Source organism: Streptomyces daqingensis (genome assembly GCF_014645895.1).
In the GTDB taxonomy this organism is placed as follows: Bacteria; Actinomycetota; Actinomycetes; order Streptomycetales; family Streptomycetaceae; genus Streptomyces; species Streptomyces daqingensis.
Genome location: NZ_BMMP01000010.1, coordinates 1 through 56,789, shown reverse-complemented (window position 1 = coordinate 56,789; position 56,789 = coordinate 1). Strand labels below are relative to the sequence as shown.

The following is a 56,789-nucleotide window of genomic DNA, read 5'->3' as shown; positions in this document are numbered from 1 at the left end:
CCGAGGTAGGTCTTGCCGTGCCCGACGGCGACCGTCAGGTCCCGCCGGGCGACGCCGCGCATGATCTGGAGGAGCTGCTCGTAGTCGCCGAGCCGCCCGCCGTGCCGCTGCGGCACGTAGTAGCCGGGCAGGCCCCATTCGTCGAGGCGGCGGCAGATGTCCGCGGGGAACTCCTCCTTCTCGTCGAGTTCCACGCAGCGGGCGTAGGAGAAGTCCCCGGCCGGTTCCCCGGGGTCGCCCAGGAACCGGTCCAGCTCCTCCGCAAGCCGGTACGGCGGGTGTTCCATGTCAGACCACCGGCGCCGGGGACCGGTCCGCGGTACGGGCGGCCAGCTCGCGGACGGCCGGTTCCAGCACCTCGTGCAGAGGTGTCAGCGCGCCCTCCAGGAACAGCTTGCGCATCAGGGTGCGCTGGATCTTGCCGCTGGTGGTCTTGCGGACGGTGCCGGGGCGTACGAGCACGACGTTGCCCGCGGGTACGTTGAACTCCCTGCTGACGCGCCGCTGGATCCCGCCCGCCACGGTGGGCAGGTCCTCGGTCAGCGCGCTCGGGCGGACCTCCTGCACGACGACGAGGTGTTCGCGGTCGCTCTCGACGGAGAACACGGCGCCGGAGCCGGCGTTGAGCGCCTTCTCTCCCGTTTGCGCGACGCGTTCGACGTCCTGCGGGTAGAGGTTGCGTCCGGAGAAGATGATCAGTTCCTTGAGGCGTCCCGTGACGAACAGTTCGCCGCCGTCGACCGCTCCGAGGTCGCCGGTGCGGAGCCAGCCGCCGCCGTCCGGACCGCCTCGGGGGGCGCCGCCCTCGATGGCGGCGTCGAAGATCTCCTTGTTCGTCCCGGGGTTCTTCCAGTAGCCCGTCGCGACGCTCTCGCCCTTGAGCCAGATCTCGCCGACGCTTCCGGCGGGGCGCTCCCGCCGGGTCTCCGGGTCGACGATGCGCAGCTCGAAGTGGTCGCAGGCGCCGCTGCTCACGAGGGTGCGGGAGGCCTCTCCGGCCTGGACGGGGGCGAGTTCGCCGCCCTCGAGTCCCGCGGCGTCGACGTCGCGGAGCACCGGCCGGGTGCCGCGGGGCGCACCGGAGACGAGCAGCGTCGTCTCCGCCATGCCGTAGCAGGGGAAGAACGCCTCGGGCCGGAAGCCGGCCGCCGCGAAGCGCTCCGTGAAGGCCCGTACGGTCTCGGCCCTGATGGGTTCCGCGCCGTTGACCGCGGACTCCCAGCGGCTCAGGTCGAGGCCGGCGAGCTGCTCGTCGCTGACGCGCCGCATGCACAGCTCGTACGCGAAGTTGGGGCCGCCGCCGATCTCGACCCCGTATTCGCCGATCATCTCCAGCCACCGGTGGGGCCGTTTGAGGAACGAGACGGGGGACATCAGCACGCCGCGGGCGCCCATGTAGAGGGGCTGGAGGATGTGCCCGATCAGGCCCATGTCGTGGTAGAAGGGCAGCCATCCGCCGATCGTGGAGTCACTGTGGGAGCGGACCACGCGGTGGATGGTCTCCTCGTTCGCCAGCAGGTTGCGGTGGGAGACCATCACGCCCTTGGGGTCGCTGGTCGATCCGGAGGTGTACTGCAGGAAGGCCAGGCTCTCCGGGTCGATGCCCGGTTCCCTGTAGGCGGCCGGGTCGGCGAAGTCCCCGGAGTCGGTGGCCAGGCACAGCACGTCGGTCATGCCCTCGGCCGCCAGCCACTCGCTGATGGCGGGGGCGTTGGCGGAGTCGGTGAGGACGGCGCGGGCCTCGGAGTCCCGCAGGATGCCCGAGACGCGGCTGAAGTGCTGGCCCTGCTCCGTCGGCAGCGGCGCCGGTACGGCGACGGAGCCCGCGTAGAGGCAGCCCGTGAACGCCTTGATGAAGGCGGTTCCCGTCGGGTAGAGCAGCAGCACCTGGCGGCCGGACGCCCCGTGTTCCTGCAGCCAGGCCGCGGTGCGGCGGGCCTCGTCGTCCAGGCGTGCGTACGTGAGGTGCTCCGGGCCCGAACCGCCCGTTCCGTCCGGAAGGTAGACGAAGGCGTCCTTGGCGCTGTGCGCGGCTGTGCGCTCCAGGACCAGTTCCGTGAAGGTGCGGAAGGTTGTCGGCATCGTTCCCTGGCCTCTCCGAGTTCCGCTGGCTGAGCGCCGGCGAGGGGTGTGCGGGTGGTTGATCGTGCTTTGCGGTGCTAAGGGGAGACTTGTGCCCTTGCTCTCCCGATGCGCGGGACGGGGGTGCCCGGCGGGGAGCCGGCCGGGGCGCGTCGCGGCCGGCCCGCGCCGGAGACGCGCCGTCGCCGCGTCCGGCTCAGCTCCCTTCGCTCCCCTCCCCGAACGACGCCGTGAGCGTCACGTGGCCCGGGAGCGGGGGCAGTTCACCCAGGTCGTGGCGGAAGCGGACCTCCGCGTCGGACTCCTGGACCGCGGAGAACCCCATCGAGGGGTAGAAGCCGCGCACGCGGTGGTTCTTGGCCGTCCGCACGTACCGCGCGCGCACCTCTCCGAGGCCGCTCCGCTGCGCGTGGGCCAGCAGAGCGCCCAGCGCCGCCTGTTCGATGCCGCGGGCGAAGACGCGGCAGCTCAGCAGCATGTTGTCCAGGTGCAGTACGCCCTCGCGCCGGGAGCCGAGCAGCGCGCCCACGACGCCGTTGTCCCCGAAGCGGTCCCGGGAGCGGACGGCGAGGACCAGTCGTCCGGGGTCTGCTGCCAGCTCCCGTACGGCGTCCGGCTGGAGGCGCTGCGTCGTCATATTGAACTGGTTGGTGCGCAGGGTCATCTGGGAGACGCGGTCGAGTTCGTTTCCCGAGGCCGGCGATACGGCGACCCGCACGTCCAGGTCCCGCAGGTAGTCCTCCATCGACCCGGCGCTGTCGAGGAGTGTGCGCCGCTCAGCGTCCGAGCGGTACTGGGCGGTGCGCCGCCGGTCCTCCGCGGTCAGCTCCAGCACGTCGAACCAGCCGTCCGCGAGGAGGCGTTCGATGTGCAGCGCCGGCTCCTCGTTCAGCCGCACCACCGCGACCTCGGGGAGCGAGGAGGCGACGAGGCCGCACTCGAAGGGCGAGTCGTCGGCGAACACGAAGCTGTCGACGCCGAGGTTGAGACGTCCGGCAAGTTCCTTCAGATTGCCGTCCTTGGGCTCCCAGTTGGCGACGACGCCGACGAAGTCCTCCTCGCGCAGCGCCATGTCGGGGTGGTCCCGCAGCACCTGGAGGACGGGGCCGCTGTCGTTCTTGCTGCACGCCGCGAGCAGCACTCCCTGGGAGCCGAGCTGCCGGACGGTCCGCTGGAACGCGCCGAACGCCTCACCGCGGTAGGTCGACGCGACGGCGATGCCCTCGGCGCCGTCGTCGCCGAGCACTCCGTCCCACAGCGTGTTGTCGAGGTCGACGACCAGCACTTTCCGGGTACGGCCCAGCAGCGTACGGGCGTAGTGGCCCGCTTCGCGGGCGTAGCGGCCCAGCAGCTCCTCGCCGAGGTGGACCTTGGCGTAGGCCGCGAGCCGGGGGTCGCGTACGGGTCCGCCCTCCGCGGCCAGGATCTCCGTGTCGACGACGTGCACACGCTCGTGGCGGAGGGCGAGGCGCAGGATGCCGGCGTTGAACTCCCGCCACAGCGCGGCGAGTTCCGTGCGGGCCCGGAGGTCGACGAGCTGGTGCGTGTGGTGGCGCAGCAGCGGGAGGGTGTTGAGGACGAACGTGCCCTGCGCCTGTCCCGCCCAGCGCCCGGCGAGCCCGTCGAGCAGTTCGAGCTTGGCGGCGGTTGCGGCGCGTACGTCCTCCACGCCCCAGCGGGCGGGGAGTTCGCCGAAGACGATCCCGGCGTCGAGTACGCACAGGGCGAGGTCTGTGCCGGGGGCGTACAGCTGGCTGCCGGTGTCCCGCAGATCACGCTGCCACGTCCCCGAGCCGACGGGAAGGCAGCGCAACGCGACGCCGTGGCGGGCGAGTTGTGCTGTGAGGGCCGGGGCGAGGGCGTCGACGGTCGAGGACCCGGTGACCGCGGCGGTCAGGCACGGCACGTCGGGGTTGTGCTCGCGTATCCGCTCGTGGGGGACCTTGGCGAGCACTCGCCCGGCGCGTGCCAGGCCGGCGAAGGCGCCGTCACCCGGGTCGAGTTCGGCGAGGAGGGGGGCGACGGAGCGGTAGTCGGAGGCGACCCTGCCCGCGGCGTACAGCTCCCGCAGCCTCTCCAGGGGCGGTCTCCGCGCGGCGGCCGCGTGCTCCGCCGGTGCTGCTGGTGCTGTCACGGCCGCATCCTCCGCTTCGCTGGTCCCGGCCGGGCCGCTGTCACGCGTGGCTTGCCAGCGCACAGCCCGGTACCGCTTGTCGCGCCGAGTGTGTGAGGGCGTTCTTAAGCCGGCCTTGTGCTCGCCGGCTCCCGCCCTGCAAGCACTCCTTTAGGGAGGGGCCGGAGCATCGGCCGACCCCCTTCCTGAAAGGCAGCACGGAGATGACAACAGAGCTGACCGCACAGGTATGCGTCGTGGGAGGCGGCCCGGCGGGACTGACACTCGCCGTGGAACTCGCCAAGCGTTCGGTCTCCGTCGTGGTGCTGGAGCAGAGCAGGCACTTCGACCGGTCCTTCCGCGGCGAGTCGGTCTCGCCCGACTCCGTCTGGCTGCTGGACCGGCTGGGGCTGCTGGAGCGGCTCGACGGCGAGTACCAGCAGATGCACCACATGGAGATCGAGGACGCCGGAAGCACGGTGCTGCGGGCCGACTTCGCCGACTTCACCTACCCCCATCCGTATCCGGTGGAGATGCCGCAGCCGGCCCTGCTCTCGGCCCTGGCCGAAGCCGGCGGGCAGCACGAGGAGTTCACGCTCCTGCGCCGGGCGACCGCGATCGGCCTCGTACGCGACGCCGACGGCACCGTCACCGGCGTGGAGGCACGTACGCCCGACGGCGTGGTGACCGTGAACGCGGCCCTCACCGTCGCCGCCGACGGCCGGTTCAGCAAGGTGCGCGAGATGGCCGGGCTGGCGTGCACCAAGGTGCCGCTGGAGCGGGACGTGATCTGGCTGAAGCTGCCCTTCCCGGCCGAGTGGGACGACCGCACGTACCGCATCCGCATCCGCGGCGACCAGCACGCGCTGTTCCTGCCGACGCAGCCGGACAGCGTCCGCGTCGGGTTCAACATCCCCAAGGGCGGTCTGAAGGAGCTGCGTTCGCAGGGGCTGACCGCTCTCTACGAACGCCTCGACCTGCTGGCGCCGGAGCTCTCGGAGGCAGTCCGCCAGGAGGTGCGCAGCTGGTCGGACACCTCGATGCTGGACATCTTCACCACCGTCGTCCCCAAGTGGTCGGCGCCGGGGCTGACGCTCGTCGGCGACGCCGCCCACACCCTGACGCCCATCCTGGGCCAGGGCGTCAACCACGCCATCATCGACGCTGTGGCGCTGGCCCCCCTGGTGGAGGAGGCACTGGCCGCCGGCGGCGGCACGGACCGGCTGCTGCGCGCGGGCGAGCAGTTCCAGCAGCTGCGTGAGGCGTCGGTGGCGGGGTCGCGGGGCCTCCAGCTGCGCCAGGAGCGGCTGTTCGCGCTGCACGGGCCGATCGGCTCCCTGTTCCGGCGGACGCTCTACCGCCTGGTGGGGCGCAGCAAGGCCCTCACCCAGCGGGTGCTGGCGCAGGCGTACTTCCAGCTCCAGGAGCCGGGCCCGCACGTCGCCCGCCGTCAGTCCGGTTCGCAGGCGCTGCCGAGGCAGTGAGGCGAGGCGGCGCCGCCGCACGTCACGGCCCAGGACCCGCGAGGGGTCCTGGGCCGTCCGGCGTTTCCACCCGGAGTGGGGCACAGGCCGGCAGGGGGAGGAGCCGGCCTGCGCCCTCAGCGGGGCCGTCCGTCCGGAGCGCGCAGCCCGTAGCCGAGTACGCGGTCGACGCAGATGTGGCCGAGCCAGGCCAGCGCGAAGGTGAAGGGCGCGGCGATGGTCGTGTTCGCGGTGGGCGCGAACGACAGGGCCACCAGCGCCACCACCGGGATCAGCGGCCGGTGCAGCAGGTTGTAGACGCCGACCATGCGGGCCGGCATCCGGCCCGGTTCGCGCGGCCCGCTCCCCGCCCCCAGCAGGAACGACAGGTCGGGCACGAGGACGCCCAGCACGGCCATCGGGATCGTCCATCCGCCGTGCTTCACCGCCTCGAACACCGCCCAGAACAGCAGGAAGGCGCCGAGCGCCGCCCAGGCCAGCCGGGCCGGCCAGGCGACGGGACGCTCCGCGGCTCCGCTCCCGGGTTCGCTGCTCGTCACGGTTGTCTCCTCAACTCCAGGCGGGACGGGGGACGTTCACGGATGCCGCGTCGGTCACCAGGTGACGGGCAGCTTCGTCAGTCCGTGCACCATCATCCCCGTGGACATGCGCAGATCTCCGACGTCCGCGGCAAGACGCAGCCGCGGGAAGCGGCGGAGCAACGACGAGAGCACGATCTGGAGTTCGGCCCGCGCCAGGGCGGCCCCGAGGCAGAAATGCGCGCCGTGTCCCAGCGCCACGTGGCTCGTCGCGGAGGGCCGGGCGGGGTCGAACTCGTCGGCGGGGCCGTCGGTGAACTGCTCGGGGTCGCGGTTGGCGGAGCAGATGGCCGCGAGCACCGCGCTGCCCTTCGGGATGACGGTGCCCCCCAGTTCGACGTCCTCCAGGGTGACCCGCAGGGGACCGCCGTCGCCGATGGGGTTCATCCGCAGCAGCTCCTCCACCGCGTGCTCCATCTTCTCCGGGCTCTCCCGCAGCGCGTCCAGGTGCTCCGGGTGGCGCAGCAGCGTCAGCACGCACGTGCCGATCATGCTGACGGTGGTCTCGTGGCCGGCCACCAGCAGCGTGATCCCCATGGTGATCAGCTCGTGCTCGCTGAGACTCCCCTGCTCGTCGCGCGCGGAGACCAGCGCGCCGAGCAGGTCGTCGGTCGGCTCCTCACGCTTGCGCTGCACCAGCGCGGCCAGGTACTCGACCATGGACTTGCGCTGCGCCAGGGACTCCTCGGGGGTGTGCGAGGTGAGCGAGACGAACGCGTCGGACCAGGCCCGGAAGCGGTCGCGGTCCTCGAAGGGCACGCCCAGCAGCTCGCAGATCACCATCACCGGCAGGGGGAAGGCCAGTTCGGTGTTGAGGTCCGCCGGCGGGGAGAGCTTCTCCATCTTGTCCAGCAGGTCGTCGGTGAGCTCCTGGATGCGCGGACGCAGGTTGTGCACGCGGCGCGCCGTGAACTCCCGCGAGACGAGCTTGCGCAGCCTCGTGTGCTCCGGCGGGTCCATCGTGAACAGGCCGCCCGCCAGCGGCGGCGTCTTCGACAGCTGCGGCGCGCCCGGCTCCACGGTCGCGGCCCGGCTGAAGCGCAGGTCCGACAGGACGGTCCGCACGTCGTCGTAGCGGGAGACGACGTAGCCGTCGTCCCCGCTGGGCAGCCGCACGTGCGCCACGGGGCACTTGGCGCGCAACTCCTCGTACACCGGCGGCACTTCGACGGCGGAAGGACGGTGGAAGGGGTAGGTGTACTCGGGTCCGGCGCTGGTGCCTTCGCCGGTTCCGGTGCTGGTCTCGGTCGCCATGGGGCTTCTCCTGAGGCGGGATCGTGGGTGATGGCGGGCGGGAAGAGCAGGGCGGGACGGCCGTTCCCGGCGCGGGCGCCGGGAAGCGGCTCGCGGGGTCCGCGGTCAGACGGACGTTCCCGCCGGTGACTTCTCCGGCCGGGAGCTGTGCCCGGGCCCGGGGGTATCGGCGGCACCGCCGGCGTGGATGACCTCCCCTGCCGACGGTGGCCGCCCCGGCGGCTCCATCCGGTCCAGGCGCAGTGCCCGATGGAGGCTGCGCAGTGGAGCGGGCGCCCACCAGTTGGTGCGGCCCAGCAGCGCCATCAGCGACGGCACCAGCAGGGCGCGTACAAGGGTCGCGTCGATCAGCACCGCGAAGGCCGTGCCCAGGCCCAGTTCCTGGACGAGGACCAGGCGGCCCAGCGCGAGTGCGCCGACGGCGACGCAGAACAGCAGCGCGGCGGACGTGACGATCGGGCCCGTGCGCGCGAGGCCCTCGGCCACCGCCGCGCGGTCGTCGAGACCCGACGCCTTCGCCTCGCGGATGCGTCCCAGGAGGAAGACGTTGTAGTCCGTGGAGAGCCCGAACGCGAGCGCGAAGACGAGCACCGGCGTGGTGGTCTCGATGCCGCTCTGCGCGGTGAAGCCGAGGTTCCCGCCCTGGAAGACCCACACCAGGAAGCCGAGGGCCGCACCGGTGGAGAGGAGGTTCATCAGCAGCGCCGTGAGAGGCAGCAGGACGGAACCGGAGAAGGCGAACAGCAGGAGCAGCGTCACCAGGGACAGCACCCCGGCGGCCAGGGGCAGCCGGTCGGTGATGGAGTCCTGCTGGGCGGTGAGGTCGGCGGTCAGGCCGGTGTAGCGGGCCTGGTGGGGCGCGTCCAGGGCCTGCACGGCGCGGGCGGCGTCCTGGGCGGAGTTGCCGAGGGGGGCGCCCGCGAGTACGGCGTCGATCTCCCAGTGGCCGCCGTCCAGCCGGAAGGGCCTGCCCACGTCGCGTACGCCGGGCACGTCCGCGATCTCCGCACGGTAGGCGGCGAGTCCGGGTCCGCCGCGCGGGGTGTCCAGCACGATCTGCAGCGGGGACGTGGCGGGCTCCTCGAAGTCCCGCTCCAGTACCTGCGCCACATGACCGGCGCTCGTGCCGGCCGGGAGCATGCCGGCGTCGGCTCCGGTGAACCGCGCTCCGGCCACCGGGGAGGCGATCGCCAGCAGGACCGCCGTCGCGACGACCGCGAGGACCCCGGGACGGCGCATCACCGCGGAGGCGATGCGGTGCCAGCGGTGGCCGGCCGCCTCGCCCGCTCCGGCGGTGCGCTGCCAGCGGCGGGGAGCCAGGGAGTTGATCCTGGCTCCGAGCACGGCGAGCAGCGCGGGCAGTCCGAGCAGCGCGAACACCGCGGCGGAGATCACCGTGACGACGCCGGCCAGGCCCATCGATCGCAGGTAGGGCTGGGGGAAGACCGTCAGCGCGGCGAGCGCCGCGGCGACGGTGAGAGCGCTGAAGAGCACCGTGCGCCCTGCCGTGGCGACGGTCCGGCGCAGTGCCTCCGCGCCCGGTCCGTCCTGGGCGATCTCCTCGCGGTAGCGGGAGACGATCAGCAGCCCGAAGTCGACGGAGAGGCCCAGTCCGAGGGCGAAGGCGAGGCTGAGCGCGCCCGTCGAGACGTCCATGAAGCCGGTGGCCAGGCGCAGGCCGGCGAACGTGAGCAGCAGTGACACCACGGAGCCGATGAGCGGCACGAGAGCGGCGACGACGCCGCGGAAGACGAGGAAGAGCAGCACGAGGATGACGGGGAAGGCGAGGCCCTCGGCGGTCGCGAGGTCCTCGTTGGAGACCTCCGCGACCTGTACGTGGCCGGGAGTGGGACCGCCCAGCCACGCCTTGCCGCGCAGTGCGGGGTCGTCCTCGATCGCCTGCTGCAGCTCCTTCTCCGCGTCGATGGTCGCGGCGTCCGTCATGGGGCGCACCGCGCCCATGACGACGGTGCTGCGCCCGTCCTCGGAGATCAGTGCGGCGTCGCCCGCGGTGGAGAAGTCGACGACCTTCTTCACCTCGGGCCGCTGGCGCAGCATCCGTGCGGCGGCGGTCACTTCGCGGGGAGCGGCGTCCCCGGCGTCGAGCCGCGTGTCCGTGGCGATGAGGACGGCGTAGCCCTGCTGGGCGTCGACGCCGGTGGCCGACTCGATGACTTCGCGGGCGGCGACGTTGGGTCCGTGCGGATCGTCGTAGTCCGAGAGGCCGTTGGTCAGCCTGCTCTCCACGCTGCCGCCGAAGTAGCCGGCCACGATCGCGGCCAGCACCGCCAGCAGCAGACTGACGCGCCGTCGCGCATGCAGCGCGGAGCCCAGGGCAGAGAACATGGAGAGTCACACCTTCCGTCGTTGCGACGAATCTCGCGGAGGGTGCTTTAGCCCCGCTGAAGCGCGGCGGGACGCCTGCGGACGTCCGCGCCGCACCCGAGCGCCGCCGCACCGGGGCCGGTTGAGCCCCCGTACGACAGCGCGGGGGCCGCGGCGCCGGTGTCCCCGCGCCGCGGCCCCCGCCTACTCCCACTCCCCGCTCAGGCCACGCCCGGCGTGCGCTGCTCGCGCAGTGCGGAGACGAGGGTCCACAGGGTGCCCGGCGTGTCGAAGACGCCGGCGCTCAACTCCTCGTCGGGGATGGTGATTCCGTACTCGTTCTCGACCAGGGCCAGCACCTCGACCATGGCGAGGGAGTCGAGTCCCACGGACTTGAGGCTCGTGTCCGGCGAGACGGTCTCCTTCTCGGCGAGCCTCGGCAGGGCCCCCCTCAGCAGCTTCTCGTAGGACGCGTCCCAGCAGCGATCGGTCATGTCAGCTCAGCTCCTTGACGGCAGAGGTGTGGTGGCCGGGGCTCCGGCCGCTTCCCGGCGCAGTGCGAGCCGGGTGGCGGTGACGACTTCGCCGCCGTCCATGACGACTTCGGCGGGCGCGGGATGCCCGAGGAAGCCCAGGAGGCTCGCCGTCAGGCCGTACGCGCCCACGTTGGGGAAGGCGATCAGTTCCCCGGCCGCGAGTCCCGGCATCTCGACGCCGCGTCCCAGCACGTCCGCCGGAGTGCACAGCGGACCGGCGAGTGTGGCGCGCACCGCGTCGGCCTCCGTGCCCTCCGCGGGCCGCACGGGACGGGCGGCCATCGGCAGCAGACGCCCCAGCCCCGAGAGGCCGCCCAGATGGTTGATGCCGGTGTCGAGTACGGCGTACAGGGTGCCCCGGCTGTCCTTGACGTCGGTGACGGTGCACAGCAACTGGCCGCTGTCGCCCACGAGATGGCGTCCCGATTCGAACGCCACGACGGGCGCGCCCTCGCGCCAGCCCGGCAGCCACTCGTCGAGCGCCTCGCTCACCCCCTTCCGCAGCCCCGTGTAGCGGGGGCGCTCCCCCGGCACGGCGTACGGTGCCGCGAACCCCCCGCCGAGGTCGACGAGTTGAAGCTCGATCCCCAGCGACGAGCGGAGCTGCGCGGCCGTGCGGATGCTCTGCACCAGCTCGGCGCGGAGGCTCTCCTCGTCGCGTGCGTTGGTGAGCGGGAAGAAGTGCAGCCCCACGGTGCGTGTCCCCGGCACCTTCAGCCGGTCCGGCGCGGCCAGCAGCGTGTCCAGGTCGAAGCCGAACTGCGAGGCGCTGCCCGTCATCCGCAGGCCCGCGCTGCCGGGCGCCCCCGCCGCGTTGATGCGCAGCACGCAGCCGGCGGTCACGCCGAGCGTGGAGGCGGCGGCGCCGATGCCTTCCAGGTCGCCGAAGGACTCGGCCGAGTACGACCGCACACCCCGGTGCATGGCCTCGGCCAGCTCGCCCGGCGTCTTGCCGGGGCCCGAGTAGAGCAGCTCGCCGGCGCGGCAGCCCGCTTCCAGCGCCGAGGCCAGCTCGCCCCGCGAGGTCACCTCCGCGCGTGCGCCGCAGCGGCGCAGCTCGGCCACGAGGTCGGGGTGCGGGTTGGCCTTCAGCGAGTAGTAGAGGCGGCAGGGCGAGGGCAGCGCGTCGGTGAGGTCGGCGTACGCCGCCCGCACCCTGGCCAGCTCGTAGACGTAGAGCGGGCTGCCGTAGCGGGCGGCGAGTTCCTCCGCAGCGGCCGGGGAGAGCCCGGAGTGCTCAGCGGCCACCGACGGCCTCCTTCAGGTACTCCTTGAGCAGCTTGCGGTCGGTCTTGCCGTTCGGCGTGAGCGGAAGGGCCGGCAGCATGTGGCACAGGTCGGGCACCTTCGCCTGCTCGACGCGTTCCGCCAGCCCCAGCAGCACGTCCTCGTGGGTGACCTCGCCCACGGCGAAGAGGACCATGTCGCGGCCGTCCTCCGGCACGAGCAGCGCCGCTTCCCTGACACCCTCGATGTCGAGCACGGCGGCCTCGATCTCCACGGCGCTCATCCGCGTGCCGCGCCGCTTGAACAGGTCGTCGCGGCGTCCCTGGAAGTACAGGTGGCCGTCGGCGTCCAGCCAGCCGTAGTCCCCGGTGTGCAGGGTGACGGTTCCGTCCGCGGCGGTGCGGAAACGCTGGGCGGTGGGCTCCGGCGCCCGCCAGTAGCCGGCCATGACGTGGGGCCCGCGCACCGCGATCTCCCCGACGTCCAGGGCGGGTACGGGCCGGCCGTCGCCGTCGAGGATCAGCACCTCGGTCCCGCTCAGGGCGGACCCGACGGAGCCGGGTCGCTCCAGGTCGCCGTCGGGCTCCAGGATGGTGATGCGCTTGCACTCGGTCGTGCCGTACATCGGCGCCACCCGCGCACCGGGGAAGCGTTCGCGCAGCGCGGCGATGAGCGGCGGGTTGAGCGCCGCGCCGGTATTGGTGAACAGCCGCACGGCGGTGGGACGCGGATCCCGGGCGGCGAGGCGGACGAGCATCTCCCCCAGGGAGGGCACCAGCGGCACGACCGTCGCACCGCCGGTGCGCGCGTAGCCGAGGAGGCGGGCGTGCCCGTCCGCGTCGGACAGCAGCAGCTCCGCACCCGCCAGGGCGCACAGCAGCACCTGGTAGAGGCCGTAGTCGAAGGAGAGCGGGACGGCCGTCAGCACGACGTCGTCCGCCCGGTACCGCAGCCGTTCCGCCACCGCGCGTGCCGCGAACGCCACTTGGGCGTGGGGGCAGGCGACTCCCTTGGGCGTGGCGGTACTTCCGGAGGTGTAGATCAGCAGCGCGAGCCGGTCGGCGGGGACCGGCCCGGCGGGTCCGCCCGGCGGGGCTCCGGCCGCCGGCTCCGTGGCGAGGCGAAGCTCCTCCAGGACCTGCACGGGGATGCCCTCGGGCCACGCGAACTCCCCGACGCCCTCCCGCTCCGCGGCGGTCGCCACGATCAGCGCCGGCTCGGCGTCGGCGATCACCGACCGGAGGTGGAAGGTTCCCATCGCGGGGCCGATCGGCACGAACACCGCGCCGTGCCGCCACGTTCCGTACAGCAGCGCGGCGAACTCCCGCACATTGCCCACCCGTACGAGCACCCGGTCGCCGGGGCGGACGCCGAGCGCGTCGAGCCGTGCGGCGAAGTCGCGGGCGGCCGCGTCGAGTTCGGCGTACGTCCACACACCGTCGCAGTCGCGCACCGCGGGCGCGGAGGGAGAGCCGGCCACCGAGCGTGCCAGGATCGCGTCGGCCGCGTTGTCGACCGTGCCGGAGGGACGGAAGGTCTCGAAGGCCGGTACGTCGGCTGGGGTGGTCACGCCGCCACCTCCCCGTCGCCGTTCGCCGCGCCGCGGTCCTCGGGCGCTCCCGCCTCCGTCGCCCACTGGGGGTCCTCGGTCATCTCCACGACGGCGCACGTGCAGGTGAAGCCCGAACCGCCGCCCACGAGAAGCACCTTGTCGCCCGCGCGCACCTGGCCCGTCTCGACGAGGTCGTTGAATCCGGCGAACTGGTCGCCCGCGCCGAGGTGCCCGGTACGGCGTGCGAAGTCCCAGGTCGACTTCTCCAGCGGGACGCCCAGCATCTGCCGCACCTGCCAGTCCATCCGGCTGCGGCCGCTCGCGGGCACGACGATCCGCGCGATGCCGTCCATGCCGGTGCCCGCCTCGTGCAGCACGGACGCGACGACGTCGCGTACGACGGCGGTCACCCGCTCCGTCGCCGTGCGGAATCCGCCGCTGCTGGTCCTGACGAAGTGCTCGACGCGGCCCGGCAGATCGAGGGGCTCCTCCGTGGGGCGCGGACGGAAGCCCGTTCCGCGCAGCACCGCCTCGAGGGAGTTGTCGGCACCGGTGACCGTGGCGAGCAGCCGGGCGAACCCGCCCCGCCTGGAGAGGAGCAGGGCTGTGGCGCCGTCGCCGTAGACGAAGCCGGGTTCGCTGCTCCAGCGCTGGATCTGCGGCTCGCCGAAACGGTCGGCGGAGGTGACCATCGCCGCCGCGTTCGCGGGGCCCGACTGCACGTGACGCGCGGCCAGTTCGAGCGCACCGAGGCACGCGTTGCACTCCTGCCGCATCCCGAAGGCCGGCACCTGCCGGCCCAGAGCGTGCCCGGCCACGTACGACGCCGCGGGCCACATCTGCACGCCCTGGAACCAGATGCAGGTGTGCACCAGCAGTTCCACGTCCTCGGCGTCCAGCCCGGAACGCTTCAGCGCGGTCGTCGCGGCCTCCACCGCCATGTCCGGCGGTGCCGTGTCCTCGCTCGCCACCCGCACCGAGACCAGGTCGTCGGCGGCGGCCTGCTCCGGGTCGTACAGCCCGGCCTCCACGGCTTGCCGGGCCGGGACCGGCTCGGGAAGCCGAGCTCCCGTGCCCGCCACGTAAACGCCTTCCCAGCGCATGATCCTCCCATTTCGTCGACGGCTCCGCCTGCCGGTACGAGTCGGATCTGCGCACGACGGCACCTGGCGAACCACCCCGGGATGTTCCGCGCCGCGGCTTTCGCCTGGCTAAAGACACGACGTGGCGGGACGGGAGCCCGGCCGCAAGCGGGACTTCAGCACCGGCGCACACCATGACGCGGCGGACGCACACACGGCCTCGGCGACGAGGTGACGCCGAGCGAGGGAGGGAACCCGCCGATGCGGACGTCGACGCAGGAGCAGGAGGCGGCCGAAGCAGCGGACCCGCGACGCTGGTGGATGCTGGGGGTGCTGTCCCTGGCCCTCTTCGTGATCATCCTGAACAACGGCCTGCTCAACGTGGCCATTCCGGAGATCATGCAGGAGCTGGGCACCGGCATCTCCGCCACGCAGTGGATCGTCGACGGGTACGCGGTGGTCTTCGCGGCGGCCCTGCTGACGGCGGGCACGCTCTCGGACCGGTACGGCCGCAAACGGGCGACGCTGCTCGGCACGTGCGGCTTCGGCGTGGGTTCGCTGCTGGCGCTGACCGCCGACGGGACCGTTCAGCTCGTCGCCGCACGGTGCGTGATGGGGCTGGCCGCCGCGTTCGTGATGCCCGGGACGCTCGCGATCCTCGTCGACGTCTTCCCCGCCCGCGAACGGCCCCGCGCCATCGCCGTGTGGGGCAGCTCGTCCGCGCTCGGCGTGGCCGCGGGCCCCGTCATCGGCGGGCTGCTCGTCGACCGCTTCTGGTGGGGTTCGATCTTCCTGGTCAACCTGCCGCCCGTGCTGGTGGTCCTCGCGGCGGGCCTGTGGCTCCTGCCGGAGTCCTCCGAGAAGGTGCCGCGCCCGGCCGACCCGGTCGGGGCGGTGCTGGGTTCGGCGACGATGACGGCCCTCGTCTACGGGGTGATCCACGCGGCGGGCCAGGGCTGGACGTCCGCGCCGGTACTCGTCGCCCTCACGGCGTGCGGGGCCTGCGCCGCCGGGTTCGTCGCCTGGGAGCGCAGACACCCCTTCCCCATGGTCAACTTCGCCCTGCTGCGCACGCCCGCGTTCCTGGGGGCGAGCGCCGGCAGCATGCTGCTCTTCCTCGGACTCGCCGGCACCCTCTTCGTACTGACGCAGCAGCTCCAGTTCGCCCTGGGCTACAGCCCGCTGGAGGCGGGGCTGGCGGTCGCGCCGCTGGCCGTGGGCGTCGGTCTCGGCTCCACCCTCACCACCGCCCTCACCCGCCTCGCCGGAACGGACGGCGGGGTGGCGTGCGGGCTGGCGTGCGCCGCCGCGGGCATGCTGACGCTCAGCCAGTTCTCCGACAGCTACCTGCCGATCGTGGCGGGGCTGCTGCTCAGCGGATTCGGCATCGGCCTGGCTCTGACGCCCGTCACCGACACCGTGATGACGCTCGTCCCGCCGGAACGCTCCGGGAACGCCGCCGCACTCAACGACACCATGCAGGAACTGGGCAACGCCCTGGGCGTGGCGGTGGTCGGCACCGTCCTGGCCCGGCAGTACGGCACGCAGGCCGCCGGCCCGCCGGCGTCGCGCGAGGCACGGCAGTCCTTCGTGGAAGCGGCCTCGTCCGGGTTCCTCGTCGCGGCGAGCGTGGTCGCGGCGGGCGCGGCCGTGGCCGCGGCGCTGCTGCCGGGCTCCAACCCGGTGGGCAGGCACCGCCTCGTACCGGGTTCCCGTACCCCGGGCAGGCACCGGCGGCCCAGACAGCGGTCCATCGGTCCGACGGCCTGGAGCGAGGAGGCGGCCGAGCCGGTGCCCGCCCTGCCGAGCCTCTCCGACGCGTGAACCGCGGCCGACCCGCACGACGGCACGCCCCGGGGCCGACGCGCCCGGGGAGCGGGAGGCCGCCGGCGGTCGCGCAAAGGGACCGCCGCCGGTGCGTTCGCACACGGCGGCCGGTCAGGCGCTGGACGCGCGCCGCTCAGACAGGCACCCCTGCGCAGGCGACGCTCTGCGCGTACCTGCGCAGCACCGCGCTCAACTCCCCCAGGAACAGCGGCTCGTCGTCCCGCAGGAAGAAGTGCCCGCCGGGCATCGTCCGCAACTCGCTCCCCCTGCCCGCGTGCAGCCGCCAGGCGGCCACCTCCGGCACGGACACCAGCCGGTCCCGGTGTCCCGCGAAGAGGTGCAGCGGCACCTGGAGGAGCTGGTCGTACGTGCTCGCCTCGCTGTCGCGGCACATCAGCAGGTCGTCCCGCGCCACGGGCAGCAACGCCCGCAGGAAGTCCGGGTACTTCGTCAACGCCTCGGGTATGCCGCCGAGTTCGATGAGCCGCCGCGCCAACTGCTCGTCGTCCGCCTCCGGTTCGATCACCGTCGGGGCGGGCAGATGGGGCGCCCGGTACGCGCCGAGGACCAGCGCGAGGGGCAGCGGAGCACCGCGCTGCTGCCTGCGCAGCGTCAGTGTGCAGGCGATGAGCGCGCCCATGCTGTGCCCGTAGAAGACGTGCGGCCGGGACAGCACGTCGTCCAGCTGCTCGTCCAGGTCGTCGACGAGCGCCTTCAGGGCGGTGAACCGCTCCTCGTTGACGCGCCCTTCACGTCCGGGGAGCTGAACGGGCAGCACGTGCACACCCGCGCCATGGGCGTCGAGTCCCCGCTGCCAGCGCCCGTACGCGGAGGCGCCGCCGCCCGCGTACGGGAAGCACAGCAGCCGGACGGCGTCCCGGGCCGCGCCGTCCTCGGTCGTGCGGGGCAGATAGCGGGTCATGGGCTCCACCTCGGGCTCGTCCGTCGCCGGCGTGCCGGCCGGGACGAAGGGCATCGAGACAGCGGCCGTCCCGGCCGGCGCACCCACCGTGCCTCGGGCCGCTAAAAGGCGGCCAAACTCGGCACCGGGGAGTCCAGCATCGGGTCGGCCTCCAGCACGGCCCTGTGCAACTTCCGCAGCCGGTGGGAGGGTTCGATGCCCAGCTCCTCGATGTGGGCGGCGCGCATCCGCTGGTAGACGTGGAGCGCCTGCGAGGAGCGCCCGCAGCGGTACAGCGCCACCATCAGCTGCGCGTGGAGGCTCTCCTGGAGGGGGAACCGGGCGGTCAGCATCGTCAGTTCACCGATCAGCTGGGCGTGCCTGCCCAGTTGCAGGTCCGCCGTGATCCGCCCGTCCAGCGCCGCCCGCCGCGCCTCTTCCAGGCACTGCGCCTCCACTTCGAGGCCGGAGCCGGTGCGCACGTCGGCGAGGGCCGGTCCCCGCCACAGGCCCAGCGCCTGCTCCAGCGCGCGTGAGGCCTCCGCGCCGTCGCCCTCGACGAGCGCGCGCAGGCCGCGTGTCGCGAGCCGGTCGAACTCGTGGGCGTCGGTGGCCGTGCCGGGCATGTCGAGCAGGTAGCCGTGGTGGCCGCGCCGCAGCACGTCCTTCGCGGAGCGGCTCCCGGCCGGGTCGAGTGCCGCCGCGATGGCGCGCCGGAGCTGCTTGACGTAGGTCTGCACGACGCCGGAGGGGTTGCTGGGCGGGCTGCTTCCCCACAGTTCCTGCGCGATCGTCTCCGTGCTCGTCTGCTGGCCCGCGTTGGCCGCGAGCAGAGCCAGAACCTGCCGGGGCTTGGCCGCGCTGGGGACCACGGAAGTGCCGTCCACCCGCACGACGAGGGGCCCGAGGATTCCGATGTCCATCTCTCCCCCATTCTCTTCCACTTGTCTAACGGCGACAGTGGCAGGAACCGGTTTCAGCCGACAGTTAGCGACGCATGAGAGTGGCGTGAACCAGGAAGGTTCCGGGGGGTGAGATTTTCACGTCCGGGATGTCTCCGACTTCTGACGGCGCCCCCGGGCCCGGGCCGGGCACCCCGGACGCCGGCGCAGGGGGACGCCCTCGCGCGCCCCGGGGACCGCAGCGGCCCCGCACGCAGCGCCGCGGTGCCCGGCCCCCGGTCGGGTGTGGGGCGGGCACCGCGGACGTGTGTGGTGCGCGGATCAGACCGCCAGGGCGCGGTCCGTCGGCGCGATGGGAGACGGAAGGGCGCTGGTACCCGTCAGGTAGCGGTCCACACCCTTCGCGGCGGAACGGCCTTCCGCGATGGCCCACACGATGAGGGACTGGCCGCGGCCGGCGTCGCCGGCGACGAACACGCCGTCCACGCTGGTCGCGTACTCGGCGTCACGGGCGACGTTGCCGCGCTCGTCCAGCTCGACGCCGAACTGCTCGACGAGGCCGTTGTCGCGGTCGACGCCGGTGAACCCCATGGCGAGGGTGACGAGTTGGGCGGGGATCTTCCGCTCGGTGCCGGGCTTCTGCTCCGGCTTCCCGTCCTTCATCTCCACCTCGACCAGGTGCAGCCACTGGACGTTGCCGTCCTCGTCGCCCTCGAAGTGGGTGGTGTTGACGGAGTAGACCCGCTCACCGCCCTCCTCGTGCGCGGAGCTGACCTTGTAGAGCATGGGGAACGTCGGCCACGGCTGGTGCGGTGCCCGCTCCTCGCCCGGTTTCGGCATGATCTCCAGCTGGGTGACGGACGCCGCGCCCTGCCGGTGCGCCGTGCCGACGCAGTCGGCTCCTGTGTCGCCGCCGCCGATGACGACGACGTGCTTGCCCTCGGCGCTGATCGGGGAGACCGTCAGGTCGCCCTCCTGCACCTTGTTGGAGAGCGGCAGGTACTCCATCGCCTGGTGCACGCCGTTCAGTTCGCGTCCCGGCACCTTCAGGTCGCGGGCCGTGGTGGCTCCCGCGGCGATGACGACCGCGTCGTGCCGCTTGAGCAGCTTCTTCGCGTCGACGTCGCGGCCGATCTCCACCTCGGTGCGGAACTTGGTGCCCTCCGCGCGCATCTGCTCGATACGCCGGTTGATGTGCCGCTTCTCCATCTTGAACTCGGGGATGCCGTAGCGCAGCAGCCCGCCGAGCCGGTCGGCGCGCTCGTAGACGACGGCGGTGTGCCCCGCCCGCGTCAGCTGCTGGGCCGCGGCGAGACCCGCCGGTCCCGAGCCGATGACGGCGACGGTCTTGCCGGAGAGCCGCTCGGGAGGCTGCGGCGTGACGTGCCCGGCCTCCCACGCCTTGTCGATGATGGTGACCTCGACGTTCTTGATGGTCACCGGCGGCTGGTTGATGCCCAGCACGCACGCCGACTCGCATGGCGCGGGGCACAGCCGCCCCGTGAACTCGGGGAAGTTGTTCGTCGCGTGCAGCCGCTCGATGGCGGCGCCCCAGTCCTCGCGGTAGGCGTAGTCGTTCCACTCGGGGATGAGGTTGCCCAGGGGGCAGCCCTGGTGGCAGAACGGGATGCCGCAGTCCATGCAGCGCCCGGCCTGCTTGCTGACGATCGGCAGCAGCGAACCCGGAACGTAGACCTCGTTCCAGTCCTTCACCCGCTCCTCGACCGGACGGGACTGCGCGACCTCACGGTCGGTGTTCAGGAAGCCCTTGGGATCAGCCATTGGTCGCCGCCTCCATCATCTTCTCGTGGGTCTCGGACTCGCTGAGTCCTGCTCGCTCGGCGGCGTCCTTGGCGGCGAGCACAGCCTGGTAAGTGGCAGGGATGACCTTGCTGAAGCGCGTCAGCGCCGCGTCCCAGTCCGCGAGCAGCGCGGCGGCCACGGTGGAGCCGGTCTCCTGCTGGTGGCGGCGCACCACGTCGTGCAGCCACTCGCCGTCCTCGGCGGCCCACTCGCCGGGGCCGAAGACGGCCTCGCGCAGACCGGCGTTGACGTTCGCCGGGTCGAGGTCGACGACGTAGGCGACGCCCCCGGACATGCCGGCGCCGAAGTTGCGCCCGGTACCGCCGAGGACGACGGCGGCGCCGCCCGTCATGTACTCGCAGCCGTGGTCGCCGACCCCCTCGGAGACGACCAGGGCGCCGGAGTTGCGGACGCAGAAGCGCTCGCCCACGCGCCCGCGGAGGAACATCTCGCCGCCGGTGGCGCCGTAGGCGAGGGTGTTGCCGGCGATCGTCGAGAACTCGGCGAGGTGGTCCGCGCTCCTGTCCGGGCGGACGACCAGGCGGCCGCCGGAGAGTCCCTTGCCGACGTAGTCGTTGGCGTCGCCCTCCAGCCGCAGCGTCACACCGCGCGGCACGAACGCGCCGAAGGACTGCCCGGCGGAGCCGGTGAAGGTGATGTCGACGGTGTCGTCGGGCAGGCCCGCGCCGCCGAACTTCTTCGTCACCTCGTGCCCGAGCATCGTGCCCACGGTCCGGTTGATGTTGCGGATCGCCAGCTGGCCCCGCACCGGCTGCGCCGCGGTGGCGCTGTCGGCGTTCAGCGCGTCGGCCGCGAGCTTGATCAGCTGGTTGTCGAGGGCCTTCGTCAGGCCGTGGTCCTGCTCGACGGCCTGGTGGCGCACCGCGCCGTCCGGCAGGTCGGGCACGTGCAGCAGGGGTTCCAGGTCCAGGCCCTGCGCCTTCCAGTGGTCCACGGCGCGGCTGACGTCGAGGAGTTCGGCGTGGCCGACCGCCTCGTCCAGCGTGCGGAAGCCGAGTTCGGCGAGGAGCTCACGGACCTCCTCGGCGATGAACTGGAAGTAGTTCACGACGAATTCGGCCTTGCCGTTGTAGCGCTCGCGCAGCACCGGGTTCTGCGTGGCGATGCCGACCGGGCAGGTGTCCAGGTGGCACACGCGCATCATGACGCAGCCGGAGACCACCAGCGGGGCGGTAGCGAAGCCGAACTCCTCGGCGCCGAGGAGCGCGGCGACGACCACGTCGCGGCCCGTCTTGAGCTGCCCGTCCGTCTGCACGACGATACGGTCGCGCAACCCGTTGAGCAGCAGCGTCTGCTGCGTCTCCGCCAGCCCCAGCTCCCAGGGACCGCCCGCGTGCTTCAGCGAGGTCAGCGGCGAGGCGCCCGTACCGCCGTCGTGGCCGGAGATGAGGACCACGTCGGCGTGGGCCTTGGAGACGCCGGCGGCGACCGTGCCGACGCCGACCTCCGAGACCAGCTTGACGTGGATGCGCGCCCGCGGGTTGGCGTTCTTCAGGTCGTGGATGAGCTGGGCGAGGTCCTCGATGGAGTAGATGTCGTGGTGCGGCGGCGGCGAGATGAGGCCGACGCCCGGCGTCGAGTGCCGCGTCTTCGCGACCCACGGGTAGACCTTGTGGCCGGGCAGCTGGCCGCCCTCGCCGGGCTTGGCGCCCTGCGCCATCTTGATCTGGATGTCGTCGGAGTTGACGAGGTACTCGCTGGTGACGCCGAACCGGCCGGACGCGACCTGCTTGATCGCGCTGCGCCGGGCCGGGTCGTACAGCCGGTCCGGGTCCTCGCCGCCCTCGCCGGTGTTGGACTTGCCGCCGAGCTGGTTCATGGCGACGGCGAGCGTCTCGTGCGCCTCCTGCGAGATGGAGCCGTAGGACATGGCGCCGGTCGAGAAGCGCTTGACGATCTCGCTGACGGGCTCGACCTCCTCGATGGGGATCGAGGGGCGGTCGCCCTTCAGCTTGAACAGGCCGCGCAGCGTCATCAGGCGCTCGGACTGCTCGTCCACGCGCTGCGTGTACTGCTTGAAGATGTCGTAGCGGCGTGCGCGCGTGGAGTGCTGCAGCCTGAAGACCGTGTCCGGGTCGAACAGGTGCGGCTCGCCCTCGCGGCGCCACTGGTACTCGCCGCCGATGTCGAGCGCGCGGTGCGCCGGGGCGATGCCCGTAGCCGGGTAGGCCTTGGCGTGCCGGGCGGCGACCTCCTTGGAGACGACCTCCAGGTCCGCGCCGCCGATCTTCGTCGTCGTCCCGTGGAAGTAGGTGTCGACGAACGACTCGTCGAGGCCGACCGCCTCGAAGACCTGCGCACCGCGGTACGAGGCGACGGTGGAGATGCCCATCTTGGACATCACCTTCAGCACTCCCTTGCCGAGGGCCTTGATGAGGTTGCGGATGGCGTCCCCGGCCGGCATGTCGCCGGGCAGGAAGGTCCCGGCCCGCACCAGGTCCTCGACGGTCTCCATGGCCAGGTACGGGTTCACGGCCGCCGCGCCGTAGCCGATGAGCAGCGCGACGTGGTGCACCTCGCGCACGTCGCCGGCCTCGACCAGCAGGCCCACCTGGGTGCGCTGCTTGGTGCGGATGAGGTGGTGGTGCACCGCCGAGGTCAGCAGCAGCGACGGGATCGGGGCGTGCTCGGCGTCGGAGTGGCGGTCGGAGAGGACGATCAGCCGGGCGCCCGCCTCGATGGCGGCGTCGGCCTCCGTGCAGATCTCCTTGAGCCGGTCCGCCAGGCCCCGGCCGCCGTCGTGGACGCGGTAGAGCCCGGAGAGCGTCGTCGCCTTGAAGCCCGGCAGGTCGCCGTCGGCGTTGATGTGGATGAGCTTGGCCAGCTCGTCGTTGTCGATCACCGGGAAGGGCAGCGTCACGCTGCGGCAGGAGGCCGCCGTCGGGTCCAGCAGGTTGCCCTGCGGGCCGAGCGACGAGTGCAGCGAGGTGACCATCTCCTCGCGGATGGCGTCCAGCGGCGGGTTGGTGACCTGCGCGAAGAGCTGGGTGAAGTAGTCGAAGATCAGGCGCGGCCGGTCGGAGAGCGCGGCGATCGGGGAGTCCGTGCCCATCGAGCCGATCGGCTCCGCGCCGCTCTTGGCCATCGGCGCGAGCAGGACGCGCAGCTCCTCCTCGGTGTAGCCGAAGGTCTGCTGGCGGCGGGTGACGGACGCGTGCGTGTGGACGATGTGCTCGCGCTCGGGCAGGTCCGCGAGGTCGATCAGCCCGGCCTCCAGCCACTCCTCGTACGGCTGCTCGGAGGCGAGCTGCTCCTTGATCTCGTCGTCCTCGACGATGCGGCGCTCGGAGGTGTCCACGAGGAACATCCGGCCGGGCTGCAGCCGCCCCTTGCGCACGATGCGGGCGGGGTCGATGTCCAGCACGCCGACCTCGGAGCCGAGCACGACGAGTCCGTCGTCCGTGACCCAGTAGCGGCCGGGGCGCAGTCCGTTGCGGTCGAGGACGGCGCCGACCTGGGTGCCGTCGGTGAAGGTGACGCAGGCAGGGCCGTCCCAGGGCTCCATCATCGTGGAGTGGTACTGGTAGAACGCCCGGCGTGCGGGGTTCATGGCCTCCTTGGACTCGGGGCTCTCCCACGCCTCGGGCACCATCATCAGCACCGAGTGCGGCAGGGAGCGCCCGCCGAGGTGGAGCAGCTCCAGCACCTCGTCGAAGGTCGCGGAGTCGGAGGCGCCGGGGGTGTTCAGCGGGAAGATCCGCTCCAGCGCGGTCCTGTTGTCGGGGCCCTTGCCGAACAGGTCCGACCGCAGCTGCGACTCCCGCGCCCGCATCCAGTTGCGGTTGCCCTGCACGGTGTTGATCTCGCCGTTGTGCGCGACGAAGCGGTACGGGTGCGCCAGCGGCCAGCTCGGGAAGGTGTTGGTGGAGAACCGGGAGTGCACCAGCGCGATCGCACTGGCGAAGCGGCGGTCGGACAGGTCAGGGAAGAAAGGTTCCAGCTGCCCCGTCGTCAGCATGCCCTTGTAGACGATGGTGCGCGAGGACAGCGACGGGAAGTAGACGCCGGCCTCTCGCTCCGCGCGCTTGCGCAGCACGAAGGCCAGCCGGTCCAGAGCGATGCCGGTGCGGGCGTCGCCGCCCTCCACCGCGTCCTTGACGAACAGCTGGCGGAAGTGGGGCATCGTCGCCCGGGCGCCGGGGCCGAGCAGCCCCGGGGCGACCGGCACCTCACGCCAGCCGAGGACGTCGAGTCCCTCCTCGGACGCCAGCGTCTCGATCTGCGAGACGGCGGTGGCGGCCTCTGTCTCGTCGCCGGGCAGGAAGGCGATGCCCACGGCGTAGGCGCCCGCCTCGGGGAGCGAGAAGCCGGCGGTCTCCCGCAGGAAGGCGTCGGGGACCTGGACCAGCAGGCCCGCGCCGTCGCCCGTCTCGGGGTCCGCTCCGGTCGCGCCGCGGTGCTCCAGGTTGCGCAGTACGGTCAGCCCCTGTTCGACCAGGTCGTGGCTGGGTACCCCGGTGAGCGTCGCCACGAAGCCGACACCGCAGGCGTCGTGCTCGTGCCGGGGGTCGTACATCCCCTGCTTGGCAGGGTGGGCCGCCTGAAACGCTGCACGCATCGGCTCTCCCGTCGTCGTGGCTAATGGCTCCGCCGGATGGGGACCGGGCGGGAGCGAGTGCCGAGGGACGACGTTGGCCCTCTGCAGAGCAAATTTCCGTGAAGGTTACATGATGGACCACACCCTGAAAAAAGAGCGTGCCATCTCGAAGTGTGGACCCGGTGACCACATGGCGATATACGGCAGTCAGGTCCCGGGAACCTGCGGCGGGGGCGTGGGTGGCCCTTGTGCAGGGACGTCTTGCTCGTGCCCGGTGCGAGCTTCGTTGCCCGCGGGCTCCTCGCTTCTGCCCGAACCCCGGCGGCTCGAAACCGCCTGGTAACAAGAAGATCGGACGAGACGACTCCGCAAGGGAGCCGCTTCTCCCTCCCCATAGTCACCCCACCGCCGTCCCGAAAGCCACTCCCAGGCCGTAAGTCACAGCGGCCGCGGCGGCGCCGAGCGCGAGCTGCCGCAGCCCGCTGAACCACCACTGCCGCGCCGTCACCCGGGCCACGACCGCACCGCAGGCGAAGAGCCCGGCCAGCGCCAGCACCACGGCGTACCAGAGCGACGTGGCGCCCACGAGATACGGGAGGACGGGCAGGATCGCGCCCGCCGCGAAGGACAGGAACGAGGAGACGGCGGCGACCATGGGCGACGGCAGCCCGGAGGGGTCGACGCCCAGCTCCTCACGGGCATGCGTCTCCAGCGCCTGCTCCGGGTCCCTGTGGAGCTGCCGTGCCACCGCCATGGCCAGCCGCCGCTCCACGCCGCGCGACTCGTAGACCGCCGCGAGCTCCCGCACCTCCTCCTCGGGATGCTGGCGCAGCTCGCCGCGCTCCACCTCCAGCTCCGCCTGAACCAGCTCCCGCTGCGAGGCGACGGAGGTGTACTCGCCCGCGGCCATCGAGAAGGCACCGGCCACGAGGCCCGCCAGCCCGGAGACCGCGATGGTCTGCGAGGACGCCGAACTGCCCGCCACGCCGGCGACCAGGCCGAGGTTGGAGACCAGCCCGTCCATGGCGCCGAAGACGGTGGGACGCAGCCAGCCCCCGCTCACGTCCCGGTGCGTGTGGTTCACGTCGGGACCGCTCCGCCCGGTGTGGCCGCTGCGGCGCAGGCGTCCGCTCCGCTCCTCGGCCCCCGGCGCTGTCTCCTGCTCCATGACCGCCGCTTCCGCATCGCTCCCGCACAGCGGAGGCGCCGACAGCGGCGCCACCGTCCAGGTCTTCGAAGGTATGCACGAGACGCCCGTCCCGCCAGCAAGGCAGGCCGAACTTACCTGGCCAGGGCCGCGGCACCCGGCCCGTCACGGGGCCCGGCCCGTCCGCCGCGCCGCCGTACGATGCCCGGCATCCGACGCCTTCCAGAATGCGGACGGTCGGTGAGATCCGGGTCACAGGGGATTGACGCCCCGGACGCCTGCGCGCAACATTCCTGTCACTCACATCGCTCTCCCCTCCCAGGGCGGCCGAGGTGCGATCTGTAAACGTTTCCAGCCCCGGGTCCCGGCCCGGTCTGCGAAGGGCGGTATTCGTGGTGACGACAGGCGGGCCACCCACCGTCGAGACGATCGCCGAACGCGCGGGCGTCTCCATCGCCTCGGTCTCACGGGTGCTGAACGGCCACGGCGGACGGCCCGACACCGTCCGCAAGGTGGAGCGGGCGGCGGCGGAGGTCGGCTACGTGCCCAACGCCGTGGCCCGCTCCCTCAAGGGCGGCCGGTCGATGCAGCTGACCTTCGCGATGCAGGACATCGGCAACCCCGTCTACGTCGCGATGGTCAGGCAGATCCAGACGATCGCGAAGGAAGCCGGTTACCGCCTGCTCCTGCATTCGACTGACGCCGTCGTCGAGGACGAGCTGGCCGTGCTGCGCAGCCTCGCCGACCGCACGAGCGACGGCCTGATCCTCTGCCCCATCCGCATCACGCCGGAGCACGTCGAGGCGCTGAGCACGGCTGCCAGACCCGTCGTCGTGATCGGCTCCCTCCCCGATGGCGTCCCGGTCGACAGCGTCCGAGCCGACTCCGTCACGGGCGCCGAGCTGGCCGTGCGCCACCTCGTGGAGACGGGGCGCCGCCGCATCGCCTTCGTCAACGGCCCCGCCGACACCGTCCCGGGCCGCAACCGGCAGCGCGGATACCGCGAGGCCCTGGCCGGCTGCGGCGTTCCGGCCGACCCCGCACTGGTGGAGACCACGGACTTCACCGTCGAAGCGGGCTCAACGGCCGCGCACCGGCTGCTGGACGCCGCCCCCGGCATCGACGCCTTCTTCTGCGCCAACGACCAGCTCGCGCTGGGCGCGGCGCAGGCCCTGCACAGCCGCGAGCTGCGCATCCCCGGGGACGTGGCCGTCGTCGGCATGGACGACACGGCCCTGGTACGGGCCGGCTGGCCGCCGCTGAGCAGCGTGGACCTGGGCTCCGCCGAACGCGGGCGGATCGCGGCCCGGATGCTCCTGGAGCGGATCTCCGAGGAGTCGGCGGGCACCTCGGAGCCCGCACCGGCCCGCGTGCGCACCGTCACTCCCCGTCTTGTCGTACGCGCCTCCTCCCACACAGCCGAGGTGACCGAATGAGCACGACCGCCCCCGCCACGGCGAAGCCGCCGCACCGCGGCACCCCGCCCCCGCGGTCGCCCGCGGCACGCAAGCAGGCGCTCGGCCTGGACCGCGACGCGTGGTTCCTGCTGCTGCCCGCGCTGCTGCCGATCCTGCTGCTGAGCGCGGGGCCGCTGCTCTACGGGGTGTCCCTGGCCTTCACCGACGCGCAGTCGGGGCGGACGGAGGTCACCAAGTTCATCGGCGCCGACAACCTCGTCGACCTCCGGTTCGACTCGCTCTTCTGGAGCTCCTTCAAGATCGGCCTGGTGTGGGCGGTGTGCGTGACCGCCCTGCAGTTCGTGCTCGCCCTGGGGCTGGCCGTCCTGCTCAACCAGAACCTGCGGTTCCGGTGGCTGGCCCGTACGCTCGCGCTCGTCCCGTGGGCGATGCCCGAGGTCGTCATCGGCATCATGTGGCGGCTGGTCTACCACCAGGACGCGGGCATCCTGAACGCCACGCTCAGCGACCTGCACCTGATCTCCGAGAACGTCGACTGGCTCGCGGGAGTCTCCCTGGCGCTGCCCGCGGTGATCGTGGTGGGCGTGTGGGCCGGGATGCCGCAGACGACGGTGATGCTGCTGGCCGGACTGCAGAACGTCCCGCACGAGCTGCACGAGGCGGCCGCGATCGACGGGGCGGGCGTGTGGCGCCGCTTCACCAAGGTGACGTGGCCGGCGCTGAAGCCCGTCGTGCTCTCCATCACCGCGCTCAACTTCATCTGGAACTTCAACTCCTTCGGCCTGGTGTACGTGCTGACCGGCGGCGGGCCGGGAGGAGCCACCCGGCTGCCGATGCTCTTCGCCTACGAAGAGGCCTTCCGCTACGGCCAGTTCGGCTACGCCGCCGCCATGGGCCTGGTGATGGTCGCCGTCATCGCCGTGCTGCTGACGATCTTCCTGCGCAACCGCCTGAAGGGGGACGACCGGTGAACCGGACACGAGGGGCCCTGGCCCGCACCGGCCAGTACCTGGCCCTGGTCTGCTATCTGGTCTTCCTGGCCTTCCCGCTGTTCTGGCTGCTCTCCACGGCGCTGAAGTCCCCCCAGGAACTGGGGTCGGTGGACCCGTCGTGGCTGCCGAGACATCCGTCGCTGGACAGCTTCAGCGCCGCGTTCGAGCAGCAGCCGCTGGCACGCTCCGCGCTCAACAGCCTGATCGTGGCGGGCTGTGCGGCGGCGGTCTCGGTCGCTGTCGCGGTGCCCGCGGCGTACGCGATGGTCCGCTACCGCTCTCCCGTCTCCAAGGCGGCGACGGGCTGGATCCTCGTCAGCCAGATGTTCCCGTTCGTGCTGGTCATCATCCCGCTGTTCATGGTCCTCAAGGGCTTCCACCTCATCAACTCCCTCACCGGGCTGGTCCTCGTGTACGTCGTGTGGAACCTGCCGTTCGCCCTGTGGATGCTCCAGGGCTACGTGCGGGCCGTGCCCGCGTCGCTGGAGGAGGCCGCCGCGATCGACGGCTGCGGGCGCTTCAGGACGCTGGTCAGCGTGGTCTTCCCGCTGCTCACGCCGGGCCTGGTCGCGACGGTGATGTTCTCCTTCGTCACCGCCTGGAACGAGTTCTTCTTCGCCCTGGTCCTCCTCAAGTCCCCGGAGAAGCAGACGATGTCCGTGATCCTGACCCACTTCATCGGCGCCGAGGGCGCCGCCGACCTCGGGCCGCTCGCGGCCGCGGCCGTCATGGCCACCCTCCCCAGCCTCCTCTTCTTCGCCCTGCTCCAGCGGCGCCTGGTCAGCGGCATCATGAGCGGGGCGGTGAAGGGCTGATGCGCAGGCGCGACTTCCTCACCACCACGGCGGCGGCAGCCGCGGCCACGGGCGCCACCACCCTGCTCGGCGGATGCGGCAGCGGCTCCGGCGGCGACTCCGGACCGCTGGACTACCTGAGCCTGGCCTGGCAGAAGGAGTCCATCGAGGTCAACAAGGCACTCGTCGCCGAATGGAACAAGGCCAACCCGCGCTCGGCGCAGGTCCGTTACGTCCAGGGCTCCTGGGACAACGTCCACGACCAGCTCCTGACGTCCTTCGAGGGCGGTGCGGCGCCGGACGTCATCCACGACGAGGCCAACGACCTCACCGACTTCGCGCACGGCGGCTACCTCGCCGACCTGCGCGGCCTGCTGCCCGCGAGCCTCAAGAAGCAGATACCGGACGCCAGTTGGGACATGGCGAGTTTCGCCGGAGGCGTCTACGGCGTGCCGTTCCTACAGGAGCCGCGCGTGCTGATCGCCAACCGCGAGCTGCTGGAGAAGTCCGGCGCACGCACGCCCACGGCGCAACACCCCTGGAGCTGGGCGGAGTTCGAGGACGTGGCCAGGGAGCTGACCCGCGGGCGCACCTACGGTGTCGCCTGGTCGATGAAGGAACCGGTCAACCAGTCCGTGAACCTGGCCCTGACCACCGGCGGGGCGGTCTTCCACCGCGAGGGCGGCAAGAACGTCATCCGGTTCGACCGGGCCGACTCGCACGTCGTCGAGCTGATCCACCGCCAGGTCCACAAGGACCGCACTGCCGCGCGGAGCGCTCTGGGCATGGCCGGCTCGGACACGCTGCCGGGGTTCTTCGCCGGCAGGTACGCGATCGTCCCGCTCAACTTCTCCTTCCGGCAGCAGGTGGAGCAGCAGGCCCCCGACGGATTCGAATGGGTGACGCTGCCGATGCCCGCCGGAAGCGGCGCCCCGGGCGGGGGACAACTCCAGGGTGTCAGTCCGCAGACCCTGTCCATCTCGCAGGACACCAAGCGCAAGAAGACAGCCATGGCGTTCATCGCGTTCATGACCCGGCCCCGCCACATGGCCCGTCTCGCCGAGGGCGACTGGCTGGTGCCCACGGGCCGCGACGCGCTGCGGGAACCCGCGCTGAACACCGCGGAACACGGCTGGAGCACGGGCCTGCGCATCGCCTCCGACCTGCGGGCCTCCCCCGTCCTGGGCGTGCGCGGCTACCCCGAATGGAAGGACAAGGTCGCCACCCCCGCCCTGCAGGAGTACTACGGCGGCAGCATCAGCCTCAGCGCCCTCCGCGACAAGCTCGTCGAGGACGGAAACCGCATCCTCGCCCGCTACCAGCGCTGAGCGACCAGCACCACAGCACAGAACGGCACGCACCATGAGCGCACTGTCCGCCTCACCCCCGGACCCGCCCCCTCTCCCCCGCTCCTCCGTCCGCCCCCGGCTCCGCACCGTCCCCCGTGCCGCCCCACCCGCCGGCGGGGAGCTGCGGGACCGGGCGAGGGGAGGGATGCTCGGGCTCGCCGTCGGCGACGCGCTGGGCGCGCCGGCCGAGAACATGAAGCCGTCCCAGATCAGGCAGCGCTGGGGACGCATCGAGGGCTTCGTCGAGGAGGACCCGGCAGGGACCGACGACACCGAGTACGCCATCTTCTCGGGCCTGCTCCTCGCCGAGCACGGCTCGGACCTGACCCTCGCGCACGTCGAGGACGCCTGGCACCGGCTCATCGCCAACCTCGACGAAGGTCCCTTCCGGGGTGCCGGGTTCAGCGAGCGGGGCACGCTGGAGAACCTCCGCCGCGGCCTGGCCGCGCCCATCTCCGCCCAGCACAGGCACGCGTGGAGCGACGGGCTGGCCATGCGCGCCGCTCCCTTCGGCATCTACGCGGCCGGGCGTCCCGCCGAGGCGGCCCGGCTCGTGGCCCTCGACGGCACCGTGAGCCATGACGGCGAGGGCATCTACGGCGGCCAGGCCGTGGCGGCGGGAGTCGCGGCGGCGATGGTCGGGCGGAGCACGGACGCGGTGATCGCGGCCGCGCTCTCCGTCGTCCCCGAGGACTCCTGGACGGCTCGCTCGCTGCGGCGGGCGGTCTCCACCGCTCTGCGGGCCCGCCTCGACCAGGGCGCCTCACGGCTGGAACGGGAGAGAGCGGTCCGCTCGGCGGTCGTCATCGGCGGCTACCCGTGGATGGACCTCGCGCCGGAGGCCGTCGGGCTGGCGTTCGGCGCGTTCGCCGTCGCACGGGGCGACTTCCGCGAGTCGGTCCTCACGGCCGTCAACATGGGGCGCGACGCCGACACGACGGCCGCCGTGGCGGGGGCGCTCGCCGGAGCGCTCGGCGGCGCCGGTGCGGTGCCGCGGGAGTGGTCTGCGGCCATCGGGCCCGCGCGGGGCAGCTGCCTGCCCTCGATGGCGGGCTACCACGTCGTGGACGTCGCCGAGTTGCTCACACCGCCCGGCGGCCCGGAGCGCGAAGAGGCCGGCTCATGAGCGGGACGGACGTCAAGGCGGCCGCGGCCCGCACCGCCGCACCCGGAGCGGACGGGACGGAGACCGGCCCCGCCGGCGAGACCGCCACCGGAACCGGCGGAGACCCGCGCCGCATCGAGGGACTGCTGCTGGGCATCGCCGCCGGAGACGCCGCCGGCTGGCCCGCCGCACGGCACCGCGCGTCCCGCATGCCGGAGTGGACGCGGCGGCTGACGCGCGAGCTCGACACCTTCGCCGAGCAGAACGCCACCACCACGCTTCCGGTGCCGATCGCGCTCAACCAGCCGCCGGAGCCGCTGCGTCTCGGCCCGTCCGACGACGCCGAATGGGCCGCCTTCACCGCCCACTCCGTACTGACCGCCGCGGGCGCGCTGCTCAGCGACCTCGGCCGCGACCGGCGGATGCGGGCGGCCATCGACCTCGCCTGGACCGAACTGGCGAGCGAGGTCGCCGCCGCCGCCGTGCGGGCCCCCGAGGTGGAGTCCGCGGTGCTGCCGCTGCGTGCCCGCATCTCCGTACGCGCCGGACTCGGCAACCTGGCCACCGGCCTGCGGCCCCCGGCGACCGGCCACGACAACCCGCACTTCTTCGACGACGCGGCATGCGTACGCGCGTCGGTGCTGGCGGCGGTCCACCCCGGCAACCCGGCGGCCGCCGCGGAACTCGCCGAGTGCGACGCCCGCTACACGCAGGACGGCGACGGGGTGCACGGCGCACGGGCCATGGCCGCCGCGATCGCCGACGCCCTGGGCGGCGCCGACGTCGACACCTGCGTGGCCTCGGCGCTCTCGCAGCTTCCGTCGGGCACGGAGATCCGCCGCAACGCGCGGCACGCGGTGCGCCTGGCGCGCAACGCCGTCGCCGAACGGGCCGCGCCCGGCAGCGCGTTCGCGCTGGTGCCCGTCCTGGAGCACGAGATCGTCGACCACATCTACAGCTACGGCATCGCGGCGGCCGAGACGGTCCCCGTCGCGCTGGCCCTCGCCGTCGCGGGCAACGGCTCCGTCGCGGAGGCCGTGCCCGCCGCCGCCTGCCTCTCGCGGGTCGCCGACTCGGCACCCGCGCTCGCGGGCGCGCTGACGGGAGCGCTCACCGGCGGCGCCGGCATCCCGGAAAGCTGGCGCTCCGCCTGCCGGACGCTGTCGGGCTGCGCGCTCCCGCACTTCGCCGGGACCGACCTCGTCGACCTCGCCGAAACCCTCGCCTCTACCGAACTGACCACGCCGGAAGGCACATCCGGTCAAGGAGTGAGCCACACATGACGCCCACGCTCGACGAACGCATCACCGGCTGCCTGGTCGGGGCAGCCGTCGGCGACGCACTCGGCGGCCCGGTGGAGGGCTGGACGCCGGAGCAGATCGTGGAGAGGCACGGCGGCCGGGTGCAGGGCATCGTCGGCCCCTTCTACGAGGACTGGCGCCACGCGCGTCCCATCGCCCCGTACCACAAGGGCGACGGACACGTCACCGACGACACCCTCATGACGCACGCCCTTGTCCGGGTCTACGAGAAGGTGCGCGACCACCTCGACGCCTACGCCGTCGCCGGCCATCTGGTGCCCGACCTCATCTCCAACCCCCGCTGGATCCCCGAACTGGAGGCCGAGGCGCTGCCGTTGCAGCGCATCTTCCTCGCCGAGAAGTGGATCGTCGCGCGGCTGCACTACGGCCACGTCGACCCGCGAGAAGCGGGAGTCGGGAACATCGTCAACTGCGGGGCCACGATGTACATGGCGCCCGTCGGCACGGTCAACGCCGGGAATCCCGCCGGTGCTTACGCCGAGGCGCTGGACGTGGCGGGCGCGCACCAGTCCTCGTACGGACGGGAGGCCGCCGGGGTCTTCGCCGCGGCCGTCGCGGCGGCGTACGCGCCCGGAGCGACCGTGCGCTCCGTCGTCGACGCGGCGCTCTCCCTGGCGAAGGACGGCACCCGCGACGCCATCGAGGCGGTGTGCGAAGTCGCCGCCCAGCACAGCGACTTCGAGAGCGCGCTGAAGCCCCTCCGGGAGGCCGTCGCGCCCTTCGACACCGTCGGCCCTGAGTACCGCAAGCCGTCCCTCGGGGCGCGCCGCCCCTCGCGGCTGCACTCCATCGAGGAACTGCCCGTCGCACTGGGGATGTTGCTCGTCGGCGGCGGCGACTTCCGCCACACGGTCCTGGGTTCGGTCAACTACGGGCGCGACTGCGACTCCATCGCCACGATGAGCGGCGCGATCGTCGGCGCCCTGTGCGGCGGCGGCGCCGTCCCCGCCGACTGGAGCGAGGAGGTGGCCGCCGCCAGCAGGCTCGATCTCGTCGCGCCGGCCACCTCCCTCTCCGCGGTGACCCGCGAGGTCTTCGCCCGCGACCTGGAGCGGCGGCGCGCCCACGAGGCCGCGTTCGCCGCCCTCGTGGAGGCGTGATGCCCGGCTCCCCCGCCCCCGCTCCGCTGCGCCTCACCTGGGTGCAGCCGGAAGACCTCGTCGGCCACGAACTGCGGCAGGCGGCCGAGGAGGGCCGCGAGACGGCCGCGATCGAACGGACCTGGCGCGCGGCGGGCGGCTCGCCCGCGCCCGGCCGGGCAGGCGCCTCGGCCGTCCCCGCCGACCGCGCGCTGCGCACGCTCGCCGTGCAGCTTCTCGACGAACTCGACCTGCTCCCCTCACCGTTGGCGGCCGACGAACCGGACGACCCGGAGGCCGTACGGGCCGCGTGCCCGACCTGGCCCGCTCCCCCCGAAGTCAACGGAGGGGCCACCGCGGCGGCTCCCGCGGCAGGCGGCCGCCTCACGGCCCGGCTGGAGGCCGGCTGGCTCGGCCGCGCCGCGGGCTGCCTGCTGGGCAAGCCGGTGGAGAAGCTGCCGCTGGCCGGCATCCGGGAACTCGCCCGCTCCACGGGCAACTGGCCCCTCGACGGCTGGTTCACGCAGGAAGGGCTCCCGGCCGAGGTCGCGGCACGCTGGCCGTGGAACCGCCGCAGCGCTCCCACGTCGCTGGCCGAGAACATCGACGGAATGCCCGAGGACGACGACCTCAACTACCCGCTGCTGGGGCTGCTTCTGCTGCAGCGTCACGGCCACGGCTTCACCACCGCCGACGTCGCCCGTCTCTGGCTGGACGAGCTGCCCGCCGGCCGTACGTTCACCGCCGAGCGCGTGGCGTACCGCAACCTCCTCGACGGACTGGAACCTCCGGACACCGCGAGGCGGCACAACCCTTTCCGGGAGTGGATCGGCGCGCAGATCCGCGCCGACGTCTACGGCTGGACCAACCCGGGCGACCCCGCGGAGGCGGCCGAACAGGCCCGGCGCGACGCCACGTTGAGCCACACGGCCAACGGCGTCTACGGGGCGATGTTCGTCGCCGCCACCGTCGCCGCGGCCACGGGCGGCACCCCCGACGTCCTCGAATGCCTGCGCACGGGGCTGCGCGTCGTCCCGGAACGCTCGCGCCTGGCCCGCGCCGTCACCTTCGGCATCGAGACGGCGCTGGCCGAACCCTCCGGTACCGCCGCCGGATTCGAGGGCGTCGCCGACCGGCTCCACGAGGCCTACGGGCACTACCACTGGGTGCACGTCCTTCCCAACGCGGCGCTGCTGGCGGCCGCGCTCACCCACGCCGGCGGCGACTTCACCGGCTCCATCTGCCGTGCGGTCAGCGGCGGTTGGGACACCGACTCCAACGGCGCCACGGCCGGCTGTGTCGCCGGGCTCCTCGCAGGCTCGCCCGGCGCGCTGCCCTCCCGCTGGAGGGCCCCGCTGAAGAACCGGCTGTCCACGACGGTCGCCGGCTTCGACGGCGCCGGCTTCGACGCCCTGGCCCGGACCACAGCGGCCCTCGCCCATGGCAGCGGAGGGACGCGCACCGCAGCCGTTCCGCCGCACGCCTCAGGCCCCGTACCCGAGAACGAGACGGCAGCCCCCGAACGACAGGAGACGTCAGCACCGTGACTCCGACCACCCCCGCCCGTCCGGCCATCGCGGTCCTGGGCAGCACCAACATGGACCTCGTCGCCTACGTCGCCACCGCCCCCCGCCGCGGCGAGACCGTCACCGGCCGGGCCTTCCGCACGGTGCCCGGCGGCAAGGGCGCCAACCAGGCCGTCGCCGCGGCCCGTTCGGGCGCCGAGGTGACGATGGTCGGCGCCGTCGGCGAGGACGACTTCGGCGTACGGCTGCGCACCGCGCTGGAGGACTCGGGTGTGCGGACGGACGGCCTGAGGACCGTCGCGGGCGAGAGCGGCACCGCGCACATCGTCGTGGACGACGAGGGCGGCAACGCCATCGTCGTCGTACCCGGCGCCAACGGAAGCGTCAGCGCGCTCGCCGAGGGCGACGAAGCCCGCATCGCCGCCGCAAACGTGCTGCTGCTCCAGCTGGAGATCCCGCTGCCCGGCGTCGTCGCGGGAGCGCGGACCGCCCACGACAACGGCGTGCGCGTCGTGCTCACCCCGGCACCGGCGCAGCCGCTGCCCGGTGAACTCCTCGCCCTCACCGACCTGCTGGTGCCCAACGAGCACGAGGCCGAAGTGCTCACCGGCAAGTCCGACCCGTACGACGCCGCGAACGCGCTCCTCTCCCACGTCCCGGAGGTGGTCGTCACCCTCGGCTCCCGGGGCGCCCTGTACGCGGCTCGCGACGCCGCGCCCGTCCTCGTGCCCGCGCCCGCCGTCGAGGCGCAGGACACCACCGCGGCGGGCGACACCTTCGTGGGCGCGCTGGCCGTCGCCCACGGCGAGGGACGCACCATGCCCGAGGCCCTGTTGTGGGCCTCCGCGGCGGCAGCTCTGTCCGTACAGCGCCCGGGCGCCTCCGCGTCCATGCCTCACCGCCACGAGACCGACGCCCTCGCAGCCCAGCTCTCAGAAAGCCGGACGCCCTGATGAACGACTCCCTCACCCGTGAACCCCCCGGCCCCGGCGCCGCTTCGGAAGGCCCGGCGGCCGACGGTGCCCCCGACGGCGCCGCGCCCCTCTCCGCCCTCGACGGTCTCCGCGTCCTCGACCTCGCCACCCTCTTCGCCGGGCCGCTCGCGGCCACCATGCTCGGCGACTTCGGCGCGGACGTCATCAAGATCGAGCATCCGCGGAAGCCCGACCCGTCCCGTGGCCACGGGCCCGCGAAGGACGGCGTCGGACTGTGGTGGAAGCTGCTGGGCCGCAACAAGCGCAACCTGACGCTGGATCTGTCCACGCCGGGCGGCCGGGACGTCCTGCTGCGGCTGGCCGCCGAGTCCGACGTGATCGTGGAGAACTTCCGCCCCGGGACCCTGGAGAAGTGGGACCTCGGCTGGGACCGGCTCTCGGCCGCCAACCCCCGCCTGGTGCTGGCGAGGGTGACGGGCTTCGGCCAGTTCGGCCCGTACTCCCGCCGCCCCGGCTTCGGCACGCTGGCCGAGGCCATGAGCGGCTTCGCCGCGATCACGGGCGAGGCCGACGGCCCGCCGACGCTCCCGCCCTTCGGGCTCGCCGACTCCATCGCCGCGCTCTCCACCGCGTACGCGGTGATGGCGGCGCTGCGCAGCCGGGACCTTACGGGCCGGGGCCAGGTGATCGACATGGCGATCATCGAGCCGATGCTGACGGTGCTGGGTCCGCAGCCCCTCTGGTACGACCAGCTCGGCCACGTCCAGCCGCGCACCGGCAACCGGTCCGCCAACAACGCCCCGCGCAACACCTACCGCTCGGCCGACGGCAGGTGGCTCGCCGTCTCCACCTCCGCGCAGTCCGTGGCGGAACGCGTCATGCGGCTCGTCGGGCACCCGGAGTACATCACCGAGCCCTGGTTCGCCACGGGCGCGGGCCGTGCCCAGCACGCCGACGAACTGGACGAGGCCGTGGGCGGCTGGATCGCCCGGCACGGAGCTGACGAGGTCGTGGCGGCGTTCGAGCGTGCCGAGGCGGCGATCGCGCCCATCAACGACATCCGCGACGTCATGGAGGACGAGCAGTACCGTGCGCTCGGCTCGATCACCGAGGTCGAGGACGAGGAGCTGGGCAGGATCCGCATGCAGAACGTCCTCTTCCGCCTCTCCGAGACGCCCGGAGCGATCAGATGGGCCGGCCGGCCGCACGGCTGCGACACCCAGGACGTCCTGACCGAACTCGGCCTGACCGAGCGGGAGATCTCTGAGCTGCGGGACGGGGGCGCGCTGTGAACGCCACCCGCACCACCGGAGAACCGGGCGCCCGGACCGACGAGGGGCCTGGGCCCCTGCCGCTGACCTGGCTCTACGTCCCGGGTGACCGGCCGGAGGTCGTCACCAAGGCGCTGGCCTCGGGCGCGGACGTGGTGCTGATCGACCTGGAGGACGCCGTCGCCCCCGAGCGGAAGGCGTACGCCCTGGACGCCACCGCCGAGCTGCTCGGCGACCCCCGGCCGGGCCCCGTCCCGGTCCACGTGCGGGTCAACTCGCTCAGCGGCCCGCTCGCGGCGGAGGAGGTGCGCACGCTCGCGGGCCTGCCCGGGCTGGCGGGGCTGCGGCTGCCGAAGGTCGACACCGTGGCGGACGTCGTTAGGGTCGCCCAGCAGGCGCGCAGAGCCGTTCCGTCCCCGCCCTCCGGAGGCGGCAGCGGCACCGTTCCCGGGCTGTACCCGCTGCTCGAGTCCGCTCTCGGCATCGAGCACGCCTACGCCATCGCCACCGCGCACCCCTCCGTGCGCGGCATCGCGCTCGGCGAGAGCGACCTGCGTGCGGTGCTCGGCGTGACGGGGGACGACGGCCTGGCCTGGCCCCGCAGCAGGGCCGTCGTCGCCGCGCGCGCGGCCGGGCTGGCGCCGCCGCCGCAGTCGGTCTACCCGGACGTCGCCGACACCGCGGGCCTCGCCCGCTCCTGCGCGCAGGGCCGGAGCCTGGGCTTCCTCGGGCGCACCGCCATCCACCCGGCCCAGCTGGAGATCATCGAGCGGGCCTACCTGCCGACCCGGCAGGAGATCGAGGAGGCCGAGGAGATCGTCAAGGCGGCGGCCGCGGACGCCGGAGCGCTCGCGCTGCCGGACGGCCGCTTCGTGGACGCGGCGATCGTGGCGGGGGCGCAGCGGACGCTGGCACTGGCACGCAGACGGCGCTGAGGCGCGCGCAGCCGAAGCCGCTGACCTGGACAAAAGCCGAGAGGCCGGGCCGGCAGTCTGCCGGCCCGGCCTCTCGCTCAGGGCTGATGTCAGGAAGTGCCGGCGGGTTTCCCGGTCTTGGCGGCCCGCGACGGCTCCTCGTCGTCCTCCGTGGCCTCGGACGCGTCCGACGGCGACTCGCTCTCCCCGGACGACTCCTCGGAGCTCTTCGTCAGGGAGGCGCCACCGCCCCCGCCGGGAGTGAGCTCCTCGGTGTCGGGCTCGACGATCTCCTCGCGTCCGGGGTGCTTCCGGGCGGAGATCACGATCGCGGCGACCGCGACCAGGAAGACGAGGATCGACGTCCAGTTGTTCAACCGCATGCCGGCGAAGTGGTGGGCGTCGTCGACGCGCATGTACTCGATCCAGAAGCGGCCGACGGTGTACGCGGCGACGTAGAGCCAGAAGACCCGGCCGTGCCCCAGCTTGAACCGGCGGTCCGCCCAGATCACGAGGGCGGCCACGCCCACGCACCACAGCGACTCGTAGAGGAACGTGGGGTGGTACGTCGCGAGGGCGGGGGTGTCGACGGGACGGTGCTGGGCGTCGATCTCGACGGCCCAGGGCAGGTCCGTCGCGCGTCCGTACAGCTCCTGGTTGAACCAGTTGCCCCAGCGGCCGATGGCCTGGGCGAGCGCCACTCCGGGTGCGACGGCGTCCGCGTAGGCGGGCAGCGGGATGCCGCGCCTGCGGCAGCCGATCCAGGCACCGAGGGCGCCGAGGGCCACGGCTCCCCAGATTCCCAGTCCGCCGTCCCAGATCTTGAAGGCGTCCACCCAGTTCCGGCCCTCACCGAAGTAGAGCTGGTAGTCGGTGATGACGTGGTAGAGACGGCCGCCGGCCAGGCCGAACGGCACGGCCCACACCGCGATGTCGGCGACGGTGCCCGCGCGGCCGCCGCGGGCGGTCCAGCGGCGGCTGCCGAGCCACACCGCGACGAAGACGCCGAGGATGATGCAGAAGGCGTAGCCGCGCAGCGGGATGGGGCCGAGATGGATCTCGCCGGCCGAAGGACTGGGGATGAATGCAAGGGTCTCCATGGCGGTCCCGACGCTACCTTGCCGGGCGTCATCATCGGCAATGCACTCTGTGCAACAGCTCAATAACGGCCGCGCCGCGCAAGCGGCGCTCAAGGGGTGGACGGGCCCGGCGGTGTGACCGGGATCTCAGATCACGTGCCGTCCCACGGCCGGCCCCCGAACCCGGCCCCGCGTCCGCCGCTGCCCGGCCGGGAGGCCCCTGGCCGGGCGGTACGCGGCCGTCAGCTCTTCTCCTCGACCTTGCGCTTCAGGCTCTCCGGGGTGAGCGGATCCGACTGGTCGCCGTATACGTTCTCGCCGTCGAGCAGCACCGTGGGCGTCGACTGGTACCCGGACTTCTTGAACGAGGCGGAGCTCTTCTTCACCCAGTCCTCGTGGCTCCCGTCCGCCACGCAGTCGCGGAAGCGCGAGCTGTTGAGTCCGCCGGCCTTGCCGGCGAGCTTCACCAGCGTCTTCTCGTCCGCGAAGGCGTCGTCCTGCTCCTCGGGCTGGTTCTGGAACAGCACGTCGTGGTACTGGCGGAACCTTCCCTCGTCCCTGGCGCAGACGGCCGCGTTGGCCGCCGCGTGGGAGCCGGAGCCGCCCATGTTGTCGTCGATGATCGTCACGAGGTGGTACTCGGCCCGGAGCTTGCCCTGCTTCTCGAGGCCGTGGATCGTCTTGCGGAACCGCTGCTCGAACTGGCCGCACGCCGGGCAGCGGAAGTCCTCGTACACCGTGAGCTTCGCCGGTGCGTCCCGCTTGCCGACGGTGATCGGCTTGGCGTCGTTCTCGGCGTCGCCGCCGCTCTGCTGCGCCAGCATGGCGCCCACACCGCCCGCCACGGCGAGCAGCGCGACCACGACGGCCCCCACCTTGAGGTTGCGGCCCCGCCGCTCGGCGGCCCGCTCCCGCTTGCGCTCTTCCCGCAGCCGCTCAGTGGCGGTGCGCCTTCCCTCATGACCCGACGGGTCTTTCTGGCTCATCACACCGTGGGCCAACGAACGGAAGGGCGGACCGCGTGCGTGCTTGTGCCCCGGTTCGCCCGAAAGAGCGAGCATCCCAAACAGCGGTACGGGACGGCGGCCGGGCGCCGCCGCCCCGTCTCCGAGACGAGCGCCCGCGCGGGTGCGCGCGGGCCTCAGAACGCGGTCACCTCGCGCGCCGCCGCACTCCCTCGGCGAGTTCACCGGCCAGCGCCTTCACGCCCGCCAGCCCCGCCTCCAGGTCGTCCCCGTGCGCGAGCAGTTGCTTGACGAACGCCGAGCCGACGATGACACCGTCGGCGAACTGGGCGACCTCCTCGGCCTGTCGGGCGTTGGAGACGCCGAGGCCGACGCAGACCGGCAGCCCCGTCGTCGCCTTCGTCCGCTCGACGAGGTCCTGCGCCTCCCTGCCCACGGACTCCCGCGTGCCGGTGACCCCCATCAGGGAAGCGGCGTAGACGAAGCCGCTGCCGGCCTCGGTGATCTTCGCCAAGCGCTCGTCCTTGCTGCTCGGCGCGACCACGAACACCGTCGCCAGGCCGTGCTCCGCGGCGGCGCGGCGCCAGGCCCCGGACTCCTCGACCGGCAGATCGGGGAGGATGCAGCCCGCCCCGCCCGCCTCGGCCAGTTCGGCGGCGAACCGCTCGACGCCGTAGCGGTCGACGGGGTTCCAGTACGTCATGCACAGCACGGGCTTGCCCGTCGCCGCGTGCGCCTCCCGGACCGTGCGCACGACGTCGGCGATCCGGACGCCGCCGCGCAGCGCGATGTCGTCCGCGGTCTGGATGACGGGGCCGTCCAGGACCGGGTCGCTGTGGGGCAGCCCCACCTCGACCACGTCGCAGCCGCTCTCCAGGAGCGTGACGCACGCCCGCACACCGCCGTCGACGGTGGGGAAGCCCGCGGGCAGGTAGCCGACCAGCGCCGCGCGGTTCTCCGAACGGGCCCGCGCCAGCGCGGAGTCCAGCAGCCCGATGTTCCCGGTCCCGGCGGCGGTGTCCGCGCCGCCCCCGGTGCCTGCCGACTGTCCGCTCACTTGTCCGCCCCCTCGTCGTAGAGCCCGAAGTAACGAGCCGCGCTGTCCATGTCCTTGTCGCCGCGGCCGGAGAGATTCACCAGGATCAGGCCGTCGGGGCCCAGTTCGGCACCGAGGTCCAGCGCGCCCGCCAGCGCGTGCGCGCTCTCGATTGCCGGGATGATGCCCTCCGTCTCGCACAGCAGCCGCAGCGCCCGCATGGCCTGGTCGTCCGTGACGGGGCGGTACTCGCCGCGTCCGGACTCCTTCAGGTACGCGTGCTCCGGCCCGATCCCCGGGTAGTCCAGCCCGGCCGAGATCGAGTACGGCTCGGTGATCTGCCCCTCGTCGTCCTGCAGCACGAAGCTGCGCGAACCGTGCAGGATGCCCGGCTCCCCGACGGAGAGCGTCGCCGCGTGCTCGCCGGACTCGACGCCGTGCCCGGCGGCCTCCAGGCCGACGATCCGCACGTCCTCATCCGGCAGGAACGCGTGAAAGAGCCCGATGGCGTTGGAGCCGCCGCCGACGCACGCGGCCACGGCGTCCGGCAGCCGGCCGGCGCGCTCGACGATCTGGCGGCGGGCCTCGACCCCGATCACGCGGTGGAAGTCGCGGACCAGGCGCGGGAAGGGGTGCGGACCGGCGACCGTGCCGAACAGGTAGTGCGTGCGGTCCACGTTGGCGACCCAGTCGCGGAACGCCTCGTTGATGGCGTCCTTCAGCGTCCGGCTGCCGGAGGTGACGGGCACGACCTCGGCGCCGAGGATGCGCATGCGCGCCACGTTCAGGGCCTGCCGCTGCGTGTCGATCTCGCCCATGTAGACGGTGCATTCGAGACCGAAGAGGGCGCAGGCCGTCGCGGTCGCCACGCCGTGCTGGCCCGCGCCGGTCTCGGCGATGACGCGGGTCTTGCCCATGCGCTTCGTCAGCAGGGCCTGGCCCAGCACGTTGTTGATCTTGTGCGATCCGGTGTGGTTGAGGTCCTCGCGCTTGAGGAAGACCCGCGCGCCGCCCGCGTGCTGCGCGAAGCGCGGCACCTCGGTCAGCGGGCTGGGCCTGCCCGTGTAGTGGACCAGCAGGTCCTCCAGCTCGGCGGTGAAGGCCGGGTCGGCCTTCGCCTTCTCGTACTCGACGGCGACCTCGTCCACGGCGGCGACGAGCGCCTCCGGGATGAACTTGCCGCCGAAGGCACCGAAGTAGCCCCGGGCGTCGGGGACCCTGCCCTCGGGATCGGGAATGAAGTAGTCGGACATCCGACGTCGCTCCTCGCAGAAAAAGGGGACGGCCGGCCACGCGCACGATGGCGCGCGACCGGGAAATTCGTTCGTGATCGCTGGTGGCGTATACGCCGCAGCGGGCTGTCGTCGTCCGGCGTCGCGTGACGGCTCGGCCGCGCGCTTGCCGGACGGCCGAGCCGGCCGCTTCAGGTTCGTGCCGCGGCGGCCTCGCCGGCGGGGCGCGCGCCACGGCTCGGCGACGACGGCGCAGTCACGCGTGTGCCACGCCCGTAGGCCCCGTCAGCCGGACACCGCCGGCACTGACGGGAGGTCACCTCGGCGGGAGAGGGCGATCAGGCCGCGGAAAGGCGCGCGCCGGACGGGCGCCATCGGCGCCCGTTGATCTGACCCGGTTCGCAGCCGATGTGATACCGCACCCGGCGGCCGTGCACCCGCCTCGCGGGCGCCCTGCACCCCCGTGGGCGGCACCCGCGCGCCAGAGCCGCGTACGGCCCCGCTCCGGCTCCGTGGCGCCGCAGCCCGGACGGCACGGAGCAGCTCCGGCCGGAGTCCGTACCGGGGCCGGGGCGTCGGCGGGCGATGGCCATCAGGGCTCAGCCCCTGCCGTGCCGCAGCGCCGGGTGGGCGCCGGCGGCGACCAGATCCGCGACGGCCGTCTTCGGGTCCTTGCCGGTGACGAGGGACTCGCCGACGAGCACGGCGTCCGCACCCTCGTTGGCGTAGGCGATCAGGTCGTGCGGACCGCGGACGCCGGACTCGGCGACCTTGACGATGTGCGCGGGGAGCTCCGGCGCGATGCGGGAGAAGTTGTCGCGGTCGACCTCGAGCGTCTTGAGATTACGCGCGTTGATCCCGACGATGCGCGCACCGGCGTCCAGAGCACGCTGCGCCTCGTCCTCGTCGTGCGCCTCGACCAGCGGGGTCAGTCCGATCGACTCGGACCGTTCGATCAGCGAGACCAGAGCCTCCTGCTCCAGGGCGGCGACGATCAGCAGCACGACGTCGGCGCCGTGCGCCCGCGCCTCCCAGAGCTGGTACGACGAGAACACGAAGTCCTTGCGGAGCACGGGGATGTCGACCTTCGCCCTGACGGCCTCGAGGTCGGCGAGCGACCCGCCGAAGCGGCGCTGCTCGGTGAGGACCGAGACGACGGCGGCGCCGCCGGCCTCGTAGTCCGCCGCCAGCCCGGCGGGGTCCGCGATCGCGGCGAGCGCGCCCTTCGAGGGGCTGGAGCGCTTGACCTCGCAGATCACCTTCACGCTGTCGCCCTTGAGGGCGGCGACGCCGTCCTTCGCGGGCGGGGCGGCCGCGGCGCGCTCCTTGAGTTCGTCGAGGCTGACGCGCGCCTGCCGTTCGGCAAGGTCTTCACGCACGCCTTCGATGATCTCGTCGAGCACACTCACGCGAGCGGCCTCCTTCTTGCTGGGACCGGCCTGCGCACAAGGCACGAAGGCCGGTCGGAACGGGCAGTGCGATGCTATCGGGCCTGAGCCGGAGGTCTCGCATCCGGTTGGCTCGAACTGCGTATTCGGGACAGAGCACCCGGTTGTACGCTCCGTCGCGCGCGTGCGGCGCCGCTCACGGTGCGAGCGAGGTGCCCACCGGCATGTTCCGCACGACCGTGAAGATCAGCGCCGCGATCCCCAGCGCCCACCAGTGCGGGCTGCGCAGCGGCACCGTCACCGGCCTCGACCGCAGCACGCGCACCACCCAGAACACCACGAACACGGCGAAGAGTGCGAATCCGAGCACTGCCAGGGCGTTCGCGCCCAGGGCGGCCGCCACGTCACCGTGCGCGAGGGCGTGGGCGCTGCGCAGTCCGCCGCATCCGGGGCAGTAGACGCCGGTCAGCGCCAGCAGCGGGCAGACGGGATAGTGGCCGGGCTCGTTGGGGTCGACGGACCCCACGTAGGCGAAAGCCGCGCCGGCGACCGCGACGGCGGCGCCAGGCGCGACGAGCCGGGACGCCGGCGAAGCGGGCCGGCGCCCCGCGGGAGCGGGCTCCCGCCCGTTCAGGACGACTGCTCCTGCGGCTGGGCGCCGCGCCGGCCGTTCTTGGGACCGGGCTTGGACTGCCCGAGGCCCGCGGCCCGCATCAGCGCGCCGACGACACCGCCCGCGGCGATCACGGCCAGCCCGGCGACGAATCCCACAGGCTCGGCCAGGACCGTGTAGATCCCCGAGATGCAGAACCCGATGAAGACGATCGTGACGCCCGTCCACGCCGCCAGGGTGTGACCGTGGCTGTTCCCCGCCATGTGTGCTCCTCGTAGTCCAACCGACTTCCGGCGAGCGGACCGTCGGGCCCGCCCGCACCCCATTCTCCCTCTCCCCCGCGCGGCGGCCTCGCCAGGGGTGCGCTCGCGGGCGAGGCGTGCGGACGCCCCGCCGTCAGCACCTTCTCCGTCCCGCCGCCCACGGGGAGGCGGCGCGCAGGGGCGACGCGCTCAGGCGGAGCGGGGAGGAGTGCCCCCGGTGGGGTCCTCGCCGCGGTCGAGCGCCTTCCACATGTCCTCGGGACGGTCCGGGTCCACGGCGGCCGGAACTCCGCGCGGCCTGCGGGAGGTCCGCTCGTACCGCGAGCTCCCCGACATCGACGGCCACTGGGTCCCGTACCGCACGGCCAGAACGCCCGCGAGCAGCAGCAGCACGCCGCCCGCTGCCGAGAGGTACGGCCAGGCGGTCACGTGCACCGCCTCGATGGTGCTCTGCGTGAGGCCGCTGGTCTCCGCCGCCTTCTCCACGAGCGGCGCCCGGTCGTCCGCGCTGAGCAGCGGCGTGGCGAGGGTGCCGGCACCGCACATCGTCAGCAGCCCCGCGACCACGGCGCGGCTCTTGCGCCGCACCGCGAGGACCGCGACCAGGGCGGCCAGCCCGACCAGGGCGAGCGCGCTGGGCAGGCCCGTGACGTCGCCGCCCTTGGCCTGCACCGGCACCTGTCCCTGCGCGAAGGACGCCGTGGCCTCGCTCCACACCTGCCCGCCGGCGACGAGCGCAGCGGCCGCGCCGGCCGCGCCGAGCAGCAGCGCGACGCCGAGGGCGCGCCCGGCCGCGCGGGAGCGGGCGGCGGCGGGTGACGCGGGCCGCTTGCTGCCGCCGGGCGCGGACGCGTCTCCCGCGGATCTCCCGGCGGGGGCCCCGGGAGCGGCCTGGGCGGAGCCGGCACGGGGGCCGGATTCGCCGCCCGGTTCGGCGCCGGGTTCGGCAGCGGATTCGCCGACGGCGCCGGAGCCGCTGCCGGCCCCGTTCTCGTCCGCGGTCGCGGTCGCGGTCTCACTCGCGGTCGCGGTCTCGTCCGCGGCCGTTGCGCCGGTCTCGGTGCCGGACTCGGTGCCGGTTTCGCGGCGGGTTTCGCTGCCGGGTTCGGTGTCGGGGGTGGGGTCCTTCGCGCTGTCCGATGAGCGTGCCGGTGGTACGGAAGTCACCCGTCCACGCTACCGCCGAGCTTTTCGGCGCTGCGGACCGCCCTGAGGACGGCTGCCGCCTTGTTGCGGCACTCGGTGTCCTCCGCGACGGGGTCCGAATCGGCGACCACACCCGCGCCCGCCTGCACGTATGCCGTGCCCTGCCGCAGCAGCGCCGTGCGGATCGCGATGGCCATGTCCGCGTCCCCCGCGAAGTCCAGGTAGCCGACGCAACCGCCGTACACGCCGCGCCTGGTGGGCTCCAGCTCCTCGATGATCTGCAGCGCCCTCGGCTTCGGCGCTCCGGAGAGCGTGCCGGCCGGGAAGCACGCGGCCAGGGCGTCGTAGGCGGTCCGGCCCTCGCCGAGGCGGCCCGTCACCGTCGAGACGATGTGCATGACGTGGCTGTAGCGCTCGATCGACATGAAGTCGACGACCTCGACGCTCCCCGGCGCGCACACCTTGCCCAGGTCGTTGCGCCCGAGGTCGACCAGCATCAGGTGCTCCGCCCGCTCCTTCGGGTCGGCGAGCAGCTCCTCGGCCAGGGCAGTGTCCTGCTGCGGGGTCTGGCCCCGCGGCCGGGTGCCGGCGATGGGGTGCATCATCGCCTGGCCGTCCTCGACCTTCACCAGCGCTTCCGGGCTCGACCCGACCACGTCGAAGCCGCTCCTGCCGTCGGCGCCGTCCGCGAAGCGGAAGAGGTACATGTACGGGCTGGGGTTGGTCGCGCGCAGCACCCGGTAGACGTCGAGAGCCGCGGCCGTGCAGGGCGTCTCGAACCGCTGCGACGGCACGACCTGGAAGGCCTCGCCGGCCCGGATGCGCTCCTTGATGTCCTCGACCCACGCCTGGTAGGTCGCGCCCCCCGAGCGGGCCGTGAACTCCGGGAGCTGCGACGGGGGCAGCACGGCGGGAGCCGCCGCCGGCACGGGGCGGGCGAGGTCCTCCGCCATGGCGTCGAGCCGGGAGACGGCGTCCGCGTACGCCTCGTCGACACCGGTGTCGAGGTCGTTGTGGTTGATGGCGTTGGCGATGAGCATCACCGTGCCGTCGCGGTGGTCGAGCACCGCCAGGTCGGAGGCGAGCAGCATCGTCAGCTCGGGCAGGGCCAGGTCGTCGGCCGTCGTCTCGCTCTCGCCGACCTTCTCCAGCCTGCGCACGACGTCGTAACCGAGGTAGCCGACCATCCCCCCGGTGAACGGCGGGAGATCGGTGTCCTCGTGCAGGTCGCGCGGGGTGTGCAGGGCCTCGACGGTCTCGCGCAGGACCTGCAGCGGATCGCCCTCCGTGGGGACGCCGACGGGCGGGGCGCCGAGCCACTGGGCAGACCCGTCGCGCACGGTGAGGGTGGCGGCGCTGCGCACGCCGATGAAGGAGTAGCGCGACCACGTCCTGTTGTTCTCCGCCGACTCCAGCAGGAACGTCCCCGTCCGCTCGGCGGCGAGTTTGCGGTACAGCGCGATGGGGGTGTCGCAGTCCACGAGCAGGCGCCGGGTCACGGGGATGACCCTGCGGTCCTTCGCGAGCGTACGGAAGGCGTGGAGATCCGGAGTCGTCATGTGCGGTGACCTTAGTTGCCGTCAGTGCCGGTTGCCGTCAGCGGTCCGCGGCGACCGCCCCCGGGTGGACTCTTCCGGGCCCGGCTGGGGCGTGTCCCGCACGACCGGGGCCAGTTCACCGGCGTCGAAGCAGGTGCGGTCACCGGTGTGGCATGCGGCCCCGACCTGGTCGACCTTGACGAGCACCGTGTCGCCGTCGCAGTCGAGAGCGACACCGCGCACGTACTGCACGTGGCCCGAGGTGTCGCCCTTCGCCCAGTACTCGCGGCGGCTGCGGCTGTAGTACGTGGCGCGCCCGGTGGTGAGCGTCCGGTGCAGGGCCTCGTCGTCCATCCAGCCGAGCATCAGGACCTCGCCGGTGTCGTACTGCTGGGCGACGGCGGGGAAGAGGCCGTCGGCGTTGCGCTTGAGGCGCGCGGCGACCGCGGGGTCGAGGGCGCTGGCGGGAGGTCGTGCAGGCATGACGCCATTGTCCCTCATCAGGGGACCGGCCGACGCCGCGCGGAACGGCCGCCGCCGCGGCTCACGACGGCGCCCCCGGCACGTCCGCCCGCGCCCGGTGCGGCGCCGGGCCCGCGGGGCGGCCGCTCCCGCCCCGCCGGGCGGCCGCCGCGGCGCCGGTTATCGGGCAGTTGGGGGCGCGGCGCCCCAAATCGCCGCCGCCACGGGCCGCCGGTCGTACGCTTGGCGGCATGTCGACCCATGCCAAGCGTGAACGTCTCATCCTGGCCGATCTGTTGGAGAGCAGCGGGCCTGAGGCCCCGACCCTGTGCGAAGGCTGGAAGGCCCGGGACCTGGCCGCGCACGTGGTAGTACGGGAGCGCCGTGCCGACGCGGCGGCCGGCGCCCTCATCAAGCCGCTGGCGCAGCGCCGGGACCGGGTGCACGGGGAGTTCACCTCCAAGCCGTACGAAGAGCTGATCCAGCTCATCCGCACCGGGCCGCCCCGCTCGTCCCCCTTCGCGCTCAAGCAGGTCGACGAGGCGGCGAACACCATCGAGTTCTACATCCACGCCGAGGACGTCCGCCGTGCCGCCCTCGACTGGACTCCGCGCGAGCTGGACTCCGTCTTCCAGGACGCCCTGTGGAAGCGCCTGGAGGGCACCGCCCGCGTCTTCGGCCGCAAGTCGCCGGTCGGGCTCGTGCTGCGCCGGCCCAACGGGCAGACGGTGGTCGCCCGCAAGGGCACGCCGGTCGTCACCGTCACCGGGGAGCCCGGCGAGCTCGTGCTGTACGTCTCGGGGCGCCAGCGCGTCGCGCGCGTGGAGACCGAGGGCGAGAAGGAAGCCGTGGCGCGGGCGCACGAAGCGCAGTTGGGGATCTAGGAGAGTCACGCAGGGGCCGCGTTCCCACGCGCGGACCGATCGCACGGCGGCAGGCGTCACCAGGCCTGCCGCCGTGCGCGCTTCCCGGCGTCGCATCGCGAACACCGCGTCCCCGCACCGCCGTTCACCCCCCGGCCCCGGAACCCGCCCGCGCAGCCCGCCCTCCGGCCCGCACCGTGCGCGTACGCGGCAGCTCCGCCCGGCGGACTGCCGGTGAGGCGAGGGCGACCGCGGCGCCCAGCGTGCCGAGTACGCCGCAGAGCGCGTACACGAAACCGGTCCCCCACGCCGCCGCCGCGGCGCCGAAGAGCGGGTAGCTCAGCGGGGAGACGCCGAAGGCGCTCAGGCTCGTCACCGAGGTGACCCTGCCCAGATAGGCGGGGTCGGCCGCCGTCTGGACGAGACCGCTCGAGAGCCCGCCGGAGACCGAGCCGACCAGCCCCGACGCGCCGGCCGCCGCGACCGCTCCGCCGAGCGTCGGCGCCAGCCCCACCGCCGCGATCCCCGCCGACGCTCCGAGCAGGGCGGCAGGCTGCACGAGCCCGGCGCGCGGCAGCCTGCCCAGCACCGTGACGGCCAGAGCGCTCAGGGCCGCTCCGGCACCGAAGGCGCTGACGATCCAGGCCATGCCCGAAGCGCCCCAGCCACGCTCGCCGGCGAGCAGCACCAGACCGACGTTGAGCGGCCCGTTCAGTGCGAACTCGCTCAGCGCGCCGCTGAGCAGGAGCGGACGGAGGAGCCTGTGGCGGCGCACGTAGCGCAGCCCGTCCGTCAAGTCCCGCCAGGGAGAGGCACGTTCGGCGTCAGGGACCGCGCCCGCCGGCTCGTCGGCGGGCGGGGGCGCGAGGCGTACGGCGGTCAGCAGCACCAGTGAGACGGCGAAGAGCGTTCCCGCGAGCGCGAACGCCGCGGCGGCACCGCCCACGCCCATCGCGAAGCCGCCGAGCGGCGGCCCGGTGGTGTTGCCGATGCGGATGGCGAGCGCGCGCATGCCCTGGACGCGGGCGAGCTGGCTTCTGCCCGTGATGCGGGGCGGGAGCGCGCCTACGGCGGGCATGAACAGGGCGTCCACGGCGCCGAAGACGAGAGCCACGGCCACGAGCAGCCCCAGCCCCGGAGCCGCGAACACCAGCGAGAAGGCGACGGCCAGGACGACCGCGCAGCGCACGGCGTCGCTCCCGATGACGACGCGCCGGGGACCGAGGCGGTCCGCGAGAACGCCGCCACCGAGCATGAGTACGGCGCGGGGCACGGCCGCCGCTGCCATCACCATGCCGGTCTGCGCCGGAGTCGCGACCTGCTGCGCCGTCCAGCCCAGTGCCAGGAAGTAGACGTTGTCGCCGACGCTGGAGGCCGCGTACGCGACGAGCCACCGCAGGACGTTCCCGTCCCGGTAGGCGGGGCGTGCGGCGGGCGCGGCGCCCCCGTGGCTCATCGCCGGAAGGGGAAGCCGTAGAGGTGGAGGGCGACGTGCTCGCGTCCTTCGGTGTCCCCCGCCGCTTCGGCCTCGCGCCCGCGCTCCTTCCAGCGTTCGGCCAGCGCGCTGAACTCCTCGGCCGCCTGGCGGAGTTCGGAGGCGGTGAGGCGGGGGAGGTACTCGGAGCTGAAGGCCGCGTCCGACCACTCCCGCGGCCAGGCGTGCGACTCGTCCACGTAGGCGGTGTAGCGCGCGTACCGCGTGTCCTGGAGCCGCCGGACCACGACTGTCGCCACCGCGGCACCTTCGGGGTTGTCCGCGAAGTCGGACGTCCGGAAGGTGAAGGCGTTCTCCTCCGACGGACGCCACCACCGCTCACGGCCGTCCGGACGCTCCCCTTCGGCCTCCTCGATGAAGCCGTGCGCGGCCATCTTCCGCAGGTGGTAGCTGACGAGCGAGACGGCCTCGTCCACCTGGTCGGCGAGCTGCGAGGCCGTGGCGGCGCCCGCGACGTTGAGCGCGCGCCAGAGCTCTATTCGCAGGGGGTGCGTGAAGACCTTGAGCGCCGCGAGTTCGGTGATGCGGCGGGATTCCTGTCCGGACATGGTCAGAACGTAGAAGCGGAACGGAAGTTGCGCAATAAGTGTTGCGCAACTTTTCTTGCGTACCTTTACGCGCCGCTGCCTCCCGACCCCTTCCCGGCCCCTCGTCGTCCCTGTCAACGCCGGTCAGCACCTGTCAACGCCCCGCGCACCGACCGGACTCGGCGGCCTACCGCACCGACCTCTCGATGATCCGCTGGAGTTCGCGTGCCGCACGTGGCGGCGAGACGTCGCTGCGGTGGGCGACCGAGATCGTGCGGTGCAGGCCGGGGCGGGCGAACGGCGTGACGCGCAGGCCCGAGCGGTCGGCGACCATGCGGGGTACGACGGCGATGCCCAGGCCCGCCCGTACGAAGCCGAGCACGGCGTCCATCTCGCCGCCCTCGACGGTGAATTCGGGCTCGAATCCCTCGGCGCGGCAGGCGGCGAGAGTGAACTCCCGCAGGTCGTAGCCGCGCCGGAACATCGCCAGCGGGTGTTCGCGCAGGTCCGCGACGCGCAGGGCACGCCTGCGGACGGGCGGGGGCCCGGCAGGCGCGGAGACGGCGACCAGCTCCTCGCGCAGCAGCTCGGCCGTGGTCAGCGCCGGCGCCTGGACGGGGAGCGGGGTGATGACGAGCGCGAGGTCGAGTTCGCCTTCCGCGAGGACGCGGACCAGGTCCTGCGAGCCCCCCTCGTGGACGTGGAGCTCCACGCCGGGGTAGCGGGCGTGGAAGTCGCGCAGCACGTCCGGAACGAGGCTGGCGCACAGGCTGGGCGGCGCACCGAGACGCACTCGCCCGCCGCGCAGCCGGGCGACCTCCTGCACCTCGCGGCGCGCGGTCTCGGTGTCGGCGAGGATGCGCCGGGCGAGGGGCAGCAGGGCCTCCCCCGCGTCGGTGAGGCCGATGTGGCCGCGGGCCCGGTGGAACAGCTCGGCGCCCAGCTCCCGCTCCAGCGCACGGATCTGCTGCGAGAGGGACGGCTGGGCCACGTGCACCGCCTCGGCAGCCCGGGTGAAGTGCCTGGTGTCCGCGACGGCGGTGAAGTACCGGAGCTGGTGCAGCTGCATACGGCCAGCATAGGTCTCGATAGGCTTTGCCTATCGAAATAAGCTCCAGCCTCTCTTGGACTAATCGCCGGAGCCTCCTTAACGTCGGCCGCATGGCAACGGCGACAGGACCCCGCCCCACAGGCCCGGAGGCCTCCCGGAAACCCCGGGAGGCCCTGCGGCCGAGGACGTGGCCAGGCAGGCTGTGGGGCTCGACCATCGGCAAGAAGGCCGTCATGGCGGTCAGCGGCCTGATCATGCTGCTGTACCTGGTCGTGCACATGCTGGCCAACCTCAAGATCTTCTTCGGGGCGGCCGACTTCAACGGCTACGCGCACTGGCTCCGCACCGTCGGCGAGCCCTTCCTCCACCACGAGTGGTTCCTCTGGTCGGCACGGTTGGTGCTGCTGGCGGCCGTCACCGCTCACGCCGTCTCCGCGTACCAGCTCAGCCGCCTGGACCGCGCGGCACGGCCGCAGCGGTACGTCCACCGGCGGCGCCGCGCGAGCTACGCCACGCGCACGATGCGGTGGGGCGGCGTCATCCTCGGGCTCTTCGTCGTCTGGCACGTGCTCGACCTCACGACTCTCACCGTCAACGAGCGCGCCGCGCCGGGACGTCCGTACGAGAACGTCGTGGCGACCTTCTCCACCTGGTACGGCAACACCGTCTACCTCGCGGCGATGCTCGCTCTGGGGCTCCACGTCCGGCACGGCTTCTGGAGCGCCGCACAGACCCTCGGGGCCGGGCGGGCCCGCCGGGACCGGGTCCTGAAAGCGACGGCGAACGTGCTGGCGGCCGTCCTGACGCTCGGCTTCGTCTCCGTACCCGTAGGCGTGATGACCGGATTGGTGGGCTGATCGGCATGCACCGGCACCTGGACTACCTCGGCTACCGCACCGGCGAACCGCTGCGCGACACCAAGGCGCCCTCCGGCCCCGTCGCCGGCCGCTGGGACGCCCGCAGGTTCGACGCCGCGCTCGTCAACCCGGCCAACCGCCGCAAGTACACCGTGATCGTCGTCGGGACGGGCCTCGCGGGCGGCTCCGCGGGCGCGACGCTCGCCGAACAGGGCTACCGCGTCGTGCAGTTCTGCTACCAGGACTCGCCGCGCCGCGCGCACTCCGTCGCGGCGCAGGGCGGCATCAACGCCGCGAAGAACTACCGCAACGACGGCGATTCGGTGCACCGCCTCTTCTACGACACCGTGAAGGGCGGCGACTTCCGCGCCCGCGAGTCCAACGTGCACCGCCTCGCGCAGATCTCCGTCGAGATCATCGACCAGTGCGTCGCCCAGGGCGTGCCCTTCGCCCGCGAGTACGGCGGACTCCTCGACACCCGTTCGTTCGGCGGCGTGCAGGTCTCGCGCACGTTCTACGCCCGCGGCCAGACGGGGCAGCAGCTGCTGCTCGGCGCGTACCAGGCCCTCTCCCGCCAGATCGCCGCCGGGAACGTGGAGATGCATCCGCGCACGGAGATGCTCGACCTGATCGTGGTCGGGGGACGCGCCCGCGGCATCGTCGCCCGCGACCTCGTCACCGGCCGCGTCGGCACCTACTTCGCGGACGCCGTCGTCCTCGCCACCGGCGGGTACGGCAACGTCTTCCACCTCTCCACCAACGCCAAGAACTCCAACGCCACGGCCGTCTGGCGCGCGCACAGGCGCGGCGCCCACTTCGCCAACCCGTGCTTCACCCAGATCCACCCCACCTGCATCCCGCGCTCCGGGGACCACCAGTCCAAACTCACGCTGATGAGCGAGTCGTTGCGCAACGACGGACGCATCTGGGTGCCCGCCGCCCACGGCGACGAGCGCCCGCCGGAGCGGATCCCGCACGAGGAGCGGGACTACTACCTGGAGCGGACGTACCCCGCCTTCGGCAACCTCGTGCCGCGCGACATCGCCTCACGCGCGGCGAAGAAGGTCTGCGACGAGGGCCGGGGCGTGGGCCCGGGCGGCCAGGGCGTCTACCTGGACTTCGCCGACGCCCTCGAACGGCTGGGCCGCGCCGCCGTGGAGGAGAGGTACGGCAACCTCTTCGAGATGTACGAGCGGATCACCGCCGAGGACCCGTACACCACGCCCATGCGCATCTACCCCGCGATCCACTACACGATGGGCGGGCTGTGGGTGGACTACGACCTGCAGACCACGGTGCCGGGGCTGTTCGCCATCGGCGAGGCCAACTTCTCCGACCACGGCGCCAACCGGCTGGGCGCGTCCGCCCTCATGCAGGGCCTGGCCGACGGCTACTTCGTGCTGCCCGCGACTCTCGGCGACTTCCTGGCGCGCCACCCGCACGACGAAGTCCCGGACGGGCACCCGGCCGTGGCCGAAGCCGTCGCCTCGGTGACCTCGCGGCTGGAGCACCTGCTCGGCGTCGGCGGCGACCGCACCCCGGAGTCCTTCCACCGGGAGCTCGGCGAACTCCTGTGGGACGAATGCGGGATGGCGAGGTCGGACACCGGGCTCCGCAAGGCCCTGGAGCGGATCCCGTCGCTGCGCGAGGAGTTCTGGCGCCGCGTCACGGTCCCCGGCACCGGAGAGGGGCTCAACCAGTCGCTGGAGAAGGCCAACCGGGTCTCCGACTACCTGGAACTCGCCGAGCTCATGTGCCTGGACGCCCTGCACCGTACCGAGTCCTGCGGCGGCCACTTCCGGGAGGAGAGCCGGACCCCCGACGGCGAAGCCCTGCGCGACGACGAGGAGTTCGCCTACACCGCCGCCTGGGAGCACACCGGCACCGGCACCCCGCCGGTCCTGCACAAGGAAGACCTGGTCTTCGAGTACGTACATCCCACGCAGCGGAGCTACGCATGAGGCTCACCCTGAACATCTGGCGCCAGCCGGACGCCGCCTCCCCCGGCGGCATGCACACGTACGAACTGGACGGCGTCTCACCGGAGATGTCCTTCCTGGAGATGCTGGACACCCTCAACGAGGAGCTGACCCGGCGCGGCGAGGAACCCGTCGCCTTCGACCACGACTGCCGTGAAGGCATCTGCGGCGCGTGCGGAATGGTCATCAACGGGCAGGCCCACGGCCCGGAACGCACCACTGCCTGCCAGCTGCACATGCGGCACTTCTCCGACGGCGAGACCATCGACGTCGAGCCGTGGCGGGCCGCGGCCTTCCCCGTCGTGAAGGACCTCGTCGTGGACCGCGGCGCATTCGACCGTGTCGTCGGCGCCGGCGGCTACATCACGGTCCCGACCGGCTCCGCGCCGGACGCCCACGCGACGCCCGTGCCGAAGCCCGCCGCGGAGACGGCGTTCGAGCACGCCGAGTGCATCGGCTGCGGCGCGTGCGTGGCCGCCTGCCCCAACGGTTCGGCGATGCTCTTCACGTCGGCCAAGGTCAACCATCTGGCCGCGCTGCCGCAGGGTGCCCCCGAACGGGAGTCCAGGGTCCTGCGGATGGTGGAGCAGATGGACGAAGAGGGCTTCGGCGGCTGCACGTTGACGGGCGAATGCGCGACGGCCTGCCCCAAGGGCATCCCGCTCTTCTCCATCTCCTCGATGAACCGCGAGTACCTGCGCGCGGTGCGCAAGGGCGGCGAGGCCACGGACTGACGGGACGACGCGCCCCGGCGAGGAGGGGTGAACAGAGCGAGCAGACAAGCGAGTTGCGCCTCTTGACAAGGGGTGCCTATGCCTCCCGTCAGACAGCGGCGGTGCCGATCAGGCCCTCCCTGGTAACCAGCCCGGCGAGTTCGTCCTCGCTCAGCCCCTCCGTGCCGTCGGGCCGCCGCGGCAGCACCATGTACCGGCTCTCCGCGCTGGAGTCCCACACGGTGACGGCCGTCGTCTCCGGCAACTCGAAGCCGAACTCCGTTAGCACGGAACGGGGTTCGCGCACGACACGCGACCGGTAAGCCTCGCTCTTGTACCAGGAGGGCGACGGCCCGAGCAGCGCCACCGGGTAGCAGCTGCACAGCGTGCAGACCAGCACGTTGTGCGTCTCAGGGGTGTTGGCGACGACCTTCAGCCGCTGCTCCTGGAGCCCTCCGGCCATGGAGAGGCCGACCTCGGGCAGCGCGGCGCCGGCGTCGGCCAGCAGCCGCTCCCGGAAGCCCTCATCGCTCCAGGCACGGGCGGCGATGCGGGCGCCGTTGAGCGGGGTGGCACCCCGCAGCACGGAGGCGAGGACGGCGTCCAGCTCGCCGTCGGTGACGAGGCCGCCCGCCACGAGCCGCTCCTCGAGGCGGCGCACTCGCGCGGCGATCGGGTTGCCTGCGTGCGTTCCGCTCATCTCACGCCTCCTCGTTCGGAGCGTACGGCTCCAGGTATGACTGCCACAGGTCCAGCGTCACCTCGTGACCGCCCTCGCCCCACAGGTCGCGGGCGGCGAAAGCGACGGTGTAGACGGGCTCCACACGCGGCTCCTCCCGGCGCCGTGCGACGTCGTCGGCGAGGGGCCAGCTGCCGGTGACGGACACGACACGTCCGATGCGCCCCCGCGCGTAGGTGGGCAGCCGCGTGTGCCAGTCGGGGTCGACGGCGACGGCGCGGACCTGGTCCCCGGGGGCGAACTGCGCGGGGAGCGCCTCGCGTTCAGCCATCCGCTCCGCCCGCCCCGCCGGTGAGCTCCTCGATCGCGTGCAGCCAGCGCTCGTAGTACGAGGCGGCGAGATACTCCTGCGGCGGCATGCGTTCGACGGCGTCCCGGAATTCGTCGAGGCTGTAGACGCCCCTGCGCACCAGCGAGACGTTCAGCGCATAGACGCGCGCCTCCCAGTCCGCGTGGAAGACGGGTTCGTTCTCCTCCGGCACGACGGGCCCGAAGCCCGTCTGCCCGCCCACGTCGTTCACCCTGCTCATGCTCCGCAGCCTATTCCGGCGACGCGAGGACCGGGAAGCGTCCGGATCTCCAGCGCGGCGTCCGCGAAGATCCAAACCACGTGCCCTAGGCGGTGTCTTCAATTGATCTTGTGTGGTGGATCATGGTCGGGTGATACGTCGCCATGAACTGTCGGATGCCGAGTGGGAGTTCCTGCGCCCGCTGCTGCCCGAGTCGTTGCGTGGGCGGAAACGGTTGGACGATCGAACCGTGCTCAA

Annotated in this window: 48 protein-coding genes and 1 pseudogene (1 of these 49 running past the window's edge); 17 read left to right on the top strand and 32 right to left on the bottom strand. The window is 72.8% G+C overall.

The genetic code is table 11. From position 1 onward, the window contains the following. The 3 genes from IEY56_RS28495 to IEY56_RS16070 all read right to left on the bottom strand — a co-directional run. Positions 1-287 carry the beginning of an acyl-CoA dehydrogenase family protein gene (locus tag IEY56_RS28495; protein ID WP_229711935.1) on the bottom strand. 1,522 nt of this gene lie to the left of the window's left edge, so 287 of the gene's 1,809 nt are visible here — the first part of the coding sequence; it begins with the start codon at positions 285-287; its stop codon lies beyond the left edge, outside the window. Position 288: 1 nt separating this feature from the next. After that, complete coding sequence (locus IEY56_RS16075; RefSeq protein ID WP_189037891.1) at positions 289-2,082, bottom strand: fatty acyl-AMP ligase; 1,794 nt, start codon at positions 2,080-2,082, stop codon at positions 289-291. A gap of 196 nt (positions 2,083-2,278) precedes the next feature. Continuing rightward, the gene (locus IEY56_RS16070; protein WP_229711934.1) at positions 2,279-4,216 is read right to left on the bottom strand and encodes an HAD-IIIC family phosphatase; all 1,938 of its coding nucleotides are present in this window, start codon (positions 4,214-4,216) and stop codon (positions 2,279-2,281) included. Between the two features lie 203 nt (positions 4,217-4,419). Between IEY56_RS16070 and IEY56_RS16065 the strand changes: the two genes are divergently transcribed. Continuing rightward, a complete protein-coding gene (locus IEY56_RS16065) occupies positions 4,420-5,679 on the top strand; it encodes an FAD-dependent oxidoreductase (protein ID WP_189037890.1) in 1,260 nt (419 codons plus the stop codon). Between the two features lie 116 nt (positions 5,680-5,795). Here IEY56_RS16065 and IEY56_RS16060 read toward each other — a convergent pair whose 3' ends face one another. The 7 genes from IEY56_RS16060 to IEY56_RS16030 form a co-directional block, all read right to left on the bottom strand. Next, positions 5,796-6,218 carry a DUF4260 family protein gene (locus tag IEY56_RS16060; RefSeq protein WP_189037889.1) on the bottom strand — a complete coding sequence of 141 codons (423 nt, stop codon included), beginning with the start codon at positions 6,216-6,218 and terminating at the stop codon, positions 5,796-5,798. Positions 6,219-6,272: 54 nt separating this feature from the next. After that, entirely contained in the window at positions 6,273-7,511 is a 1,239-nt protein-coding gene (locus IEY56_RS16055) for a cytochrome P450 (RefSeq protein ID WP_189037888.1), read from the bottom strand. Between the two features lie 105 nt (positions 7,512-7,616). Further along, entirely contained in the window at positions 7,617-9,857 is a 2,241-nt protein-coding gene (locus IEY56_RS16050) for an MMPL family transporter (protein ID WP_189037887.1), read from the bottom strand. Between the two features lie 200 nt (positions 9,858-10,057). Then, a complete protein-coding gene (locus IEY56_RS16045) occupies positions 10,058-10,330 on the bottom strand; it encodes an acyl carrier protein (protein WP_189037886.1) in 273 nt (90 codons plus the stop codon). Between the two features lie 6 nt (positions 10,331-10,336). Further along, positions 10,337-11,620 carry a type III PLP-dependent enzyme domain-containing protein gene (locus IEY56_RS16040; RefSeq protein WP_189037885.1) on the bottom strand — a complete coding sequence of 428 codons (1,284 nt, stop codon included), beginning with the start codon at positions 11,618-11,620 and terminating at the stop codon, positions 10,337-10,339. Further along, positions 11,610-13,169, bottom strand: a complete 1,560-nt coding sequence (locus IEY56_RS16035) for a class I adenylate-forming enzyme family protein (RefSeq protein ID WP_189037884.1) — start codon at positions 13,167-13,169, stop codon at positions 11,610-11,612. The genes IEY56_RS16040 and IEY56_RS16035 overlap by 11 nt, the downstream gene beginning before the upstream one ends. Beyond that, on the bottom strand, positions 13,166-14,254 hold the full coding sequence (locus tag IEY56_RS16030) for a ketoacyl-ACP synthase III family protein (RefSeq protein WP_189037883.1): 1,089 nt from the start codon (positions 14,252-14,254) through the stop codon (positions 13,166-13,168). Before IEY56_RS16030 ends, IEY56_RS16035 begins: the two co-directional genes overlap by 4 nt. A gap of 240 nt (positions 14,255-14,494) precedes the next feature. Here IEY56_RS16030 and IEY56_RS16025 point away from each other — a divergent pair, with 240 nt between their 5' ends. Further along, entirely contained in the window at positions 14,495-16,057 is a 1,563-nt protein-coding gene (locus IEY56_RS16025) for an MFS transporter (RefSeq protein ID WP_229711933.1), read from the top strand. A 136-nt stretch (positions 16,058-16,193) separates the two neighbouring features. Here the strand turns inward: IEY56_RS16025 and IEY56_RS16020 are convergent, their stop codons facing one another. The 5 genes from IEY56_RS16020 to IEY56_RS16000 form a co-directional block, all read right to left on the bottom strand. Next, entirely contained in the window at positions 16,194-16,982 is a 789-nt protein-coding gene (locus IEY56_RS16020) for a thioesterase II family protein (RefSeq protein ID WP_189038048.1), read from the bottom strand. Positions 16,983-17,083: 101 nt separating this feature from the next. Then, positions 17,084-17,884 (bottom strand): AfsR/SARP family transcriptional regulator, encoded by an 801-nt coding sequence (locus IEY56_RS16015; protein ID WP_189037882.1) that lies wholly within the window; start codon positions 17,882-17,884, stop codon positions 17,084-17,086. Between the two features lie 300 nt (positions 17,885-18,184). Beyond that, positions 18,185-19,645: a glutamate synthase subunit beta gene (locus IEY56_RS16010; RefSeq protein WP_189037881.1), complete on the bottom strand. Its 1,461-nt coding sequence runs from the start codon at positions 19,643-19,645 to the stop codon at positions 18,185-18,187. Next, positions 19,638-24,203 carry a glutamate synthase large subunit gene (gene gltB, locus IEY56_RS16005; RefSeq protein WP_373292104.1) on the bottom strand — a complete coding sequence of 1,522 codons (4,566 nt, stop codon included), beginning with the start codon at positions 24,201-24,203 and terminating at the stop codon, positions 19,638-19,640. The genes IEY56_RS16010 and gltB overlap by 8 nt, the downstream gene beginning before the upstream one ends. Positions 24,204-24,621: 418 nt before the next feature. Next, the gene (locus IEY56_RS16000) at positions 24,622-25,392 is read right to left on the bottom strand and encodes a VIT1/CCC1 transporter family protein (protein WP_189037879.1); all 771 of its coding nucleotides are present in this window, start codon (positions 25,390-25,392) and stop codon (positions 24,622-24,624) included. A gap of 371 nt (positions 25,393-25,763) precedes the next feature. On the opposite strand from IEY56_RS16000, the gene IEY56_RS15995 reads away from it, so the two are divergent. The 11 genes from IEY56_RS15995 to IEY56_RS15945 are packed head-to-tail and all read left to right on the top strand — an operon-like array spanning position 25,764 to position 38,097. Beyond that, positions 25,764-26,807, top strand: a complete 1,044-nt coding sequence (locus IEY56_RS15995) for a LacI family DNA-binding transcriptional regulator (RefSeq protein WP_229711932.1) — start codon at positions 25,764-25,766, stop codon at positions 26,805-26,807. After that, a complete protein-coding gene (locus tag IEY56_RS15990) occupies positions 26,804-27,760 on the top strand; it encodes a carbohydrate ABC transporter permease (protein ID WP_189037878.1) in 957 nt (318 codons plus the stop codon). Before IEY56_RS15995 ends, IEY56_RS15990 begins: the two co-directional genes overlap by 4 nt. Continuing rightward, positions 27,757-28,596 carry a carbohydrate ABC transporter permease gene (locus IEY56_RS15985; RefSeq protein WP_189037877.1) on the top strand — a complete coding sequence of 280 codons (840 nt, stop codon included), beginning with the start codon at positions 27,757-27,759 and terminating at the stop codon, positions 28,594-28,596. Before IEY56_RS15990 ends, IEY56_RS15985 begins: the two co-directional genes overlap by 4 nt. Continuing rightward, entirely contained in the window at positions 28,596-29,903 is a 1,308-nt protein-coding gene (locus IEY56_RS15980) for an extracellular solute-binding protein (RefSeq protein ID WP_189037876.1), read from the top strand. The genes IEY56_RS15985 and IEY56_RS15980 overlap by 1 nt, the downstream gene beginning before the upstream one ends. A gap of 34 nt (positions 29,904-29,937) precedes the next feature. After that, positions 29,938-31,050 (top strand): ADP-ribosylglycohydrolase family protein, encoded by a 1,113-nt coding sequence (locus tag IEY56_RS15975; protein ID WP_189037875.1) that lies wholly within the window; start codon positions 29,938-29,940, stop codon positions 31,048-31,050. Continuing rightward, positions 31,047-32,312, top strand: a complete 1,266-nt coding sequence (locus IEY56_RS15970; RefSeq protein WP_189037874.1) for an ADP-ribosylglycohydrolase family protein — start codon at positions 31,047-31,049, stop codon at positions 32,310-32,312. The genes IEY56_RS15975 and IEY56_RS15970 overlap by 4 nt, the downstream gene beginning before the upstream one ends. Then, positions 32,309-33,451 (top strand): ADP-ribosylglycohydrolase family protein, encoded by a 1,143-nt coding sequence (locus IEY56_RS15965; RefSeq protein ID WP_189037873.1) that lies wholly within the window; start codon positions 32,309-32,311, stop codon positions 33,449-33,451. Before IEY56_RS15970 ends, IEY56_RS15965 begins: the two co-directional genes overlap by 4 nt. Continuing rightward, positions 33,451-34,977: an ADP-ribosylglycohydrolase family protein gene (locus IEY56_RS15960; RefSeq protein WP_189037872.1), complete on the top strand. Its 1,527-nt coding sequence runs from the start codon at positions 33,451-33,453 to the stop codon at positions 34,975-34,977. The genes IEY56_RS15965 and IEY56_RS15960 overlap by 1 nt, the downstream gene beginning before the upstream one ends. 50 nt (positions 34,978-35,027) lie before the next feature. Next, positions 35,028-35,909 (top strand): ribokinase, encoded by an 882-nt coding sequence (locus IEY56_RS15955; protein WP_189038046.1) that lies wholly within the window; start codon positions 35,028-35,030, stop codon positions 35,907-35,909. Beyond that, positions 35,909-37,183 carry a CaiB/BaiF CoA transferase family protein gene (locus tag IEY56_RS15950; RefSeq protein WP_189037871.1) on the top strand — a complete coding sequence of 425 codons (1,275 nt, stop codon included), beginning with the start codon at positions 35,909-35,911 and terminating at the stop codon, positions 37,181-37,183. Before IEY56_RS15955 ends, IEY56_RS15950 begins: the two co-directional genes overlap by 1 nt. A 56-nt stretch (positions 37,184-37,239) precedes the next feature. Then, complete coding sequence (locus tag IEY56_RS15945; RefSeq protein WP_189038045.1) at positions 37,240-38,097, top strand: HpcH/HpaI aldolase/citrate lyase family protein; 858 nt, start codon at positions 37,240-37,242, stop codon at positions 38,095-38,097. An 89-nt stretch (positions 38,098-38,186) separates the two neighbouring features. Here IEY56_RS15945 and lgt read toward each other — a convergent pair whose 3' ends face one another. From lgt to hisI, 11 genes and pseudogenes are all read right to left on the bottom strand, one after another. Continuing rightward, positions 38,187-39,176, bottom strand: a complete 990-nt coding sequence (lgt, locus tag IEY56_RS15940; protein WP_189037870.1) for a prolipoprotein diacylglyceryl transferase — start codon at positions 39,174-39,176, stop codon at positions 38,187-38,189. 221 nt (positions 39,177-39,397) lie between these two features. Continuing rightward, on the bottom strand, positions 39,398-40,141 hold the full coding sequence (locus IEY56_RS15935; RefSeq protein WP_189037869.1) for a DsbA family protein: 744 nt from the start codon (positions 40,139-40,141) through the stop codon (positions 39,398-39,400). A gap of 166 nt (positions 40,142-40,307) precedes the next feature. Further along, positions 40,308-41,177, bottom strand: coding sequence for a tryptophan synthase subunit alpha (trpA, locus tag IEY56_RS15930; RefSeq protein ID WP_189037868.1), 870 nt, complete (start codon positions 41,175-41,177; stop codon positions 40,308-40,310). After that, positions 41,174-42,409 carry a tryptophan synthase subunit beta gene (trpB, locus tag IEY56_RS15925; RefSeq protein WP_189037867.1) on the bottom strand — a complete coding sequence of 412 codons (1,236 nt, stop codon included), beginning with the start codon at positions 42,407-42,409 and terminating at the stop codon, positions 41,174-41,176. Before trpB ends, trpA begins: the two co-directional genes overlap by 4 nt. A gap of 317 nt (positions 42,410-42,726) precedes the next feature. After that, on the bottom strand, positions 42,727-42,981 hold the full coding sequence (trpM, locus tag IEY56_RS28490; RefSeq protein ID WP_373292097.1) for a tryptophan biosynthesis modulator TrpM: 255 nt from the start codon (positions 42,979-42,981) through the stop codon (positions 42,727-42,729). Between the two features lie 6 nt (positions 42,982-42,987). Continuing rightward, positions 42,988-43,797 (bottom strand): indole-3-glycerol phosphate synthase TrpC, encoded by an 810-nt coding sequence (gene trpC / locus IEY56_RS15920; RefSeq protein ID WP_189037866.1) that lies wholly within the window; start codon positions 43,795-43,797, stop codon positions 42,988-42,990. Between the two features lie 175 nt (positions 43,798-43,972). Next, entirely contained in the window at positions 43,973-44,410 is a 438-nt protein-coding gene (locus tag IEY56_RS15915) for a DUF2752 domain-containing protein (RefSeq protein ID WP_189038044.1), read from the bottom strand. After that, on the bottom strand, positions 44,407-44,652 hold the full coding sequence (locus tag IEY56_RS15910) for an HGxxPAAW family protein (protein ID WP_189037865.1): 246 nt from the start codon (positions 44,650-44,652) through the stop codon (positions 44,407-44,409). Before IEY56_RS15910 ends, IEY56_RS15915 begins: the two co-directional genes overlap by 4 nt. 189 nt (positions 44,653-44,841) lie before the next feature. After that, a pseudogene (locus tag IEY56_RS15905) lies at positions 44,842-45,528 on the bottom strand (TIGR02234 family membrane protein); the annotation flags it as partial. Between the two features lie 287 nt (positions 45,529-45,815). Further along, a complete protein-coding gene (locus IEY56_RS15900) occupies positions 45,816-47,357 on the bottom strand; it encodes an anthranilate synthase component I (RefSeq protein WP_189037863.1) in 1,542 nt (513 codons plus the stop codon). Between the two features lie 21 nt (positions 47,358-47,378). Beyond that, on the bottom strand, positions 47,379-47,819 hold the full coding sequence (gene hisI / locus IEY56_RS15895) for a phosphoribosyl-AMP cyclohydrolase (RefSeq protein WP_229711931.1): 441 nt from the start codon (positions 47,817-47,819) through the stop codon (positions 47,379-47,381). A 230-nt stretch (positions 47,820-48,049) separates the two neighbouring features. Here hisI and IEY56_RS15890 point away from each other — a divergent pair, with 230 nt between their 5' ends. Then, positions 48,050-48,682, top strand: coding sequence for a TIGR03085 family metal-binding protein (locus IEY56_RS15890; protein ID WP_189037862.1), 633 nt, complete (start codon positions 48,050-48,052; stop codon positions 48,680-48,682). Between the two features lie 124 nt (positions 48,683-48,806). On the opposite strand, the gene IEY56_RS15885 is transcribed toward IEY56_RS15890, so the two are convergent. The 3 genes from IEY56_RS15885 to IEY56_RS15875 all read right to left on the bottom strand — a co-directional run bounded on the left by IEY56_RS15885 (position 48,807) and on the right by IEY56_RS15875 (position 51,752). Beyond that, positions 48,807-50,117 carry an MFS transporter gene (locus IEY56_RS15885; protein ID WP_189037861.1) on the bottom strand — a complete coding sequence of 437 codons (1,311 nt, stop codon included), beginning with the start codon at positions 50,115-50,117 and terminating at the stop codon, positions 48,807-48,809. After that, on the bottom strand, positions 50,114-50,704 hold the full coding sequence (locus IEY56_RS15880; RefSeq protein WP_189037860.1) for an ArsR/SmtB family transcription factor: 591 nt from the start codon (positions 50,702-50,704) through the stop codon (positions 50,114-50,116). Before IEY56_RS15880 ends, IEY56_RS15885 begins: the two co-directional genes overlap by 4 nt. Before the next feature lie 166 nt (positions 50,705-50,870). Continuing rightward, positions 50,871-51,752 (bottom strand): LysR family transcriptional regulator, encoded by an 882-nt coding sequence (locus tag IEY56_RS15875; RefSeq protein ID WP_045864184.1) that lies wholly within the window; start codon positions 51,750-51,752, stop codon positions 50,871-50,873. Positions 51,753-51,844: 92 nt separating this feature from the next. On the opposite strand from IEY56_RS15875, the gene IEY56_RS15870 reads away from it, so the two are divergent. The 3 genes from IEY56_RS15870 to IEY56_RS15860 are packed head-to-tail and all read left to right on the top strand — an operon-like array spanning position 51,845 to position 55,304. Continuing rightward, positions 51,845-52,591 carry a succinate dehydrogenase cytochrome b subunit gene (locus tag IEY56_RS15870; protein ID WP_189037859.1) on the top strand — a complete coding sequence of 249 codons (747 nt, stop codon included), beginning with the start codon at positions 51,845-51,847 and terminating at the stop codon, positions 52,589-52,591. Between the two features lie 5 nt (positions 52,592-52,596). Beyond that, the gene (locus IEY56_RS15865) at positions 52,597-54,552 is read left to right on the top strand and encodes a fumarate reductase/succinate dehydrogenase flavoprotein subunit (protein ID WP_189037858.1); all 1,956 of its coding nucleotides are present in this window, start codon (positions 52,597-52,599) and stop codon (positions 54,550-54,552) included. Beyond that, complete coding sequence (locus IEY56_RS15860) at positions 54,549-55,304, top strand: succinate dehydrogenase/fumarate reductase iron-sulfur subunit (RefSeq protein ID WP_189037857.1); 756 nt, start codon at positions 54,549-54,551, stop codon at positions 55,302-55,304. The genes IEY56_RS15865 and IEY56_RS15860 overlap by 4 nt, the downstream gene beginning before the upstream one ends. A gap of 88 nt (positions 55,305-55,392) precedes the next feature. On the opposite strand, the gene IEY56_RS15855 is transcribed toward IEY56_RS15860, so the two are convergent. From IEY56_RS15855 to IEY56_RS28850, 3 genes are read right to left on the bottom strand one after another with little or no spacing between them, the layout of a single operon-like run. Beyond that, on the bottom strand, positions 55,393-55,983 hold the full coding sequence (locus IEY56_RS15855) for a nitrile hydratase subunit alpha (protein ID WP_189037856.1): 591 nt from the start codon (positions 55,981-55,983) through the stop codon (positions 55,393-55,395). A 1-nt stretch (position 55,984) separates the two neighbouring features. Then, a complete protein-coding gene (locus IEY56_RS28855) occupies positions 55,985-56,293 on the bottom strand; it encodes an SH3-like domain-containing protein (RefSeq protein ID WP_189037855.1) in 309 nt (102 codons plus the stop codon). Continuing rightward, positions 56,286-56,552, bottom strand: a complete 267-nt coding sequence (locus IEY56_RS28850; RefSeq protein WP_189037854.1) for an SH3-like domain-containing protein — start codon at positions 56,550-56,552, stop codon at positions 56,286-56,288. Before IEY56_RS28850 ends, IEY56_RS28855 begins: the two co-directional genes overlap by 8 nt. Positions 56,553-56,789: the final 237 nt, after the last annotated feature.

Bases quoted from the DNA above. Each gene is read 5' to 3' on its own strand.
- IEY56_RS16075 (WP_189037891.1), bottom strand. From the start codon at position 2,082: ATGCCGACAACCTTCCGCACCTTCACGGAACTGGTCCTGGAGCGCACA.
- IEY56_RS16065 (WP_189037890.1), top strand. From the start codon at position 4,420: ATGACAACAGAGCTGACCGCACAGGTATGCGTCGTGGGAGGCGGCCCG.
- IEY56_RS16055 (WP_189037888.1), bottom strand. From the start codon at position 7,511: ATGGCGACCGAGACCAGCACCGGAACCGGCGAAGGCACCAGCGCCGGA.
- IEY56_RS16050 (WP_189037887.1), bottom strand. From the start codon at position 9,857: ATGTTCTCTGCCCTGGGCTCCGCGCTGCATGCGCGACGGCGCGTCAGT.
- IEY56_RS16045 (WP_189037886.1), bottom strand. From the start codon at position 10,330: ATGACCGATCGCTGCTGGGACGCGTCCTACGAGAAGCTGCTGAGGGGG.
- IEY56_RS16030 (WP_189037883.1), bottom strand. From the start codon at position 14,254: ATGCGCTGGGAAGGCGTTTACGTGGCGGGCACGGGAGCTCGGCTTCCC.
- IEY56_RS16025 (WP_229711933.1), top strand. From the start codon at position 14,495: ATGCGGACGTCGACGCAGGAGCAGGAGGCGGCCGAAGCAGCGGACCCG.
- IEY56_RS16020 (WP_189038048.1), bottom strand. From the start codon at position 16,982: ATGACCCGCTATCTGCCCCGCACGACCGAGGACGGCGCGGCCCGGGAC.
- IEY56_RS16015 (WP_189037882.1), bottom strand. From the start codon at position 17,884: ATGGACATCGGAATCCTCGGGCCCCTCGTCGTGCGGGTGGACGGCACT.
- IEY56_RS16010 (WP_189037881.1), bottom strand. From the start codon at position 19,645: ATGGCTGATCCCAAGGGCTTCCTGAACACCGACCGTGAGGTCGCGCAG.
- gltB (WP_373292104.1), bottom strand. From the start codon at position 24,203: ATGTACGACCCCCGGCACGAGCACGACGCCTGCGGTGTCGGCTTCGTG.
- IEY56_RS16000 (WP_189037879.1), bottom strand. From the start codon at position 25,392: ATGGAGCAGGAGACAGCGCCGGGGGCCGAGGAGCGGAGCGGACGCCTG.
- IEY56_RS15990 (WP_189037878.1), top strand. From the start codon at position 26,804: ATGAGCACGACCGCCCCCGCCACGGCGAAGCCGCCGCACCGCGGCACC.
- IEY56_RS15980 (WP_189037876.1), top strand. From the start codon at position 28,596: ATGCGCAGGCGCGACTTCCTCACCACCACGGCGGCGGCAGCCGCGGCC.
- IEY56_RS15975 (WP_189037875.1), top strand. From the start codon at position 29,938: ATGAGCGCACTGTCCGCCTCACCCCCGGACCCGCCCCCTCTCCCCCGC.
- IEY56_RS15970 (WP_189037874.1), top strand. From the start codon at position 31,047: ATGAGCGGGACGGACGTCAAGGCGGCCGCGGCCCGCACCGCCGCACCC.
- IEY56_RS15965 (WP_189037873.1), top strand. From the start codon at position 32,309: ATGACGCCCACGCTCGACGAACGCATCACCGGCTGCCTGGTCGGGGCA.
- IEY56_RS15960 (WP_189037872.1), top strand. From the start codon at position 33,451: ATGCCCGGCTCCCCCGCCCCCGCTCCGCTGCGCCTCACCTGGGTGCAG.
- IEY56_RS15955 (WP_189038046.1), top strand. From the start codon at position 35,028: ATGGACCTCGTCGCCTACGTCGCCACCGCCCCCCGCCGCGGCGAGACC.
- IEY56_RS15950 (WP_189037871.1), top strand. From the start codon at position 35,909: ATGAACGACTCCCTCACCCGTGAACCCCCCGGCCCCGGCGCCGCTTCG.
- lgt (WP_189037870.1), bottom strand. From the start codon at position 39,176: ATGGAGACCCTTGCATTCATCCCCAGTCCTTCGGCCGGCGAGATCCAT.
- IEY56_RS15935 (WP_189037869.1), bottom strand. From the start codon at position 40,141: ATGAGCCAGAAAGACCCGTCGGGTCATGAGGGAAGGCGCACCGCCACT.
- trpB (WP_189037867.1), bottom strand. From the start codon at position 42,409: ATGTCCGACTACTTCATTCCCGATCCCGAGGGCAGGGTCCCCGACGCC.
- trpM (WP_373292097.1), bottom strand. From the start codon at position 42,981: ATGGCCATCGCCCGCCGACGCCCCGGCCCCGGTACGGACTCCGGCCGG.
- IEY56_RS15910 (WP_189037865.1), bottom strand. From the start codon at position 44,652: ATGGCGGGGAACAGCCACGGTCACACCCTGGCGGCGTGGACGGGCGTC.
- IEY56_RS15900 (WP_189037863.1), bottom strand. From the start codon at position 47,357: ATGACGACTCCGGATCTCCACGCCTTCCGTACGCTCGCGAAGGACCGC.
- hisI (WP_229711931.1), bottom strand. From the start codon at position 47,819: ATGCCTGCACGACCTCCCGCCAGCGCCCTCGACCCCGCGGTCGCCGCG.
- IEY56_RS15890 (WP_189037862.1), top strand. From the start codon at position 48,050: ATGTCGACCCATGCCAAGCGTGAACGTCTCATCCTGGCCGATCTGTTG.
- IEY56_RS15885 (WP_189037861.1), bottom strand. From the start codon at position 50,117: ATGAGCCACGGGGGCGCCGCGCCCGCCGCACGCCCCGCCTACCGGGAC.
- IEY56_RS15880 (WP_189037860.1), bottom strand. From the start codon at position 50,704: ATGTCCGGACAGGAATCCCGCCGCATCACCGAACTCGCGGCGCTCAAG.
- IEY56_RS15875 (WP_045864184.1), bottom strand. From the start codon at position 51,752: ATGCAGCTGCACCAGCTCCGGTACTTCACCGCCGTCGCGGACACCAGG.
- IEY56_RS15870 (WP_189037859.1), top strand. From the start codon at position 51,845: ATGGCAACGGCGACAGGACCCCGCCCCACAGGCCCGGAGGCCTCCCGG.
- IEY56_RS15865 (WP_189037858.1), top strand. From the start codon at position 52,597: ATGCACCGGCACCTGGACTACCTCGGCTACCGCACCGGCGAACCGCTG.
- IEY56_RS15860 (WP_189037857.1), top strand. From the start codon at position 54,549: ATGAGGCTCACCCTGAACATCTGGCGCCAGCCGGACGCCGCCTCCCCC.
- IEY56_RS15855 (WP_189037856.1), bottom strand. From the start codon at position 55,983: ATGAGCGGAACGCACGCAGGCAACCCGATCGCCGCGCGAGTGCGCCGC.
- IEY56_RS28855 (WP_189037855.1), bottom strand. From the start codon at position 56,293: ATGGCTGAACGCGAGGCGCTCCCCGCGCAGTTCGCCCCCGGGGACCAG.
- IEY56_RS28850 (WP_189037854.1), bottom strand. From the start codon at position 56,552: ATGAGCAGGGTGAACGACGTGGGCGGGCAGACGGGCTTCGGGCCCGTC.